The 54,158-nt window shown below is 62.1% G+C and carries 60 protein-coding genes and 1 riboswitch (2 of these 61 only partly in view); of the genes, 27 read left to right on the forward strand and 33 right to left on the reverse strand.

Translation table 11 applies throughout. From position 1 onward, the window contains the following. The 3 genes from YH63_RS12265 to YH63_RS12275 all read right to left on the reverse strand — a co-directional run. On the reverse strand, window positions 1–671 hold the beginning of the coding sequence (locus YH63_RS12265; RefSeq protein ID WP_046827360.1) for an alpha/beta fold hydrolase. 745 nt of this gene lie to the left of the window's left edge; only the first 671 of its 1,416 coding nucleotides appear in the window; it begins with the start codon at window positions 669–671; its stop codon lies beyond the left edge, outside the window. Between the two features lie 287 nt (window positions 672–958). Beyond that, the gene (locus YH63_RS12270) at window positions 959–1,801 is read right to left on the reverse strand and encodes an AAA family ATPase (protein WP_046827359.1); all 843 of its coding nucleotides are present in this window, start codon (window positions 1,799–1,801) and stop codon (window positions 959–961) included. A 125-nt stretch (window positions 1,802–1,926) separates the two neighbouring features. Further along, window positions 1,927–2,181 carry a GlsB/YeaQ/YmgE family stress response membrane protein gene (locus YH63_RS12275; RefSeq protein ID WP_046827358.1) on the reverse strand — a complete coding sequence of 85 codons (255 nt, stop codon included), beginning with the start codon at window positions 2,179–2,181 and terminating at the stop codon, window positions 1,927–1,929. Window positions 2,182–2,489: 308 nt separating this feature from the next. On the opposite strand from YH63_RS12275, the gene YH63_RS12280 reads away from it, so the two are divergent. Continuing rightward, entirely contained in the window at window positions 2,490–3,665 is a 1,176-nt protein-coding gene (locus YH63_RS12280) for a vWA domain-containing protein (RefSeq protein WP_046827357.1), read from the forward strand. Between the two features lie 117 nt (window positions 3,666–3,782). Here the strand turns inward: YH63_RS12280 and YH63_RS12285 are convergent, their stop codons facing one another. After that, entirely contained in the window at window positions 3,783–4,070 is a 288-nt protein-coding gene (locus tag YH63_RS12285; protein WP_046827356.1) for a GIY-YIG nuclease family protein, read from the reverse strand. Between the two features lie 89 nt (window positions 4,071–4,159). On the opposite strand from YH63_RS12285, the gene YH63_RS12290 reads away from it, so the two are divergent. Both YH63_RS12290 and sseA read left to right on the forward strand, forming a co-directional pair. Then, window positions 4,160–4,588, forward strand: coding sequence for a rhodanese-like domain-containing protein (locus YH63_RS12290; RefSeq protein ID WP_046827355.1), 429 nt, complete (start codon window positions 4,160–4,162; stop codon window positions 4,586–4,588). A gap of 120 nt (window positions 4,589–4,708) precedes the next feature. After that, window positions 4,709–5,560, forward strand: coding sequence for a 3-mercaptopyruvate sulfurtransferase (gene sseA / locus YH63_RS12295; RefSeq protein WP_046827354.1), 852 nt, complete (start codon window positions 4,709–4,711; stop codon window positions 5,558–5,560). A gap of 179 nt (window positions 5,561–5,739) precedes the next feature. On the opposite strand, the gene YH63_RS12300 is transcribed toward sseA, so the two are convergent. Next, window positions 5,740–6,591 carry a hypothetical protein gene (locus YH63_RS12300; protein WP_046827353.1) on the reverse strand — a complete coding sequence of 284 codons (852 nt, stop codon included), beginning with the start codon at window positions 6,589–6,591 and terminating at the stop codon, window positions 5,740–5,742. Between the two features lie 344 nt (window positions 6,592–6,935). On the opposite strand from YH63_RS12300, the gene YH63_RS12305 reads away from it, so the two are divergent. From YH63_RS12305 to YH63_RS12315, 3 genes are all read left to right on the forward strand, one after another. Further along, window positions 6,936–8,138, forward strand: coding sequence for a L,D-transpeptidase (locus YH63_RS12305; RefSeq protein ID WP_137325308.1), 1,203 nt, complete (start codon window positions 6,936–6,938; stop codon window positions 8,136–8,138). Between the two features lie 263 nt (window positions 8,139–8,401). Beyond that, entirely contained in the window at window positions 8,402–9,178 is a 777-nt protein-coding gene (locus tag YH63_RS12310) for an outer membrane protein (RefSeq protein WP_046827352.1), read from the forward strand. A 313-nt stretch (window positions 9,179–9,491) separates the two neighbouring features. After that, a complete protein-coding gene (locus YH63_RS12315; protein WP_046827351.1) occupies window positions 9,492–10,322 on the forward strand; it encodes an outer membrane protein in 831 nt (276 codons plus the stop codon). Between the two features lie 262 nt (window positions 10,323–10,584). On the opposite strand, the gene YH63_RS12320 is transcribed toward YH63_RS12315, so the two are convergent. The 3 genes from YH63_RS12320 to YH63_RS12330 form a co-directional block, all read right to left on the reverse strand. Further along, entirely contained in the window at window positions 10,585–11,538 is a 954-nt protein-coding gene (locus tag YH63_RS12320; RefSeq protein ID WP_046827350.1) for a D-2-hydroxyacid dehydrogenase family protein, read from the reverse strand. Window positions 11,539–11,811: 273 nt separating this feature from the next. After that, window positions 11,812–13,155, reverse strand: a complete 1,344-nt coding sequence (gene gdhA / locus YH63_RS12325; protein ID WP_046827349.1) for an NADP-specific glutamate dehydrogenase — start codon at window positions 13,153–13,155, stop codon at window positions 11,812–11,814. A 259-nt stretch (window positions 13,156–13,414) separates the two neighbouring features. Next, the gene (locus YH63_RS12330) at window positions 13,415–13,624 is read right to left on the reverse strand and encodes a hypothetical protein (RefSeq protein ID WP_046827348.1); all 210 of its coding nucleotides are present in this window, start codon (window positions 13,622–13,624) and stop codon (window positions 13,415–13,417) included. A gap of 337 nt (window positions 13,625–13,961) precedes the next feature. Here YH63_RS12330 and ettA point away from each other — a divergent pair, with 337 nt between their 5' ends. The 6 genes from ettA (at window position 13,962) to tam (ending at window position 18,704) form a co-directional block, all read left to right on the forward strand. After that, the gene (gene ettA / locus YH63_RS12335) at window positions 13,962–15,611 is read left to right on the forward strand and encodes an energy-dependent translational throttle protein EttA (RefSeq protein ID WP_046827347.1); all 1,650 of its coding nucleotides are present in this window, start codon (window positions 13,962–13,964) and stop codon (window positions 15,609–15,611) included. Continuing rightward, the gene (locus tag YH63_RS12340) at window positions 15,608–16,045 is read left to right on the forward strand and encodes a MarR family transcriptional regulator (protein ID WP_046827346.1); all 438 of its coding nucleotides are present in this window, start codon (window positions 15,608–15,610) and stop codon (window positions 16,043–16,045) included. The genes ettA and YH63_RS12340 overlap by 4 nt, the downstream gene beginning before the upstream one ends. A gap of 8 nt (window positions 16,046–16,053) precedes the next feature. Beyond that, complete coding sequence (locus YH63_RS12345) at window positions 16,054–16,590, forward strand: MarR family transcriptional regulator (RefSeq protein WP_046827345.1); 537 nt, start codon at window positions 16,054–16,056, stop codon at window positions 16,588–16,590. Window positions 16,591–16,711: 121 nt separating this feature from the next. Then, a complete protein-coding gene (locus tag YH63_RS12350; RefSeq protein WP_137325187.1) occupies window positions 16,712–17,239 on the forward strand; it encodes a MarR family winged helix-turn-helix transcriptional regulator in 528 nt (175 codons plus the stop codon). A 154-nt stretch (window positions 17,240–17,393) separates the two neighbouring features. Then, entirely contained in the window at window positions 17,394–17,789 is a 396-nt protein-coding gene (locus YH63_RS12355) for a hypothetical protein (RefSeq protein WP_046829557.1), read from the forward strand. Between the two features lie 144 nt (window positions 17,790–17,933). Then, window positions 17,934–18,704: a trans-aconitate 2-methyltransferase gene (tam, locus tag YH63_RS12360; protein ID WP_046827344.1), complete on the forward strand. Its 771-nt coding sequence runs from the start codon at window positions 17,934–17,936 to the stop codon at window positions 18,702–18,704. A 32-nt stretch (window positions 18,705–18,736) separates the two neighbouring features. On the opposite strand, the gene YH63_RS12365 is transcribed toward tam, so the two are convergent. Continuing rightward, on the reverse strand, window positions 18,737–19,666 hold the full coding sequence (locus YH63_RS12365; RefSeq protein WP_046827343.1) for a GlxA family transcriptional regulator: 930 nt from the start codon (window positions 19,664–19,666) through the stop codon (window positions 18,737–18,739). A gap of 106 nt (window positions 19,667–19,772) precedes the next feature. Between YH63_RS12365 and YH63_RS12370 the strand changes: the two genes are divergently transcribed. From YH63_RS12370 to YH63_RS12385, 4 genes are all read left to right on the forward strand, one after another. Then, on the forward strand, window positions 19,773–20,780 hold the full coding sequence (locus YH63_RS12370; protein ID WP_137325188.1) for an NADP-dependent oxidoreductase: 1,008 nt from the start codon (window positions 19,773–19,775) through the stop codon (window positions 20,778–20,780). Between the two features lie 90 nt (window positions 20,781–20,870). Next, entirely contained in the window at window positions 20,871–21,575 is a 705-nt protein-coding gene (locus YH63_RS12375) for an HD domain-containing protein (RefSeq protein WP_170978688.1), read from the forward strand. Window positions 21,576–21,754: 179 nt separating this feature from the next. After that, window positions 21,755–22,342 carry a TIGR00645 family protein gene (locus tag YH63_RS12380; protein ID WP_046827341.1) on the forward strand — a complete coding sequence of 196 codons (588 nt, stop codon included), beginning with the start codon at window positions 21,755–21,757 and terminating at the stop codon, window positions 22,340–22,342. A gap of 67 nt (window positions 22,343–22,409) precedes the next feature. Further along, window positions 22,410–23,648, forward strand: a complete 1,239-nt coding sequence (locus YH63_RS12385; RefSeq protein WP_046827340.1) for a lytic murein transglycosylase — start codon at window positions 22,410–22,412, stop codon at window positions 23,646–23,648. A 165-nt stretch (window positions 23,649–23,813) separates the two neighbouring features. On the opposite strand, the gene YH63_RS12390 is transcribed toward YH63_RS12385, so the two are convergent. The 5 genes from YH63_RS12390 to YH63_RS12410 form a co-directional block, all read right to left on the reverse strand. Beyond that, window positions 23,814–24,104, reverse strand: coding sequence for a hypothetical protein (locus YH63_RS12390; protein WP_046827339.1), 291 nt, complete (start codon window positions 24,102–24,104; stop codon window positions 23,814–23,816). 272 nt (window positions 24,105–24,376) lie between these two features. Next, window positions 24,377–24,676 (reverse strand): hypothetical protein, encoded by a 300-nt coding sequence (locus YH63_RS12395; protein WP_046827338.1) that lies wholly within the window; start codon window positions 24,674–24,676, stop codon window positions 24,377–24,379. 225 nt (window positions 24,677–24,901) lie between these two features. Then, window positions 24,902–25,243 (reverse strand): hypothetical protein, encoded by a 342-nt coding sequence (locus YH63_RS12400; protein ID WP_246658050.1) that lies wholly within the window; start codon window positions 25,241–25,243, stop codon window positions 24,902–24,904. Between the two features lie 331 nt (window positions 25,244–25,574). Further along, window positions 25,575–26,069, reverse strand: coding sequence for a CinA family protein (locus tag YH63_RS12405; protein ID WP_046827336.1), 495 nt, complete (start codon window positions 26,067–26,069; stop codon window positions 25,575–25,577). 148 nt (window positions 26,070–26,217) lie between these two features. Then, complete coding sequence (locus tag YH63_RS12410) at window positions 26,218–26,823, reverse strand: pyridoxamine 5'-phosphate oxidase family protein (protein WP_046829555.1); 606 nt, start codon at window positions 26,821–26,823, stop codon at window positions 26,218–26,220. A gap of 248 nt (window positions 26,824–27,071) precedes the next feature. Here YH63_RS12410 and YH63_RS12415 point away from each other — a divergent pair, with 248 nt between their 5' ends. From YH63_RS12415 to YH63_RS12425, 3 genes are all read left to right on the forward strand, one after another. Then, window positions 27,072–27,368, forward strand: a complete 297-nt coding sequence (locus tag YH63_RS12415) for a (2Fe-2S)-binding protein (protein WP_083992571.1) — start codon at window positions 27,072–27,074, stop codon at window positions 27,366–27,368. A 143-nt stretch (window positions 27,369–27,511) separates the two neighbouring features. After that, window positions 27,512–27,997 (forward strand): bacterioferritin, encoded by a 486-nt coding sequence (gene bfr / locus YH63_RS12420; RefSeq protein WP_046829554.1) that lies wholly within the window; start codon window positions 27,512–27,514, stop codon window positions 27,995–27,997. 134 nt (window positions 27,998–28,131) lie between these two features. Further along, window positions 28,132–28,914, forward strand: coding sequence for a DUF169 domain-containing protein (locus YH63_RS12425; RefSeq protein ID WP_046827334.1), 783 nt, complete (start codon window positions 28,132–28,134; stop codon window positions 28,912–28,914). 186 nt (window positions 28,915–29,100) lie between these two features. Here the strand turns inward: YH63_RS12425 and YH63_RS12430 are convergent, their stop codons facing one another. The 4 genes from YH63_RS12430 to YH63_RS12445 all read right to left on the reverse strand — a co-directional run bounded on the left by YH63_RS12430 (window position 29,101) and on the right by YH63_RS12445 (window position 31,740). Continuing rightward, window positions 29,101–29,454: a hypothetical protein gene (locus YH63_RS12430; protein ID WP_046827333.1), complete on the reverse strand. Its 354-nt coding sequence runs from the start codon at window positions 29,452–29,454 to the stop codon at window positions 29,101–29,103. A 126-nt stretch (window positions 29,455–29,580) separates the two neighbouring features. Beyond that, entirely contained in the window at window positions 29,581–30,162 is a 582-nt protein-coding gene (locus YH63_RS12435) for a hypothetical protein (RefSeq protein WP_246658051.1), read from the reverse strand. 88 nt (window positions 30,163–30,250) lie between these two features. Further along, entirely contained in the window at window positions 30,251–31,189 is a 939-nt protein-coding gene (locus tag YH63_RS12440) for a hypothetical protein (protein WP_046827332.1), read from the reverse strand. Between the two features lie 296 nt (window positions 31,190–31,485). Then, window positions 31,486–31,740 (reverse strand): helix-turn-helix domain-containing protein, encoded by a 255-nt coding sequence (locus YH63_RS12445; protein ID WP_046827331.1) that lies wholly within the window; start codon window positions 31,738–31,740, stop codon window positions 31,486–31,488. 269 nt (window positions 31,741–32,009) lie between these two features. Between YH63_RS12445 and YH63_RS12450 the strand changes: the two genes are divergently transcribed. Further along, entirely contained in the window at window positions 32,010–32,276 is a 267-nt protein-coding gene (locus YH63_RS12450) for a DUF2277 domain-containing protein (RefSeq protein ID WP_046827330.1), read from the forward strand. 76 nt (window positions 32,277–32,352) lie between these two features. On the opposite strand, the gene YH63_RS21905 is transcribed toward YH63_RS12450, so the two are convergent. Beyond that, entirely contained in the window at window positions 32,353–32,475 is a 123-nt protein-coding gene (locus tag YH63_RS21905; RefSeq protein WP_283809701.1) for a hypothetical protein, read from the reverse strand. 152 nt (window positions 32,476–32,627) lie between these two features. Here YH63_RS21905 and YH63_RS12455 point away from each other — a divergent pair, with 152 nt between their 5' ends. Next, window positions 32,628–33,062, forward strand: coding sequence for a hypothetical protein (locus tag YH63_RS12455; RefSeq protein WP_046827329.1), 435 nt, complete (start codon window positions 32,628–32,630; stop codon window positions 33,060–33,062). Between the two features lie 4 nt (window positions 33,063–33,066). On the opposite strand, the gene YH63_RS12460 is transcribed toward YH63_RS12455, so the two are convergent. Together YH63_RS12460 and YH63_RS12465 are read right to left on the reverse strand one after the other, a co-directional pair. Next, window positions 33,067–33,765 (reverse strand): class I SAM-dependent methyltransferase, encoded by a 699-nt coding sequence (locus tag YH63_RS12460; RefSeq protein WP_046827328.1) that lies wholly within the window; start codon window positions 33,763–33,765, stop codon window positions 33,067–33,069. A gap of 89 nt (window positions 33,766–33,854) precedes the next feature. Then, complete coding sequence (locus YH63_RS12465) at window positions 33,855–34,490, reverse strand: nucleoside deaminase (protein ID WP_046827327.1); 636 nt, start codon at window positions 34,488–34,490, stop codon at window positions 33,855–33,857. 295 nt (window positions 34,491–34,785) lie between these two features. Between YH63_RS12465 and YH63_RS12470 the strand changes: the two genes are divergently transcribed. After that, on the forward strand, window positions 34,786–35,223 hold the full coding sequence (locus YH63_RS12470) for a hypothetical protein (RefSeq protein WP_046827326.1): 438 nt from the start codon (window positions 34,786–34,788) through the stop codon (window positions 35,221–35,223). Between the two features lie 43 nt (window positions 35,224–35,266). On the opposite strand, the gene YH63_RS12475 is transcribed toward YH63_RS12470, so the two are convergent. Together YH63_RS12475 and YH63_RS12480 are read right to left on the reverse strand one after the other, a co-directional pair. Further along, window positions 35,267–35,731: a DUF6691 family protein gene (locus tag YH63_RS12475; RefSeq protein WP_046827325.1), complete on the reverse strand. Its 465-nt coding sequence runs from the start codon at window positions 35,729–35,731 to the stop codon at window positions 35,267–35,269. 4 nt (window positions 35,732–35,735) lie between these two features. After that, window positions 35,736–36,164, reverse strand: coding sequence for a YeeE/YedE family protein (locus YH63_RS12480; RefSeq protein ID WP_046827324.1), 429 nt, complete (start codon window positions 36,162–36,164; stop codon window positions 35,736–35,738). A gap of 131 nt (window positions 36,165–36,295) precedes the next feature. Between YH63_RS12480 and YH63_RS12485 the strand changes: the two genes are divergently transcribed. Next, window positions 36,296–37,552 (forward strand): hypothetical protein, encoded by a 1,257-nt coding sequence (locus tag YH63_RS12485; RefSeq protein WP_046827323.1) that lies wholly within the window; start codon window positions 36,296–36,298, stop codon window positions 37,550–37,552. Window positions 37,553–37,647: 95 nt separating this feature from the next. On the opposite strand, the gene YH63_RS12490 is transcribed toward YH63_RS12485, so the two are convergent. From YH63_RS12490 to YH63_RS12515, 6 genes are all read right to left on the reverse strand, one after another. Beyond that, on the reverse strand, window positions 37,648–37,923 hold the full coding sequence (locus YH63_RS12490) for a hypothetical protein (RefSeq protein ID WP_137325189.1): 276 nt from the start codon (window positions 37,921–37,923) through the stop codon (window positions 37,648–37,650). A 17-nt stretch (window positions 37,924–37,940) separates the two neighbouring features. Next, window positions 37,941–39,872 (reverse strand): phosphomethylpyrimidine synthase ThiC, encoded by a 1,932-nt coding sequence (gene thiC, locus YH63_RS12495; protein WP_046827321.1) that lies wholly within the window; start codon window positions 39,870–39,872, stop codon window positions 37,941–37,943. Between the two features lie 133 nt (window positions 39,873–40,005). Continuing rightward, window positions 40,006–40,614 carry a thiamine phosphate synthase gene (locus tag YH63_RS12500; protein WP_046827320.1) on the reverse strand — a complete coding sequence of 203 codons (609 nt, stop codon included), beginning with the start codon at window positions 40,612–40,614 and terminating at the stop codon, window positions 40,006–40,008. Beyond that, window positions 40,601–41,389 (reverse strand): thiazole synthase, encoded by a 789-nt coding sequence (locus tag YH63_RS12505; protein ID WP_046827319.1) that lies wholly within the window; start codon window positions 41,387–41,389, stop codon window positions 40,601–40,603. The genes YH63_RS12500 and YH63_RS12505 overlap by 14 nt, the downstream gene beginning before the upstream one ends. A 142-nt stretch (window positions 41,390–41,531) precedes the next feature. Beyond that, window positions 41,532–41,729, reverse strand: coding sequence for a sulfur carrier protein ThiS (gene thiS / locus YH63_RS12510; protein WP_024576400.1), 198 nt, complete (start codon window positions 41,727–41,729; stop codon window positions 41,532–41,534). Further along, entirely contained in the window at window positions 41,720–42,745 is a 1,026-nt protein-coding gene (locus YH63_RS12515; RefSeq protein WP_046827318.1) for an FAD-dependent oxidoreductase, read from the reverse strand. Before YH63_RS12515 ends, thiS begins: the two co-directional genes overlap by 10 nt. Further along, window positions 42,734–42,843: riboswitch (TPP riboswitch) on the reverse strand. (Overlaps the previous gene by 12 nt.) Window positions 42,844–43,105: 262 nt before the next feature. On the opposite strand from YH63_RS12515, the gene YH63_RS12520 reads away from it, so the two are divergent. From YH63_RS12520 to YH63_RS12530, 3 genes are read left to right on the forward strand one after another with little or no spacing between them, the layout of a single operon-like run. Then, window positions 43,106–44,572 carry a hypothetical protein gene (locus YH63_RS12520; protein ID WP_046827317.1) on the forward strand — a complete coding sequence of 489 codons (1,467 nt, stop codon included), beginning with the start codon at window positions 43,106–43,108 and terminating at the stop codon, window positions 44,570–44,572. Continuing rightward, complete coding sequence (locus YH63_RS12525) at window positions 44,569–46,041, forward strand: hypothetical protein (protein WP_046827316.1); 1,473 nt, start codon at window positions 44,569–44,571, stop codon at window positions 46,039–46,041. The genes YH63_RS12520 and YH63_RS12525 overlap by 4 nt, the downstream gene beginning before the upstream one ends. Further along, on the forward strand, window positions 46,038–47,522 hold the full coding sequence (locus tag YH63_RS12530; RefSeq protein WP_046827315.1) for a hypothetical protein: 1,485 nt from the start codon (window positions 46,038–46,040) through the stop codon (window positions 47,520–47,522). Before YH63_RS12525 ends, YH63_RS12530 begins: the two co-directional genes overlap by 4 nt. 108 nt (window positions 47,523–47,630) lie before the next feature. Here the strand turns inward: YH63_RS12530 and YH63_RS12535 are convergent, their stop codons facing one another. The 4 genes from YH63_RS12535 to YH63_RS12550 form a co-directional block, all read right to left on the reverse strand. After that, window positions 47,631–48,122: a transglycosylase SLT domain-containing protein gene (locus tag YH63_RS12535; RefSeq protein ID WP_046827314.1), complete on the reverse strand. Its 492-nt coding sequence runs from the start codon at window positions 48,120–48,122 to the stop codon at window positions 47,631–47,633. 236 nt (window positions 48,123–48,358) lie between these two features. Further along, window positions 48,359–49,912: a DUF4403 family protein gene (locus YH63_RS12540; RefSeq protein WP_046827313.1), complete on the reverse strand. Its 1,554-nt coding sequence runs from the start codon at window positions 49,910–49,912 to the stop codon at window positions 48,359–48,361. Between the two features lie 247 nt (window positions 49,913–50,159). Beyond that, window positions 50,160–51,818 (reverse strand): FecR domain-containing protein, encoded by a 1,659-nt coding sequence (locus YH63_RS12545; protein WP_246658052.1) that lies wholly within the window; start codon window positions 51,816–51,818, stop codon window positions 50,160–50,162. Window positions 51,819–52,010: 192 nt separating this feature from the next. Then, window positions 52,011–53,054: an MBL fold metallo-hydrolase gene (locus YH63_RS12550; protein ID WP_046829551.1), complete on the reverse strand. Its 1,044-nt coding sequence runs from the start codon at window positions 53,052–53,054 to the stop codon at window positions 52,011–52,013. Between the two features lie 372 nt (window positions 53,055–53,426). Here YH63_RS12550 and YH63_RS12555 point away from each other — a divergent pair, with 372 nt between their 5' ends. Continuing rightward, window positions 53,427–54,158, forward strand: partial view of an extensin-like domain-containing protein gene (locus tag YH63_RS12555; protein WP_046827312.1) — the 5' portion only. It continues 480 nt past the right edge of the window; 732 of the gene's 1,212 nt are visible here — the first part of the coding sequence; the start codon lies at window positions 53,427–53,429; the stop codon falls past the right edge of the window.

The raw sequence follows: 54,158 nt of genomic DNA on the forward strand, positions 1-54,158 counted from the left end.
AGCCAGTGCGCGGTCCGCAGCAACGGCGGGCCGTCGCCGACCTTTGCGAAGGCCAGCCGGACACCGTCGTCTGCCCTGCAGTAGCGGATCTCCTGCTTGAGGTTCGCGTCCGTCAGAATGCGCGACGCTTTCGATGCGGTTCCGTCGAGGTTGACAGCATAGACCTCGATCGGCCGTGCGATGTTCTTCAGGTTCTGGCGGCCCATTTCGCGGAACTGAAGTTTGATCTTGCCCTCGATCTGGTCGAGCACCTGCCGGGAAATACAGATGCCGCCGCGCGGCGCGATGCTTTCCAGCCGCGCCGCGACGTTGACGCCGTCACCGTAGATCTCACTGCCGTCATCGATCACATCGCCGACATTGATGCCGATGCGGAATTCGAGCCGGCTCTCGGCTGGAACGCTTGTGTTCCGCGTGATCATCTCGCGCTGGATTTCGACCGAACACCGCACGGCCTCGACCGCACTGGCGAACTCGGACAGCAATCCGTCGCCTGCGGTATTGATGATGCGCCCGCGATGTTTCCTGATCCGCCGATCGATCAGGTCGTGTCGGTGCGCCTTCAATTGCGCGTGGGTGCCTTCTTCGTCCGCGCCCATCAACCGGCTGTAGCCGGCGACGTCCGCGGCGAGAATGGCCGTCAGGCGGCGATCGACGTGCTTTCTGGTCACGCGGCACCTCGCATCCGAGGCGGCCAGTGTAGGCGGACCCGGCGGCAGTGGCCAGCGTCACGCGGCGTTCAGAGGAGTTTGCAGCGTGCGCTAGATCGCAGCGGCTTCTTCTCCCTCCCCCTTGTGGGGAGGGTGGCGTGCTGGAGCGAAGCGAACAGCACGTCGGGTGGGGGATTTCTCGCGATGCGCCGGATGGGGACCCCCACCCCGGCGCCATAGCGCGTCGAAGACGCGCGTAAACGCGCTTATGGCGCCGACCCTCCCCACAAGGGGGAGGGATGAGAAAGTCAAACTTCCCGGCGGCTCAGGAACGCGAGGCGCTCGAACAGGTGGACGTCCTGCTCGTTCTTGAGCAGCGCGCCGTGCAGCGGCGGGATCAGCTTGCGCGGATCGCGTTCGCGCAACTGCTCCACCGTCATCTCCTCGTTGAGCAAGAGCTTGAGCCAGTCGAGCAGCTCCGAGGTCGAAGGCTTCTTCTTCAGGCCGGGCACGTCGCGCACCTCGAAGAAGATCTTCATGGCTTCCTGCACCAGGCGCTTCTTGATGTCGGGGAAGTGCACCTCGACGATGGCGTTCATGGTGTCGATGTCGGGGAACTTGATGTAGTGGAAGAAGCAGCGGCGCAGGAACGCGTCCGGCAGTTCCTTCTCGTTGTTCGAGGTGATCATGATGATCGGACGCTGTGCTGCCCGGATGGTCTCGCCGGTCTCGTAGACATGGAATTCCATGCGGTCGAGTTCGAGCAAGAGATCGTTCGGGAATTCGATGTCGGCCTTGTCGATTTCATCGATCAGCAGGACAGGGCGCTTCTCGCTGGTGAAGGCGTCCCACAACTTGCCGCGCTTGATGTAATTCGAAATGTCGGAGACGCGCGGATCGCCGAGCTGGCTGTCGCGCAGACGCGACACCGCGTCGTATTCGTAAAGGCCCTGCTGCGCCTTGGTGGTGGACTTGATGTGCCAGGTCAGCAGCGGCGCATCGAGCGCCTTGGCGACTTCCTCGGCGAGCACGGTCTTGCCGGTGCCGGGCTCGCCCTTCACCAGCAGCGGGCGCTCGAGCACGATCGAGGCGTTGACCGCGACCTTGAGATCATCGGTGGCGACGTAATTCTTGGTACCGGTAAATTTCATCGAAGTTTGCCTTGGTCAGTTTGTCTGGTTCGTTTGTTCTGTGAAAGAGAATGTCGCCGCCGTTTCGCTTCAAACAAGAAGCGACCGCCGTATGAGCGGTCGCTTCCAAAAAGCCCTTTAGATCGTCACGCTCGCCGGATCAATGAGAGGATGACCAGCACGATCACGCCGCCGATCGCGGAATTGATGATCGCGGCAATGATGCCGGTTCCGAGGCGAATGCCGAGTTGCGGGAGCAGCCAGCCGGCGACAACCGCGCCGATGATGCCGATGACGATGTTGCCGAGCAGGCCGAAGCCGCCACCTTTGACGATAAGACCCGCAAGCCAGCCGGCAATCGCGCCGACGATCAGCCAGACGATAACGGAATCAATGCCCATCAGCCAAATCCCCTGTTTAAAACGCTGGTGACTCTCATCCCTGAAAGCCCTGCGTCCCGGTCAACGCCGCGTACCGGCTCCGGCTGGAGCGGTCCGGATGGCGTCAAACAACAGTTTAAATGAATTCGCATACCAATCCAGACCGCGCCAGTACTGTTTTTGAACGCAAACCTGCATTGCAGGCCGGTTTTCGGGGCGGGCGCGGGCAGACGGGCGGCCCGCAACCCTGTAGTTTCATCGCTCTATTCCCGTCGATGAGGCGCCAGCCCGCACTTGACGGAAGCGGTTTCGGAGGCGATTTAAGTCTTATGTTCCTGCAATTCTTCACATCGCTGCGCGACGCGCAGGTGCCGGTCACGCTCCGCGAATATCTGACGCTGATGGAGGCGCTCGACGCCAACCTCGCGGATCAGAGCGTGGAGCATTTCTACTACCTGTCGCGCGCGTCGCTGGTGAAGGACGAGCGCAACCTCGACAAGTTCGACCGCGTGTTCGGCACGGTGTTCAAGGGGCTTGAAAGCCTGCTCGACGCCATGGACAAAGCCGACATCCCGGCGGAGTGGCTGCGCAAGGCCGCCGAAAAATATCTCACCGAGGAAGAGAAAAAACAGATCGAGGCCATGGGCTGGGACAAGCTCATGGAGACGCTGAAGAAGCGCCTTGAGGAACAGAAGAAGCGCCACGAGGGCGGCAGCAAGTGGATCGGCACCGGCGGCACATCGCCCTTTGGTGCGAACGGCTACAATCCCGAAGGCATCCGCATCGGCCAGGAGAAGAACCGGAACTTCTCGGCGGTGAAGGTCTGGGACAAGCGCGAATTCAAGGATCTCGACGGCAACGTCGAACTCGGCATCCGCAACATCAAGGTGGCGATGCGCCGCCTGCGCAAGTTCGCGCGCACCGGTGCGCCTGACGAACTCGATCTCGACACCACCATCAGGGAAACCGCCAACCACGGTTATCTCGACGTGCACATGCGCCCCGAGCGGCGCAATGCGGTGAAGGTCCTGATCTTTTTCGACATCGGCGGATCGATGGACGGTCACATCGCGCAGGTCGAGGAACTGTTCTCGGCGGCGAAGGCCGAGTTCAAGCACATGGAGTACTTCTACTTCCACAACTGCCTCTATGAGGGCGTGTGGAAGAGCAACAAGCGCCGCTTCACCGACCGCACTCCGACCTGGGACATCCTGCACAAGTATCCGCACGACTATAAGGTCGTGTTTGTCGGCGACGCGTCGATGTCGCCGTACGAGATCGTGGTGCCGGGCGGTTCGGTCGAGCACGTCAACGAAGAGCCGGGCTCGGTGTGGCTGGAGCGCGTGACGCGGACCTATCCGCACGCGGTCTGGCTCAATCCCGTCGCGCGTAAGCACTGGGATTATTCGGAATCCACCACCGTGATCCGGCGTCTGTTCTCGGAGCGCATGTTCCCGCTGACCCTCGAAGGGTTAGAGGGCGCGATGAAGGAATTGACGCGCTGAATTCACCATCGTCATTGCGAGGAGCGTAGCGACGAAGCAATCCATTCTTCTTGTTAGGGTTGTTAATGGATTGCTTCGCTACGCTCGCAATGACGGATGGTGAGCGATCATGGAAACTCAAATCAATGTGCCGTAGAGATCATCCCACGCTGGGTTTGATGCTTGAATGAGGCCAAGTTTCTTTTCGCGGCTGCCGGCTTTGATTCGCTTTTCGCGCAGGATCGCAGATTCCATCGTCTCGTGGATTTCGTACCATACAAGAATCTTGCAATTGTATTTCTTTGTGAAGCCTTTGATCAGTCCTTCGCGATGTTCAAAGGTTCGACGCGGCAAGTTCGAGGTTACACCGGTATAAATTGTCCCGTTGCGTTGGCTAGCGACGATGTAAACGCACGGTTGCTTCATGCGATAGTCCAATCCTCTGGCGCTACAAAGCGAATAAGGTCAAACTGGATAGAAGGTACGTTTGTCTCGTAACTAAGCAAGAGGCCCCAATGCCCTCCACCATTACCCGCGGCTACAAGAAACTTCTCGACGAGGCCAACGCCCAGATCGAGACCATCAACGCGGCGGAAGCCGTCGAACGTTTTCCGCAAGGCGGCGTCGGGCAGAGCGAAGTGGTGATCGTCGACCTGCGCGATCCGCGCGAGATCGAACGCGAGGGCCGGATCCCCGGCGCGTTTCACTGTCCGCGCGGCATGCTGGAATTCTGGATCGATCCGGAAAGCCCCTACGCCAAGCCGGTGTTTCAGGAAGACAAGAAGTTCGTGTTCCAGTGCGCGTCGGGCTGGCGCTCGGCGCTGGCCGCCAAGACCGCGCAGGACATGGGGCTCTCACCGGTGGCGCATCTCGGCGGCGGCTTCACGGCGTGGAAGGCCGCCGGCGGGCCGGTCGAGAAGGTCGAGCCGAAGAAGAAGGATTGAGCGTTTTCGTCATTGCGAGCGAAGCGAAGCAATCCAGAAGCAACAAGCAAGACTGGATTGCTTCGTCGCTATGCTCCTCGCAATGACGACATTGTTGATAGCGAACTGCAGGGAATAGACATGAGCACCGACCCTCTCGTCTCGACCGAATGGCTTGCCGCGCATCTGAACGATCCGCGCGTGAAAGTTCTCGATGCGACGTTCAAGCTGCCCGGCGTCATGCCGCTGCCAAAGGACGACTATCTCGCGCAGCATATTCCGGGCGCGGTGTTCTTCGATGTCGATGCGGTGTCGGATCACTCAAGCTCGCTGCCGCACATGTTTCCGTCCGCCGAACAGTTCGGCCGCGATATCGGCGCGCTCGGCATCAGCAACGACGACACGGTGGTGCTGTACGATGCCGGCGGATGGGTCGCGGCGCCGCGCGCGTGGTGGATGTTCCTGTCGTTCGGCCACAACAATGTTCGCGTGCTTGATGGCGGCCTGAAGAAGTGGCTGGCGGAGGGCCGCGCGGTCGAAAGCGGCGACGTCAAGCCGAAGCTCGCGACATTCAGGGCCACGTTCGATAGCAAGCGTGTGCGGAGCATGCAGCAGCTGATCGGAAATCTTGAAAGCAAGGCCGAGCAGGTGATCGATGCGCGCCCAAGCGCGCGTTTCGAGGGAAGTGTGCCCGAGCCGCGTCCCGGTCTGCGGGGCGGGCATATTCCGGGCGCGAAAAGCGTGCCGTATGCGGGCCTGTTCGATGCCAATACCGGCGCGATGAAGCCGCTCGAAGATTTGCGCGCGGCGTTTTCCAGCGCGGGGGTCGATCTCAACAAGCCCATCGTCACGAGCTGCGGTTCGGGTGTGTCGGCCGGCGTGCTGACGCTGGCGCTGTACCGGCTCGGCATTGCCGACACCGCGCTCTATGACGGCTCGTGGGCGGAGTGGGGCGAGCAGGGCGGACCACCGGTCGCAACCGGGCCGGCGTAGCTGAACTGTTTTCCAGAGCGTGATCCACCTGAGTTGAAACACTCCCTTCGCTCATTCCCGCGAAAGCGGGAAGCCAGTCCTTCAGAAAACGTGGGTCCCCGCGTTATTGCACCAGACGCGCTTCGCGCTTTTGCGCGGGGACGAGCGGGAAATCTGATTCAGTGAATATGGATCGGACACTAGCCGCCGAACAGCGGGAATGCACTTTTTTGCTGCCGCAGTTGCTCAGCCTTCGCGCGCTCTTCGGCGCGGGCGCGCGCAGCCTCACGCCGCTGCGCGATGGCGCGGGCGTTCAGGCGGCGGGTTTTCCTGGCGACCGGCATCGGCTCGGTGGCGGTTGCCTCTGTTGAGCGTTCGATCGATGCGACCGTCGAGAGAGGCTCCGAGGCTTCGGTCACCGGCGCTTTCGGCGGAGACGGCTTGACGTCCGAAGACTTCAGTTCCGCAGACTTCAACTCGGAAGACTTCAACTCTGAAGCCTTCAACTCCGCAGATGCGGGCCGCGCCGGCTCGAGGATCTTGCTGTCGGATGCCTTGATGTCAGGCGTGTTGACGTCGGGACCATTGGCTTCCTCGACGGGAGCGTCGGGCTTTGCCGGGGCATCGATGCTGGCTTGTACGTTCAAGGTTGCGACCTGTTCGGTCACAGGCGCGCTTGCCGACGCCTTGTCAGCGTCCTTGACGGCGCTGCCACTGTCCGGTGTCGCGGTCTCGGCAGGCGCTGCGGCCGCCGCGTCTTGCCTGGCGGCCGGTTGTGGCGGAGCCAGTTTGGGCAGGGCGACCTCTCGGGGAAGCGTTTCGGGAAGCGGTTTCGTTCCCGGCGCCTCGATCCGCAACATCGCCAGCACTGGTGTGATTTCAGGCCGCGGCACCTGCGGCGTCAGCGGCGGCTGCTGCGCCAGCCGCCACGAGGGCAGGCTGGCGAATTCCTCGTGCGCGGCGCGCAGCAGCGCAGCGGCGCCGAGGCCGAACACCAGAATGGAAATCGCCAGGATGGTCGTCGCGAACAGGATTCGAAAGCCGGGAAGCATGTTGTCGTGTCCTGCCTTCGGCGACGGCGCGAAGGTGATCGGGCCAAAACGGAACGCTTGCGAACGCTGGAAACCGGGTCGGAAACAGGAGCGCGATGCGTCAGTGAAGGCCTCGAATCAGGGCCTGGAGAAAGGATACCGCACGCCACGAAATTGCCTGAAAAAAGTTCGGCCGGAGCGGGATGTGCCGTGACATTGCGCGGAACCTGTTGCCCGCTTGCAATCTCGCGAAAAAGTCAGCCATTCCAAGGCGTTTTTTCGATTATTGTCTTGAATGCGCCGCTATCCTGCGCGAACTGCCGTTAACGGTACGGTGGCGGGTTCGCGCTATAGTAAGGGGCATGATGTTCAATCGGCTTTCCAAATCTTTCACAACGGCTTTTGCGGTTTCCGCGGTAGCCGGTCTGGCGGGTGCGTCCGTCGCTCTGGCGCAATCCTATCCGCCGCCGCCGGGCTATTCGCAGCCGGTTCAGCCCGCGCCCTACGGCGCGCCGGGCGGCTATCGGGATGATCGCGGGGTTCCGGATTTCGACCGGCTTGACGGCGATGACCGCGGCACCGCGCTGTCGCCTCCGGGCTATCAGCAGCAGCCGAATTACCAGCAGTCCGCTCCGCAGCAGCAAAGCTATCAGCAGCCGGGACTGGACCCGCGCGGCCCGGTGATGTCGCCGGACGATCCGCGTTATGGCCGGCCGAATGTTTATTCGGCGCCGGCGCCAGCCTCTTCCGATCGCGGCCCCGCGCCGATCTACACCGAACGCGGCCCGCCGCAGGGCGCCGATTTTGCCGACCGTCCGCGTCCGCCGGGCGCAGTCGATAGCGGCCCGACCGGCGCGGTCCAGCAGGGCAATGTCGGTCCGAACGGACAGCCGTTGGTTCTGTCGGCGCTGCCGCCGGAAGAACAGCCCGAGACCGGCCCGCGCAAGGAATTGCCGCCGAACCTGCGCAAGCAGGAAGTGAACTATCCGACCAAGGAGCCTGCCGGCACCATCATCGTCGATACGCCGAACACGCATCTCTATTACATCCTCGGCAACGGCCGCGCGATCCGCTACGGCGTCCGCGTCGGACGTGACGGCTTCACCTGGACCGGCGTGCAGAAGATCACCCGCAAGGCGGAATGGCCGGATTGGCATCCGCCGACGGAAATGATCGAGCGCCAGCCTTACCTGCCGCGCTTCATGGCCGGCGGCGACGGCAATCCGATGGGCGCGCGCGCGATGTATCTCGGTTCGACCATTTATCGCATCCACGGCACCAACCAGCCGTCCACCATCGGCCAGTTCGTCTCGTCCGGCTGCATCGGCATGCTGAACGAGGACGTCACCGATCTGTTCGAGCGCACCAAGGTGGGCGCGCGCGTGGTGGTACTGCCGGGCGGCAAGCCGCCTGCGCCTCCGGTCACGGCGGCTGCACAGCCGGCGCCTCGACAGCCGGGACAATCCATGGCGGGGCAGTCGATGGCGGGTAACCCCGCGCCGATCGGCGTGCCCAATCAGGGCCCGGCGGTGGTGCCGCCGCTGCCCGCGCCGGTCACGATCCGGTAAATCAGATTTCAGATTGAATGCATCAAGCCCGGCCTTCACGCCGGGCTTTTTGCTGGCCGGAGTTCACCCAAGCTGCGTCGCGAGAATCAAGGCGCTCGTCCTTTTCGCTACCGGAACGAGTAAATTCGGTGCGTGACACGTGGGAAGTTCCCGAGTGTTGCAGTCAGGGTACAGCCTTACCTTGGCCGTTGTGGTGATATTCGGGGCAGCGGAGGGATTTGCTCTCCTTATACGAATTCAATTCATTTTTTTCGGGAATCCATATGCGCAAAGTTCTTCCGGGAATTGCAGCGTTCGCTTTCGCCGCAGGTTCGGCCTCAGCCGCAGACATCGCGGCCCGGCCGTACACCAAGGCGCCTCCGATTGCGCAGGTCTACAACTGGACCGGCTTCTATATCGGCGGCAACGCCGGTTACGGCTGGAGCCAGGTAAAGCATGAGGACCTGGTGCCGGGCTTCGGCGGCTTCTGGACCTCCGGTACGGTGAGTCCTCTCGGTCCGACCCAGACCATCAAGCCCGAGGGCGCCGTGTATGGCGGCCAGATCGGCTATAACTGGCAGAGCGCGAACTGGGTGTTCGGTCTCGAAGGCCAGTTCAACGGCGCCGACCTCAAGCGCACCGACACCAGCATCTTTTTCACGGTCACCGACCGGCTGAGTGCAAAGATCGACTCGTTCGCGACTGTCACCGGCCGCGTCGGCTATGCCTTCAACAACTGGCTGCCGTACATCAAGGGCGGTTATGCCGGCGCCAACCTGAAGACCACGAACTTCGACATTTTCGGCACCCACCTCGACAACAGCGCTTGGCGCAGCGGTTATGTAGTGGGTGCGGGCCTTGAATACGGCTTCGCCGGCAACTGGAGCGTCGGTGTCGAATACAACTACCTGGACTTCGGCAGCAAATCGTTCACGGGGCGCAATCTGACAGCGATCGGCGGGACGTTCGGCGCCGAGAACTTCAGCGACAATCTGCGCATCTCGACCATCACGGGCCGGATCAACTACAGATTCGGTGGCCCGGTAGTCGCTAGGTACTGATCGCTTTATCTCTTCATTTTTTTATCTCTCCATTCTTCAAACTTAAGCCCGGCCATAGCAGTCTGCCTTGTGCAGACTGCGCAAGTTTGTTTGCGCAGTCGTGCTTTTTACTGGCGGCAACTTCAAACTAAAAAGCGGACCATTCGTCTTTTCGCTACCAGTGCGGGCAAACCTGCACCCTGACACGCGGGAAGTTCCCGAGTGTGACAATCAGGGTACAGCAATACCTTGGCGAATATGGTGCTATCCGGGGCAGCGGAAGGGAAATTTTGCCCTTCTCATTAAGAACTCAATTTATTTTTTCGGAGATCATATGCGCAAAGTTCTTCTCACCATCATTGCGTCTGTTCTTGCCGCAGGCTCGGCCTCGGCCGCAGACATCGCGGCGCGGCCTTACACCAAGGCGCCTCCGATGGTTCAGGTCTATGATTGGACCGGGTTCTACATCGGCGGAGACGTTGGCGGCGTATCGCAGCGCGACTCGGGCACTTCGAACTTCTTTCAGTCCGCCGGCCTCACAAACCCACTGGCGATGTCATCTTCATCCAGTTCATTCATCGGCGGCGGCCATATCGGTTACAACTGGCAGTTCGCGCCGACCTGGGTGCTCGGTATCGAGGCCGACGCTCAGTGGCTGAACGCCAAGAACAGTTTCTGCCGTGGACTGGATTCCAACCTCCTGGGTTGCGCCGACACCGGCCGCGGATTTGGAACGATCGAAAGCGAGACCAAGTGGCTCGCTACGGTTCGCGGACGGCTTGGATATACATTCGACCGCTTCATGGTCTACGGCACCGGCGGCGTCGCGTTCGGAGAAGTGGACACCAATGTCGGCTTCAACTGTTTGGTCGCGGGCTGTGCCGCCAGTGCCAACGTCATCGCGACGTCTGGCTCTGCAAACGACACCCGCACCGGATGGGTTGCCGGTGCCGGCATTGAATGGATGTTTGCGAACAACTGGATGGTGCGGGCTGAATATCTGCATGTCGATCTGGGCACTGCCACGGGCACCGTGTTTCTTCCAGCGTTCAACTGCTCACCCGGCGGGCCTTGCGGCATGTCGTATTCGCGTGACCTGACCTATGAGATGGGCCGCGTTGGCTTGAGCTACAAGTTTGGCGGACCGGTTCTCGCCAAGTACTGAAATTCAAGTACTGAAATTCAAGTACTGAAATTCAAGTACTGAAATTCAAGTACTGAAATTCAAGTACTGACGTTCGATACTCCTCCGGTAAACTTCAAAGCCCGGCCTCGCGCCGGGCTTTTTGTTTGCGCGGTCGTCAATACGAGCGATGATTTGAGAGGCCGTCATTGCGAGGAGCGTAGCGACGAAGCAATCCAGTTCGTACTGTCTAAGGCTGGATTGCTTCGCTTCGCTCGCAATGACGAGAAGGGTGGCGCTAGCCTTACCCCACCAGCCGCACGGGCGCGCCGCTGAGCCACGCGGCGATGTTCTCGACCATGTCGCCGTAGTAGCGGCGGTAGTTGTTTTCGGTGACGTAGCCGAGATGCGGCGTCAGCACGACGTTGTCGAGCTTGCGTAGCGGATGATCGACCGGCAGCGGCTCCTGCGAGAACGTGTCGAGGCCCGCGCCCGCGATCTTCTTGCGCTGAAGCACATCGAGCAGTGCGGCTTCATCAACGATAGGACCGCGCGCGGCGTTGACGAGATAGCTCGTCGGCTTCATCCGTTCGAGGTCCTCGCGCGTGATCAGCCCGCGCGTCCGCTTGCTGAGAATCAGGTGGATGGAAATGATATCGGCGGTGGCGAACAGGTCGTCCTTGCTGGCGTAGCTCACGCCCGCGGCGGCGCAGACCTCCGGCGTCAGGTTCTGGCTCCAGGCGATCACGTTCATGCCGAGTGCCTTCGCAATCGTCGCCACTTTCGTGCCGAGCTTGCCGAGGCCGACGACGCCGAGCGTCATGCCTTCGACATCCTGTCCCATGGTGGTCTGCCACGGCTCGCCCGCATGCATGCGCGCGTTCTCGAAACCAATTTTGCGGGTCAGTTCCAGCATCAGACCGATGGTCAGGCCCGCGGTGGCGTTGCCGACGCCGCCGGTGCCGCACACCGTGATGCCGCGCTCCTTCGCGGTTTCCAGATCGAACGCGGCATTGCGCGTGCCCGATGTCAGAAGCAGCTTGAGGTTAGGCAGCGCGGTCAGCACTTCGCGGCTGAAAGGCGTGCGCTCGCGCATGGCGCAGACGATCTCGAAATCCTGCAAGGCGCGGACGGCTTCGTCTGAAGAGGCGAACGGCTTGTCGAATACGGTGATGTCGATCCGGTCCTTGAGCGGCGACCAGTCCGCGAATGTCAGTGCGACGTTCTGATAGTCGTCGAGAATTGCGACGCGATGCATTCTGACCTCATCATGGCAGGGTATTCAGGGGTACATGCTGGCCCGGGCGAGGGTCCGGTGCAAGACAGAAGCGCGCCGATTGCTCTTTTCACCTCTCCCGTGGGGAGAGGTCGACGCGCGAAGCGCGGCGGGTGAGGGCGTAGAATCTCTCGATAGATTTAGATCCCCTCACCCCAACCCTCTCCCCACAGGGGAGAGGGCGCGCATTGTGCTTGGAGAACGAAAAAGCGCCCCGGCTTTCGCCGGGACGCTTTGCAGCACGATGCGCGTTCGTCAGACGATGCCCAGCGCGCGCATGGATTCGGCGACGCGGATGAAGCCCGCCACGTTGGCGCCCAGCACGTAGTTGCCCGGCGAGCCGTAGGTGTCGGCCATCTCGGCGCAGCGGTCGTGGATGCCGTGCATGATGGTGGCCAGACGCGCTTCGGTCGCCTCGAACGTCCAGGAATCCCGCGAGGCGTTCTGCTGCATCTCCAGCGCGCTGGTGGCGACGCCGCCGGCGTTGGCGGCCTTGCCCGGTGCAAACAGAATGCCGGCGTCGAGGAACGTGCGGACGGCCTCCGGCGTGGAGGGCATGTTGGCGCCTTCGCCGACCGCGATCACGCCGTTCTTCACCAGCGTGCGCGCGTCCTGGCCGTTGAGCTCGTTCTGGGTCGCCGACGGCATCGCCACGTCCGCAGGCACGTCCCAGATGCGCCCTTCGGGAACGAAGGTCGCGCCGTTGCCGCGCGCCTTGGCGTAATCGGACACGCGGCCGCGCTTGATTTCCTTGATCTCCTTGAGAAGATCGAGATCGATGCCGGCCTGGTCGACGACGTAACCGTCGGAATCCGAGCACGCGATCACGCGGCCGCCGAGTTCGGAGACCTTCTCCATGGTGTAGATGGAGACGTTGCCGGCGCCGGACGCGATCACCTTCTTGCCGTCGAAGCTCTGGCCGCGCGTGCGCAGCATGCGCTCGACGAAATAGACCGCGCCGTAGCCGGTGGCTTCGGTGCGCACCTGCGAGCCGCCCCATGTGAGGCCCTTGCCGGTGAGCACGCCGGATTCGTAGCGGTTGGTGATGCGCTTGTACTGGCCGAACATGTAGCCGATTTCGCGCTGACCGACGCCGATGTCGCCGGCCGGCACGTCGGTATATTCACCGAGATGGCGATAGAGTTCGGTCACGAACGACTGGCAGAACCGCATGATCTCGCCGGCGGTGCGGCCCTTCGGATCGAAGTCCGAGCCGCCCTTGCCGCCGCCGATCGGCATGCCGGTCAGTGCGTTCTTGAACGTCTGCTCGAAGCCGAGAAACTTGATGGTGCCGAGATAGACGGTCGGATGAAAACGGATGCCGCCCTTGAACGGGCCGAGCGCCGAATTGAACTGGACGCGGAAGCCGCGGTTGATCTGGACCTGACCCTTATCATCGACCCATGGCACGCGGAAAATGATCTGCCGCTCGGGTTCGCAGATGCGCTCGATCAGCGCGTCCTCTGCGTAGTGCGGGTGTTTGGCGACGACGGCTCCGAGGCTGTCGAGCACTTCACGCACGGCCTGGTGGAATTCTTCTTCGCCTGGATTGCGGCGTAGTACATCAGCGAAAATCGGCTGAAGCTTTTCATCGAGCATTTAATCTTACACCTATGGTTTTTAGGTACGACAACGCGCAACCGCAGGCGAAGAGGGGTCTCCTCTTCGCCTGCGGTTGAAAAGCTGTCGCTTGCGCCCGGCGCGCGCTGATGTCCTACGAACCATGCGGGGCAGCGTCAATCTATGCGCTGCGCGAGGATTCAGTCCCTCTCGCGGCATAGCTCGCGATGCGCGGAACTTCGCTGTCAGTGATCAAAATGAGCAAAATTGTCGCAGTTTTGCGATCGAACGGCGTTCGTCAGACGCCGTGCCGCTTCTGCTTGCTGGCGCAGGCCGGACCCGGGCCGCGCATGTAATGCTGTTCCGGGTGGTAGGGGTGGAAGGCGGCCTTGATGAAGGTGCGCCAGAAATCGCTGATCTCCGCGAGCATACGCCGGGGGGAATGGGCCGGGAGCGGGGCGGGCATATCCGCGATGCGGGTTGTGATCGGTGTGCTGTGCGTCGTCATGGCTTCTGCTCGACGATCTGTAGTGCTGATTCTTGACGCCTGAATATCTGTCGCGGCGCGCCGGTCCGCGGTTCGAAAATGCAGCTTGGACGGATTCGATTAAAAAGCCGTTTTCACCCCGGCAACGGTCTGGCGGTGCGGGAAAATCCGCTCGTTAGGCTTTCCAAATTGCTACCTTTGGGAGGCTCGTTTTTGGCTGGGAGCGGGCCGGACGCAAAACCGGTTTCCACTTTTGCTGGCCCGCTCCGTGGTTGCCCTTTGCGGTTCCCGCAGTTACATCAACGGCAGCAAATTTCCCGCGTATTCCCGCTCAAATCTGACGGTTCCAAGGATCACGATGGCTCGCCAGTTCGTCTACTTCATGCAGGGTCTGACCAAGGCCTACCCGACCCGCAAGGTGCTCGATAACGTCCATCTCTCGTTCTATCCGGACGCCAAGATCGGCGTGCTCGGCGTCAACGGCTCGGGCAAGTCGACGCTGTTGCGGATCATGGCCGGTCTCGACAAGGACTATAACGGCGAGGCCTGGGTCGCCGAGGGCGCGCGCGTCGGGTACCTCGAACAGGAGCCGCAGCTCGACCCGGCATTGACCGTGCGCGAGAACGTGATGCTCGGCGTCGCCAAGCAGAAGGCGATCCTCGATCGCTACAACGAACTGGCGATGAACTATTCCGAAGAGACCGCCGACGAGATGACCAAATTGCAGGACGAGATCGAGGCCGCGGGCCTGTGGGATCTCGACAGCAAGGTCGATCAGGCGATGGACGCGCTGCGCTGTCCGCCGGACGATGCCGACATCTCCAAACTGTCAGGCGGCGAAAAGCGCCGCGTGGCGCTGTGCAAATTGCTGCTCGATCAGCCGGACCTGCTGCTGCTGGACGAACCGACCAACCATCTCGACGCGGAATCCGTGTCATGGCTCGAAGGCCACCTGCGCAACTATCCCGGCGCGATCCTGATCGTGACCCATGACCGCTACTTCCTCGACAACGTGACGAGCTGGATTCTCGAACTCGACCGCGGCAAGGGCATCCCTTACGAGGGCAACTACTCGTCGTGGCTGGTGCAGAAGCAGAAGCGTCTCGCGCAGGAAGGCCGCGAAGACGTCGCGCACCAGAAAACGCTGGAACGCGAGCAGGAATGGATCGCATCCTCGCCGAAAGCACGTCAGGCCAAATCCAAGGCGCGTTACCAGCGCTACGAGGACCTGCTCAAGCAGGCCAGCGAGAAGCAGACCCAGACCGCGCAGATCACCATTCCTGTCGCCGAGCGCCTCGGCCAGAACGTGGTGGACTTCGAAGGTCTCTCGAAGGGCTTCAACGATCGCCTGCTGATCGACGACCTGACCTTCAAGCTGCCGCCGGGCGGCATCGTCGGCGTCATCGGCGCCAACGGCGCGGGCAAGACCACGCTGTTCAAGATGATCACCAAGCAGGAGACGCCGGACGCGGGCACCATCACGGTGGGCGAGTCCGTGCATCTCGGCTACGTCGACCAGTCGCGCGACGCGCTCGACGGCAAGAAGACCGTGTGGGAGGAAATCTCCGGCGGCAACGACCAGATCCTGCTCGGCAAGCGCGAAGTGAATTCGCGCGGCTATTGCTCGTCGTTCAACTTCAAGGGCGCTGACCAGCAGAAGAAGGTCGGCGCACTCTCGGGCGGCGAACGCAACCGCGTCCACCTCGCCAAGATGCTGAAGTCCGGCGCCAACGTCCTGCTGCTGGATGAGCCGACCAACGATCTCGACGTCGATACGCTGCGGGCGCTGGAAGAGGCGCTGGAGGATTTCGCCGGCTGCGCCGTCATCATCAGCCATGACCGCTGGTTCCTCGACCGCATCGCGACCCACATGCTCGCGTTCGAAGGCGACAGCCATGTCGAATGGTTCGAAGGCAACTTCCAGGATTACGAGAAGGACAAGATGCGCCGTCTCGGCCAGGACTCGGTGATCCCGCATCGCGTGAAGTACAAGAAGCTGACGCGGTGATTGCTCCACTGGTCAGCGATCTCGATGAACAGGAGCGGGCGCTCCTGGCCATGGACGTCGCCTGGGTCCAGTGGCGCTCGGCGTTCCGGCAGAAGCTTGTCGCCGGCGGCGACCGGCCGGTGCGGAGCATTTTCGAAGCCGACATGATCTTCGCCATTGTCGCGCACCACGCGCTGAAGGGGCGGCCGGTCACGCTCAAGGAGCTCGCGACCTACTTCGGATCGATCGCCACCGAGGCGACCATCTCCCGCCATATCGAAGACATGGTGACGAACGGTCTGGTCGAGCGCCGCCTCGACGCGAACGACCGCCGCCGTATGTTCCTGATCCCGACGCGGCGGCTCGAAGGCATCGGTCATCAGTTCGAGCAGGCGCGGCTGCGCATCATGCGCGAGCACGGCTTTGTCTGGAATGGCGGCAAGAGCGCGGAGTAAGCGATCTCATGGCGGGCGACGACAAGACACTGACGGCCGGGGAAATCAGCGCGTCCGCGCCGGTCACTTTCAATCTCGACGAATGCACGATGGATGCGCAGGAGCGCGCCGTGCTCGCCATCGATATCGCCTACGTTCAGTGGCGCGCGGACTTCCGCCGCACGGTAGTCGCCTCCGGCGTGCTCAACAGGCCATGGCGCAGCGTGTTCGAGGCCGACATGATGTTCAGCATCGTCGCGCATCGCTGGCTCGCCGGGCGCGCGATCACGCACAAGGAGCTTGCGACCTATTTCGAATTGTTCGCGACCGAAGCGACCGTCTCACGCCATCTCGATGACATGGAAGAAAGCGGCATGATCGTGCGTCAGACCGATCCGGACGACCGCCGCCGCATCTTCCTGCTGCCGACACGGCGGCTGGAAACCATTGGTCACGGATATGCGCAAGCGCGAATCCGCATCATGCGCGAGTATGGTTTTGTGTGGACTGGCGATGCCGCGGCCAACGGGACGAGGGCAGCCGATTCGGCAAAGAAGCCGGGGTGATCGTCGCGTGAGGGCAGGCAACGCGTCAGAAGGTAGCAATGGCGATGCGTTGCAATCATTGGTGCGGGAACCGAATCCGGCTACGGCTGTCGGCAGGAAGAATCAGCAGGCCAGGTAACGCATGACGTCGGGGCCCAAGAAACTGTTACCCGAGACAATCGGGGCGGCATCACCAGCGTCCTTGATCGAATGTCCCGACAGCATTCTCGAGGCGCCGGAACGGGCCGTTCTGGCCTTCGATATGGCGTGGGTGCAGTGGCGATCGGATTTCCGGCGCACCATTGCCGCCTCCGGCATCCTGCGTCGTCCGTGGCGCAGTGTTTTTGAGGCCGACATGATGTTCAGCATCGTTTCGCATCAGTGGCTAATCGGACGGCCGATCACGCTCAAAGAACTCGCGACCTATTTCGAGCAGTTTGCCACGGCGGCAACGGTCTCGCGTCATATCGACGATATGGAGGACGCCGGCATGCTGGCGCGTGCCGTGGACGCCAATGACCGGCGGCGCTTTTTCCTGATGCCGACGGAGCGGCTCGAAGTCATCGGCCGCGCGTTCCTGCAGGCGCGAGTCCGCACCCTGCGCGATCACGGTTTTGTGTGGGCGGGCGACGCCGCGATCGACCCGAAAACTGCAATCGATCCTGCGTGATCCCCGCATGCGGTGCCGCTATAGGCGTCGGCCGAGAGAGTGGATCACCATTCTCCGCCACCGGGATTGAAGCGACCATCTGTTGTACACGTGGCGCGCAAGCGCACCTTTTCGGTGCGTGATCCCGGTGGCCTTTCAGCCATCGGAGAAGATCATGATTGTTCGTTTCATAGCGTTCGCACTCACGCTCCTGCTGCTGACGCCCGGTTCGGTGCTGTCAGTGACTGCCGATGATGTGAGCGAGCAGGCGCAGGGGAAGGGTGCGCGGGCGAAGGCGCCTGCCGAGCGCAAGGCACAGGGAGCGGGCCAGCGGCAGCAACAGCAAACGCAAGAGCAGCAGGCGATGCAGCGCGCCAAGCGCTGCCAGGATGCGATCAACGACGCGCAGAACACGGCGGTGGGAACGTCCGTGCTGTCGAGCGCCGTCGGGTTCCTGCCGTTCGGCGGCACCGCGTCCGGCGTGGCAAGTGCCGCGGCAGGCATGGGTGCCACGGTCGGCGGCGAAATCGCGCGCCAGAAGGCTGCGGCTGCGGTTCAGGGAAATTGCTGAGACATCATTGATACGGCTCGTGAAATCTGGCCATCGCTGATCGGTTGACGTAGAAGGAGCATCCGATACAGATCTGGCGCGTATTCTTTCCGCAAAACCGGTATCCATTTTTGCGGAATACGCGCGGGGCGTTGGAGCTTCACGATGTCCGACTGGGATGCGCAGCAGTACCTGAAATTCGAGGACGAGCGGACGCGCGGCGCGCGCGATCTGCTGGCGCAGATTCCGATCCAGGATGCGCGGGGCGTGGTTGACATCGGCTGCGGCCCCGGCAACTCCACCGAACTGCTGGCCAGACGCTGGCCGCAGGCGAAGATCACCGGGATCGATACCTCGGCGGACATGCTGCGTCAGGCGCGCGAGCGGCTGCCGCAGCACACCTTCATCGAAGCGAATATTTCGCACTGGTCGCCGCCCGCCGGAACCGACGTGCTGTTCGCCAATGCGATCTTCCAGTGGGTGCCCAAACATCTCAAGCAATTGATGCGGCTTCTGATGGCGCTGCCGGACGGCGGCGCGCTCGCGGTGCAGATGCCCGACAACATGGACGAGCCTTCGCATGTTCTGATGCGCGAGGTCGCGCGCCTGCCGCAGTTCCACATCCAACTCGCGCACGCATTGGAAGCGAGGGACGGTCTGCCGAAGCCCGGCGTCTATTACGATGCGCTGCAGCCGCTGTGCAGCCGCATCGACATCTGGCACACGGTCTACAATCACGTGCTGGACGATGCGCCCGCCATCGTCGAATGGGTGAAGGGTACAGGGCTGCGTCCGTTCCTCGATCCGCTCGAACTTCCCGAGCGCAAGGAATTCCTCGAGGCCTACAGGGCGCGTATCGCTGCCAGCTACCCGCCACAGGCCGATGGCAAGGTGCTGCTGCGTTTCCCGCGGATTTTCATGGTTGTGATCCGCTGACGAGCTGCTGCTGTTCTCAGCGGTCGCATAAATCAGCCAGGTCGAAATGACCCCGGGGATCGGTTGGTTTCCCGGCGCAGCAGTTTGCGAAGGGTCGACGGCTCCACGTAGCCAACTTGCCGCGCGATTTCGTCCACCGGCTGGCGTGTCGTTTCGAGCAGCGTTTTCGCTGTCTCGATCCGGATGCGCTGCACGAAGCGCACAGGCGACAGGCCGCAAGTGACGGCGAGCCGCCGCGCAAACGTTCGCGGCGTCATCGCGACAGCGGCGGCAACGTCGTTGACGCCAAAGTCGTCGGCAATGTGTTTTCTGATCCAGCTTTCGGCCTTCGCGATTTTGGCGTCTTGGCCGGCCAGATGTGCGACCGAGATAAACGGCGTCTGCGATTGCCGCTCATCCAGCAGCAGATAGCGCGCGCAATCGTCCGACAGCTTCTGTTTCCCGAACTTCGATACGATCGCCAGCATGAGATCCATCTGCGCCATTGCAGCGCCTGCGGTGGCAACCGGCCAATCCGCCACCACGACTTTCTCGCTGGCGAGTTCGACATTCGGATAGCGGTGCCGGAAGCTGCCGGCCAGATACCACGGCGTGGTGGCGCGGCGGTTGTTGAGGATTCCGGTTTCCGCCAGCAGGAAGGTGCTGGCGCAGGATGCCGCGATTGCCGTCCCCGACTGAAAAGCACGGTGCAGGATTTCTCCGGCCCGGCGACAAGCTGGACTGTCGATCTTTTTCAAGAGCTGCCGTTCCGATGAAATTCCCAGCCCCGGCACGATGATGAGATCTGTGTCGTCGGCGACGGCATTCTGTGTGCGGGCGCTACAGCGAATCCGCGAGATATTGAAAAGCGGCTTTCGTTTCGCTGCGAAGGCGAGGTTATTGGCGGTGTTCAGAACGTCGCCGGTGATGGCGATGCTCGACGGAAGGCTTGTGTCGAATTCAAGAACGACGATTTCGATCATGTCAAATTCGAACCGTTTATTGTCATTTTAGACACTACCAAATCCAGCCAATCCGCGCAATCTGACGCCATGGCGACGCATAGGTGCGCTGCGAGGAAGTATCAAGATGTCCAGAACCGAACTGAACCGGCAGCTACATCTGGTTCGACGCCCGGCGGAGAAAATAACCCCGCTCGATTTCCGACTTGTCGAAGCGCCTGTTGTGAATCCGGGCGAAGGCCAGATTCTCGTGCGTCAAAAATGGCTGTCGATCGACCCTTATCTGCGCGAGCGGATGAACGATGCAAAATCATATCTCCCGCCGCAGCCACTTGATGAAGTGATGGCGGGCGGCGGAGCCGGCGAGGTCGTGCAATCGAAGCATCCGGAGATTGCCGTCGGAGATCAGGTGATCGGTCTTGGCGGCTGGCAGCTCTTCGCGACGATGAATGGAGCGGCTGTGGCGCGCGCGGACACGGCGCAGGCTCCGCTTGCTGCGTTCCTCGGCGCGGCAGGCATGCCGGGCATCACGGCATGGTATGGCCTGCGCAAGATCATCGCGCCCAAGGGGGGAGAGACGATCGTGGTCTCGGCTGCAAGCGGTTCGGTCGGAGGCGTTGCGGGACAGTTGGCCAAACTGAGCGGCTGCCGCGTCGTCGGCATTGCGGGCGGCGACATTAAATGCCGTTACGTCGTGGACGAGCTTGGCTTCGATGCGTGCGTGGATCACCGGGCCGGGGATTTCGATGCGCAACTCGCTGCGGCGACGCCGGCGGGGATCGACGGATGCTTCGAGAATGTCGGCGGTGTGGTGCTCGATGCGGTGATGCGCCGGTTGAACCCGTTTGCGCGGGTCGCCGTCTCGGGATTGATTTCCGGCGGCTACGATGGACAGCCGGTACCGATCGCGGATGCCAACATGTTTTCGACAGCGCGCGTCAGGATGGAAGGCTTCATTGTCTCCGATCATCGCGAGTTGTGGCCGGAGGCGCGCGCCGAGCTTGCTGGTCTCATTGCATCGAAGCGGCTGAAGTACCGCGAGAGCATCGCAACAGGTCTCGAAAGCGCGCCGGGCGCATTGATCGATGTGCTTGAAGGCCGCAATTTTGGCAAGCAACTCGTCGAGCTTCCGTGACCGCGCCTGCGATTTAAGGCGATGTCGAATTCAGACTGTTTGCCATTTCAGACTCAACCAAATTCTTGGCCACCGACGGGATAAATGACCATGACAAAACCTCTTCAGCGTTGCACATGCGGACGGCACGGATTTCTGCAAGCTCTTGGTTTCAAGGGAAATGGTTTCTTTGGCTTCGGGGCGTCACGCGTCGTCGCTGCGCCTGGAGCCGACGAGTTGCGATTACCTGATACGGCCGCGTGCAAGGCCGCCGAAGCCTATCTTGGAGCGTTGTCGTCTTCGGCGATGGTGGGACACTGCAAGCGGACGTTTCTGTTCGGCCGCGCGCTCGCCGACAAGGCGGGAGCCAGGCCGGACCTTGAAGCGCTTTATGTGGGTAGCCTGTTTCACGATCTGGGCCTTGAGCCGATTTTTGAGGGGCCGGACGATTTCGAGGTGATCGGCGCGCGCGAGGCGTCACGGTTCCTGAAGGCCAAGGGGTATCCGGTCCTCGCCGACACCGTGGCTGCGGCCATTGAAATTCACACCTCGCGGGCCACGGCAGAAGATCCGCGTCCCGAAGTGGCCTATCTCAACATGGGTGCAACCGTTGATGTGCTGGGCTTGCGGATCGACCAGATCGACAGGAAGCTGATCCAGCAGATTGTCGAGGAATATCCCCGCGATGGCACCAAGACGATGCTGACCGCTCTTCTCAAGCGTGAGATCGACACCAAGCCGAACTCCAATTTCAGTCAGATCGCGGCCCGCGTCGATGTGCTGAAATTGATCAATGATGCGCCCTTCGCCCACTAGTTCCGTCCCTTCGACGGACCCGAGAGGCGGGGCCGGGCGGCTCGCCCACAAATCTGACGTGAAGATGTCGGGCCGGAAAAATCACTGCGGTGAAACGCCGCTACAGCGCGGCTCGACAGAATCGGACATTCTCCCTAGCTGAATACCGTCCGATGACCGTCAGCCGGAGCTGTTCCCAAATGTCCCTTACGCCTGAAACACCCCTGCCGTCGCGCGGCGATATTTCGCTGCGCCCGATCCCGATGCTGATCTTCGGATCGCGCTGGTTACAGCTTCCGCTGTATGTCGGACTGATCGTTGCCCAGGGCGTTTACGTCATTCTCTTTCTGAAAGAGCTCTTGCATCTCATCACCCACTCGTTCGATTTTTCCGAGCAGCAGATCATGCTGGTGGTGCTCGGGCTGATCGACGTGGTGATGATCTCGAACCTTCTGGTGATGGTGATCGTCGGCGGCTACGAGACCTTCGTGTCGCGGCTCCATCTGAAGGGGCATCCCGACGAGCCGGAATGGCTCAGCCACGTCAACGCCAGCGTGCTGAAGATCAAGCTCGCGATGGCGATCATCGGCATCTCGTCGATCCACCTGCTGCGCACCTTCATCGAGGCCGGCAACCTCGGCGTCGCGGGCCGCACCACGAACTACACCGAGGCCGGCGTGATGTGGCAGACCATCATCCACGGCATGTTTATCGTGTCGGCGATCGGCATCGCCTATGTCGATCGGCTTTCGAACGGGCCGGTGCTCGCGCCACACGGCAAGCATTGATGCCGTAGCGGGAAAGGCAATGTCATTGCGAGCGGAGCGAAGCAATCCAGTTTTGGAGACCATCCGGATGAACCGCTGGATTGCTTCGTCGCAAGTGCTCCTCGCAATGACGTTCATGTTGCTGGCAAGCGCGCCAGCCCTCGCCGCCGATACTGCGTTCACGCAGTTCGTCGCCTCGCTGTGGCCTGAAGCGCAGCAGGCGGGCGTTTCGCGGGCGGTCTTCGATCGCGAAACCAGCGCGCTGGAGCCGGACTACAAGCTGCCGGATCTGCTGTTGCCCGGGCGTCCATCGACCGGCGCGCCGTCGCAGGCGGAGTTCGTGCAGGTGCCGGCGGACTATGTGAAGGAGGCGAGCATCGCGCGGCTCGCGTCGCACGGGCAGCGGTTGTCGATCCAGCATCGCGATACGCTGCGCGCCATCGAGCAGCGCTTCGGCGTGCCGGGCAACATCATCCTGGCGATCTGGGGCCGCGAGACCGACTACGGCCGCCATGCGCTGCCCTATGATGGATTGCGCGTGCTGGCGACGCAGGCCTATGTCGGCCGCCGCAAGGATCAGTATCGCGGCGAATTCATCGAGGCGCTGAAGCTGATCCAGAACGGCGACGTGACGCGCAAGAACCTGCGCACCTCATGGGGCGGCGCGACAGGCCTGACGCAGTTCCTGCCCTCGGAGCTTCACAAGCACGGCGTCGATTTCGACGGCGATGGCCACATCAACATCTGGACCTCGGTGCCGGATGCGCTGGCGTCGGCCGCGCAGCAATTGAAGAACAAGGGCTGGCAGCCGGGCGTGCGCTGGGCCTATGAGGTGCGCGCACCACGCATCGCCGATTGTACGCAAGGCGTGCCGGAAGTGACCAAGCCGATCTCGCAATGGCTGCGCGAAGGCTACGTGCCGGTGCGCGGCGAGCAACTCAGCGCCGCCGAGCAGGCGGAGAGCGCGTCGCTATTGCAGCCGGAAGGCACCTACGGCCCGTCGTTCCTGACCACGAAGAATTACTTCGTCATCAAGGAATACAATTTCTCCGATCTCTATGTGCTGTTCGTCGGCCATCTCGCCGACCGCATATTGAACGGCCAGCCGTTCGCGACGCCATGGTCCGCCTCGAGCCAGATGCGCAGCGCCGATGTGGAAGAGATGCAGAAGCATCTCACGCGGCTGGGGCTTTATAGTTCGAAGCTGGACGGCAAGGCGGGGATGCAGACCCGCGCGGCGCTCGGGGCCTATCAGAAGAAGGCGGGACTGAAAGTCGATTGCTGGCCAAGCACCGAGGTGCTGCGCGCGATGAGCGCGGGACGATAATTCGTCATTGCGAGCGAAGCGAAGCAATCCAGAGCGCTGGAAAGAAGTGGATTGCTTCGTCGCAAGCGCTCCTCGCAATGACGGAAGTATCCAAAAACAAAAACCCGGCCGCGAGGCCGGGTTTTGAAACTCATGTCTCACGACGTAATCGTGAGAATGTTCAGATCAATCGCAAACCTGAACGCGGCGGACGCGCCAGCCGTAGCCGTCCCAGAAGCGCTCGCGCACCAGGCGGCAGGCGGGCTCTTCAACGTAAACCGGGCCGGGAGCATAGCCGTAGCCATATGCCGGGCGGCTGCTGTTGGCGATGGCGCCGCCGATGATCGCGCCGCCCAGAAGGCCAAGGCCCACGCCGGCAGCCACACGGCCGCCGTCAGCCTTGGCTGCGGGCATCGCGGTTGCGAGCGAACCAGCGATCGTTGCGACCGCGAGGAACGCCGAAAGAACCTTCTTCATGTTGTCTCTCCTCAGATCACGCCAGAGCCTGGCGCAAGGCGATTGGTCTGCAAGGATCCAATGACGGAACTCAAGATAGCCCGATTTGGCCCCTGTTTGAAAGGTCGGCGCCATCCCGCACCGGCGATTCAGATGATGTCCCGGCGCCAATATAGCGGATTCTGGCGCACGGCCTTCACAAAAAACGCCCCCAAGGGGCATTTTACCCTAGGGAGCGTTACTTTTTCCCAAGCCGGGGCGGCTAAAAGAAGGCCGCCCGGTGATCAGTTGTGTCAGTTACAAACCTGAACGCGACGGACGCGCCAGCCGTAGCCGTCCCAGAAGCGTTCGCGCTGCAGGTAGCAGCCGCCGCCGTAGTAGCCGTAACCGGGGCCGTAGTAGCCGCCGCTGTTGGCAATCGCCGCACCGGCGATGGCGCCGCCGAGGAGGCCGAGGCCGATGGCGGCACCGCCGCCATGACCGTGGTGATGGTGATGACGGTGGCGATGTTGCGCCTCTGCGGTGGGCATCGTGGCTGCGAGCGAGCCAGCGATCGTTGCAACCGCGAGGAACGCGGAAAGAACCTTCTTCATGGCTTCACCCTTTCGTCGTTGTGAGATGACGTGTTGACCTGCGAGATAACGGGTCTCGCCGGTGAAAGTTGCACGATTGCGTTGAACGGGAACTGAATGGAGCGGTCGGATTCCCGCCATGATTGGGCTCAATCCCCGTCAATCAGCGCAACGAAAAACGGCGCCCGCGAAGTGCGAAGCGCCGTTGGATTTTTTTGAGCCGCGCGGAAATCCGCGTGGACGATATCAGAACAGCGAAGCGTACTGCTGCAATCCGGCCTGCTGGACGAGGCCCATCGCGGTGCGCTTCTGGTCCTCATCGAGGCGGGCGAACAGCGCGGATGCGGCCGGCGCGAAGCGGCGCACGGCGGCTTCGTTGACCTGCGGCTCGCGTGCGAGCGCGCGCAGCGCGCTGGCGACGGCGGGCCAGTACTTCGCCTGCTCGGCCTTCAGCTTCAGCGCTGCGCGATAGCGCATGATGGCGACTTCGCTCATCGCCGACTGATACATCGAAATCTTCTTCTGGGGAGCGGCGACTTCGGAGCCGACGGACGCGGTAAAGTCCTGGGCGGAAACCGGTGCGCTCACGGAAATTGCCAACGTGGCAACAACAGACGCAATCGCGATTGGCAACTTTCGCATTTTTCTCACTTCTGTGCGTGGAATGATGGGGGCGGGGTACGTGCCATATGTGACCAAAATGCGATCCATTGGGTTAACAATTGCAGAAACTGCGGGGCAACGCCTTGTTAAGGTTTAGAGGCCGGATTTGTTCCGCAAAATCAGTGCCTTTTTTCCGCGTGTAATATTCGCTCACCAAAGGTGAAGCGGGTTCCGTGATTAATGTCCGGAGCCGAAACGCTGTATCCGCCGATAAATGCTGGATAATTCACATCGGCGCGGCGCGGTGCAGTTTAATTCATCGCGCGGATTCGAGCGTCTGCGATAGCAATTCGAGCGCGTGAAGCGCGAACGCCCGCATGTTAGCGACGCGGTCGCTGTCGCCGGTCTCGAGCGTGATCACGCGCATCAGCGGTCCCGCAACGGCCATGCACGAATGTCCGGCGGCGTCGCCGTAGCGGTTGCCGGACGGGCCGGTCGCGCCGGTCTCGCTCAGGCCCCATGTGGTGTTGAGCAGTTCGCGCGCGCGGTTCGCGAGCAGGGTGGCGTAGGGCTCGGTGGCGCCGCGGTTGCCGATGGCTTCCATTTCTTCCTTGGTGATGTTCACCAATGCCGCACGCGCACGCGGCGTGTAGATCACGCCGCCGCCGCGGTAGTAGGCCGATGCGCCGGGCACCGCGAGCAGCGCCGCGGAGATCAGTCCTCCGGTGGAGGATTCCGCAACCGCGATGGTTTCTTTGCGCGCGATCAGGGACGCGGCGATTTTCTCCGCGAGCGGCAGCAACTTTTCCATGGGGTATTCCGTGGTTGGAGCGTGAGGTTGACGTTTCGTTGCTTGCCGTCATTGCGAGGAGCCCTTGCGACGAAGCAATCCAGTTTTTCCTGTCGCTCTGGATTGCTTCGCTTCGCTCGCAATGACGACGAAGGGTTTTTCGTTCGGCCTAAAGCTGCGTCTTGTAACGCGCTTCGACCACTTCCTGGGATTCAGGCGTGCCCTGGCCGGTCTGTTCGTGAATGACTTCACTGATGCTCGGCTGCGCGGAGCGCGCGACGCGGGAGTCCGGCGACCAGAGCTTCGAGCGCATCAGCGCCTTGCCGCAGTGGAAGTAGACCTCGCGCACGGCGATATCGAGCACGGCGCGGGGCGGCTTGCCGAACTCGATCATGGTGGCCAGCAGGTCTGCGTCCGCCGAGAGTTTTGCTTCGCCGCCGACGCGCAGGGTTTCGTCGAGACCCGGCACGAAGAAGATCAGTTGCACGTAGCCCGAGCCGGTCACGAGATTGCGGAAGCTGTCGATGCGGTTGTTGCCGGGACGATCCGGCATCAAGAGGCGCATCTCGCCTTCGATATGAATGAAGCCCGGATTGCCGCCGCGCGGCGAGGCATCGACGGTGCCGTCCGGCCCCGAGGTTGCCAGCACGCAGAACGGCGACATCCCGATGAAGTGCGCGGCATGGCGGTCGATGCGCGCCAATTGCTTCGCGATCACGCGGTCAGTGGGTGGTGCGTAAATGGTGCCGAGGTCGTCAGGTCCGATATGCGTCACGCCGTGCTCCCGTTTTTCGCGATGCTGACGTTTAACCCAATCCGCAGCGTCCTGCATTTGCGGGTTTTGCCGTCAGTTCGAAATCGCTGTTCTGCCCGTTTGGAGCGCAAATTTAGATTGATTCCAGATTGCGCGCGAAGTGCTTCCGCCAGTTTGGAATAGCTTAAAACTAGCTGTTTTCCTTTTGCATCGGAGCCTTCGCTTCAATACCTGTGGGTCAACAGTCCTTACAGGTTCTCCAGACACCCATGATTGTTTGTTCCTGCAACGTCCTGACTGACCACGACGTGCGTAACGTTGTGACCCGGCCTACGGACTTCCCGCGCACGGCCGGGCAGGTCTATGGCTGTCTGGGCTGCAGCGCCGAATGCGGCCGCTGCGCGCGAACCATCAAGAAAATCATGGATGAAGCCCTCGGCGCCTGCGCCAAGGCCTGCTGCGCGGGATGCCCCCATAGCCAGCAGCACGCCGAACACGCCCACCCCGATCACGCCGACGGCGAACATCACCATCCGGTGATCCTGACCGCCCAAGCGGCTGCCTAAGCCGTTCTACCGGCTTGTTTTTCTCGCCTTTCTGCAATGTGGACGCCGCCGCGGCGAGGGCTTGTACTTGCCGGAAATCTGATTTAGAACGTTTCTAAATTAAATTTGGCCCGTCAAACGACGGTTCCGCGATGGAGTGTAAGATGAAGGGCGATCCGAAGGTCATCGAGTTCCTGAACAAGGCGCTGCGCAGCGAACTGACCGCCGTTAGCCAGTTCTGGCTTCATTACCGGATGCTGGAGAACTGGGGTCTGAAGGATCTCGCCAAGAAGTGGCGCAAGGAATCCATCGAGGAAATGGAGCACGCCGACAAGCTGATCGACCGCATCATCTTCCTTGACGGCTTCCCGAACCTGCAGGTGCTCGATCCGCTGCATATCGGCCAGAACGTGAAGGAAGTTCTGGATTGCGATCTCAAGGCCGAGTACTCGGCGCGCGAGCTTTACGAGAAGGCCGCGACCCACTGCCATAGCGCGAAGGACTACGTCTCGCGCGACCTGTTCGAGAGCCTGATGAAGGACGAGGAAGGGCACATCGACTTCCTCGAAACCCAGATCGACCTCGTCAAGAGGATCGGCGTCGAGCTGTACTCGCAGAAGCACATGGGTGGTCTCGACGAAGGACACTGAGCGTTTGCGACTGCGATACGCCACACAATCAAGCCCGGACCGCTTCATGCGGCTCCGGGCTTTTCTTTTGGTTCTGACTTCCGACAAAAATGCTCTAGCCTCACCGACAACAAAAAACATAAGGGAGAAACGCGATGACCCATGACTCGACCTATGACTGGCCTGCGATCGTCAACGATCTGGACTCGCTGCTGAAGCTGCGCTCGATCCCGTTCGGCATGAAGATGTTCACGCGCCGCGAGGACATGGAAGCGATTCCGAAGATCCGCAGGCCGCAGTCGGTGCACACGTTGGATCAGATCGTGGCGCAGGCGGCGCGCATCGGCTGGACGGTCGGTATCACCAGCGACGATCTGGTCGGCGCGCAGTGCCGCGCGGTGGTCGGCCTCGGCGGCGCCAAGACAGAGACATGGCAATCCGGCCAGCACATGACCGGTGTATGGTTTTCCACGCAGCAGGATGCGCAGGCGCATCAGGAAGCGATGCACTGCGTGCCGGACGGGCAGTACGATGCGCTGGCCGTCGGGCCGCTGTCGTCGGGCAAGCTCGATCCGCCCGACATCGCGCTGTTCTATGCGACGCCCGGCGCGATGATCTATTTCATCAACGGGCTGCAGTGGTCCGGCTACAAGCGGTTCGACTGGAGTGTGGTCGGCGAATCCGCCTGCGCGGATTCATGGGGCCGCGCGCTGACGACGCGATTGCCAAGCCTGTCGATCCCGTGTTTCGCCGAGCGCCGTTATGGCGGTGTGCTCGATGAGGAAATGCTGATGGCGACGCCGCCGGAATATCTCGTCAGCGCCATTGCCGGGATGAAGGCGCTGTCGAAGAACGGTTTCCGTTATCCGTTCGCGCAGTACGGCGTGCAGCAGGACGTGCGCGCCGGCATGGCGGTGAGTTATCCGGGGCGAGCGTAGCAAAGCCAAGGAGCGCGATTTTTAACCGGTCATCCCCGCGAAAGCGGGGATCCATACTCCCTGAACTCTCTACCTGAAGCAGGTGTCAGCAATCCGTTTCACACCGAGGCGTCGGTGGTTATGGGTCCCCGCTTTCGCGGGGACGACACAGCATTTTTGACGGTGGCGGCGTGCCAGATTTACGGTTCACGACCCGTCCGCCGGCACGAAGCACGTGATCTCGATGTTGCCGCGAAGCGTCACGTACCACACCACCGCGCCGCCGGTCGGATTACCGCCGGTGCGGATCACCGCTTTGTCCGGCACCAGCCACCACGTGCCCTCGATAGGCACCCAGTACGCGCCATGCCGCACATCGTAGTCGGTGCGGTGTCCGTCGGAGATGTCGCAACACGGCACGCCGGCCGGGCTGCGCGCATCCTTGAACCATTTTCGAATGTGCTCGGGGACATCGCCGAACTGTCCGCGATCGACCGCGAGCGCCGTCGCGGCGGACAGTATCAGCGGAATCATCAGGGCAAGGCGAGCAGGCCACCGCATGCGATCCTCCGCGCTCAAGAATCATATGAAGCTTCGGACGGTCGCCTGAGGGCGTCCAGACAAACCCGCGCGAGGCGGTGGGTTCCTCCCGCGCATTGTTGAGGCGCGACGCATCGCAGCATCGCGTTATGCTTTCGCGCCGCGCTTCTTCTTCTCGGACTGTGGCGGCGGCGTCAGCGGGCAACCGGCGAAAGCGGCTTCGATGGCGGCCGGTGCGCCCTCAAGCTTGAAGTCCGCGATGGTGCGTCCGGCATTGAGCGAGCGCAGCCGGACGACGAGTGTGTTGGATGTCGCGAGTTCGTTGACGAAGGTGATGATCGCGGCGCGGTCCTCGATCACCACGGTCCTGTATTCCTGAAGGAACCGCGCTGCGACGTTGTCATGGCCGGGCTTCTCGTCGAAGCGATAGCCGAGGATCGAGTTGGTGTCGGTACCGACCTTGAACGCGAAGGCGAAGCGCACCAGCGGATTTCCGTCGAAACACGTGAGTTGCAACGACGCCAGGCTGGGACGCTCAGCGAAAGTGTTCGAAGCGTTGTTGATGATGTTGGTCGCGCTCGGCACTGGCACGCCGGTGACGCGGTCGACCTGACGCTCGATCTTCCAGTTGCCGGAGGTGGCCGTCGCGGGCGCCGCCACATAAGGATCGCGCATCTGACACGCGCCAAGGACCACGCCAAGACTCGCGCACAGCAAGACGGTAATCATGGCGAACGCGACACGACGCACAGCACAATCCCCAGCCCGCCAATATCCTGCAACCTGTGCGGGTGGCGCGCAAGCGGCTTTATGCGGCTCAGCCGGTCAGCCCGACCGCTTCGCGCACGGCCGCGATCGGCTGGATCGCGGCCGACCAGAAATTCCACTCCGGGCTGAACAGGTCGGCCGAAGTGTCTTCGCCCCGCGCCCAGGCGTAGAAGAACTCCTCCGGCTCGAACGCGCCTGTCGCCGCACCGGCGACATCGTTGAGCGGAATGCCGAGATGCCAGCTCAGGATCACCGGCAGCACGTGGCCGGACATGGCGTGGCTGCGATGCATCGTCGCCGTGAGCACCGATGTCAGCAGTTCGCCGCGCGGCGACGTATCGTAGCCGGCGAGCACGTGGGTTGAATCGTGCGGAACGGCGAACTCGAAATTCAGCGCGGTCGGCTCGCCGGGATAGGCGTAGTTGTTGGCTTTATAGAACATCGCGAACGCATGGCCGAAGGTGTCCTCCGGCAGCCGCGCCAGCGCATGGAAGCGCGTCGCCAGCGCGGGATCGGGCTGCGCATCGTAAGGCTGCAGCCACGGCCCCATCTCGGCGGTGGCCCATGCGCGGCCGGTCACGCTCTCAAGGTTGGCGTGGATCATGTGGGCCTTGGCTTCTTCCATGTCGCCCAGCGCCAGCCGCGCCAGATCGTGAACGAAGTCGTCGCGGACGCCGAGTTGGTCCGCGAGCTTCACCACGGCACTCAGCTTGGCGGAATCCAGCGTGCCGCCGACAAACGCCATGACGGCGGCGAAGCTCACTGCCTGTGCTGCAAGCGCAGGATCGGCGGCGAGTTCGGCCTGCCGATAGGGACTGAGCGGCGTCAGCCCTGCGAGGCCGAACTGCGGCTCGAGATGAAAGACGTAGCGGGTCGCGGCGGCGATCGTCTCGTGGTCGATCGTGTCCGGCAGTCCTTCGGTCGCTGCAATGCCGAGCATCACGGCGAGCGTGCTGCGGGCCTGATCCAGCGTTGCGGGAATGTGCATGAGCCGTGCCGCGATCCTATCTGAGCTGCCTGCGGAAGAGTCTCATGGCGTCCTGGCGCACGCACGGCGCTGCTCCGGCGTTCCTGGCGGCGGACGGAGCCGCGGCGAGAAGCGCGGTCGCTGTGCAGACGATCCGTGCCCTGGTCATTGGTGGGGTCATGGTCCGGTTCCTTGATGGTGGAACCGTAACCTGATCGCCATTGCCCATCAAACGGTAAACCGCAACGCGCGGTTTCTAGCTTTCGTTTGGGCATGATCTTTTCCGAAAACCGGTCCCCACTTTTCGGGATCATGCCCTAGTGATGCGCCGGGACTTCGACGCCTTGTGCAGAATATTGCCGGATCTTGTTGCGCAGTGTGCGGACCGACACGCCAAGCACGCGCGCGGCGCGGGTGCGGTTGCCATCGCAGCGGGCGAGCGTTTGCAGCACAAGCTCGCGCTCGATTTCCCCGACCGTGGCGCCGATCAGCAGCGGAACCACCTGGTTCGGCGCCATGGCGGGCGCGTCCGGCAATGGCTCAAATGTGGATGGCGATGTGTTTTGGCTCATCGAGACCTCCCGACCAACGTCTGCCCCCTAGATGCAGACGATTGCGTTACTGATCTCAGCCCCTGAAAAGGGTGGGCCGATATGGTTAACAAAGTCCTAATTCCCAAATAACCCCTTCAAGGGACTGGAGAATTGGAACCCGATGGAACCGCAAGCGATTGCTGGAGAAATCGGGCGAACCGTGATCGCGTGCCTAAAATTTGCGCGTCTCATGGTCTGGAATGAGGTGAGATAGCCAGCCCGTCAGGGCATCAGGGAAGGAGCGCATCATGTGCCGCAACATCAAGACGCTGTTCAATTTCGAGCCGCCCGCGACCGAAGATGAAATTCAAGCGTCGGCGTTGCAGTTCGTGCGCAAGCTTTCCGGCTTCAACGCACCGTCGAAGGCGAATGAAGCGGCATTCGAACTCGCGGTCGCCGAAGTTTCCGCCAGCGCGCGAAAGCTGCTGACATCGCTGCACACTCATGCGCCGGCACGCGACCGGGAGATCGAAGCGGAAAAGGCGCGGGAGCGAAACAGGACGCGTTTCGGCTGAACGCGGCGACCGGTCCCCGCGAAGCGCCGTCACGTTGCCGCCGTTACGTTGCCTAGCGTTGCGAAGCCGCAGGCTCTCAGTGTTGCGGCAGCACGACCGGCACAAAGCGCGGATCGCTCGACGCAGCCCGCCGATCGATCGCAGCCACCCGCATCAGGGCTTCAAGCTTCAATAAAAAGATTTCCGCCAACATTGTCATAATCCACTTCTTGACTGTCTGGCAGTTGGACGCCGACTCGAATGGCGGCGTTCAATGTCTGATTCAAACGTATGCCTGAGAGTTCGCGTTCGCAATGACCTTGCCGCCGGCGGACAAGAAGTTAACGTCACGCCCACACTAGGAGGCATTCGATGAAAACTGTCGCCGCGCTGCTCGTCGTGTTGCCGGCTGTCACATTCTCGGCCGCCCGGGCCGACACATCGGACCGCTTCGCCATGGGCGGATGGATCGAGAAATTCCAGCCCGCCATCGATCAGGCCAATGCCAGCGGCGAGCTGTTTCGCATCCGCGGCCATTGCCAATCGAACTGCACACTGTTTCTCGGCGTGCGCAACGTCTGCGTCGAGCGCAGCGCGACGTTGCTGTTTCACGCCGGTCACGGCCGTGGGCCCAACAGGTACGTCATCAATGCGAATTCGACGCAGCGGATGCTGAACGCCTACAACGCCAGGCTGCGGCGGTATGTGACCGCGAACGGCTATCTCGCGAAGCTGGAGTTCAGCACCATCTCCGGCGCGCGGATCATCGACGAGTTCGGCTACAAGGAATGTCCGCGCGGCGGGTGAGGCGTCAGGCTGCGCGTTGCGCCAGGAAGCCCCAGTCCCACGGCAGTTGCTTTGAGCCGCGCGGCTTGCGCAGGCCGTCCACCGACCAGGGATAATACACCCGCGCGATGCGCGTGATTTCGAAACCCTTCTCAGAGACGGTGGAGATCAACTCCTCGCGCTCGTAGAATTTCTGCCAGACGCCGTCACGGCTGACGAGGCCGCCCGCCTTGATCTTGTCCGCTGATGCGCCGAGCTTGTTGACCATCAACTGCGATTCCATCGACGGCACCACCACCAGCGCATGCGCCGACGGCTTGGTCACTGCGGCGAGGGTTGCCCACAGCGCATCCCGCTTGGCTTCGCGCGGCGACGTGATGACATTCAGGCAGACGCTGAGGTCTGCGACGGTTCCGAGAACGTCCGCCGACTTGCAGACATCCATCGCCATCCATTTCGCGTTCGTCATCTCCGCGCAGCGCTTCTTCGCGCGCGCGACGATGCGCGGCGCGAAGTCGATGCCGGTGATCCGCTCGAAGCGATGTCCGAATCTCTTGACGAAGCTGCCCACTCCGCAGCCGAGATCGACCAGCTCGAGATTTTTCCGCGAGCGGCAGGCGGCGGCGACGAAGCGCGGCATCTGGCCGTTGGTTTCATCGGTGACGATATCGCAGACCAGCGACTCGAATTTGGCGGCGTGCAGATCCCATTCAACTCGATTCACAGAAACCTCCCGTTGGTTATTGTGAAGCCGAATCGATTAAACAACAGAAACGGCCGCGGCGATACGCACCGCGGCACCTAATCTGTTGATCAATAGCGTGTCTTGCTCGGCAGGTTCCGGTATTCGAGCCAGACCTTCTGCGCGTCGTCGCGCATCAGTTGCGCCACGCGAACGGTTCGCTTGGCGTATGATTGCTTCATATCCTGATTGATGTTCGAGTCGTCGAACAGGTCGGCGTAATCGCTCCACGATGCCGCGTAGTAGATCTTGTCGACGCGCGCCCAGTACGCTGTCGAGTAGCACATCGGGCAGGGCTCGCAGCTCGAGAACAGTGTCGCGCCCTTGAGGTGCGGCGAGCCGACCTTCTTGCAGGCCATGCGGATGGCGTTCACTTCTGCATGCGCGGAGGGATCGTTGTCGCGCAGCACGCTGTTGCCCGACGACGACAGGATCTCGTTGTTCATCACCACGACCGCGCCGAACGGGCCGCCGGTCTTCTCGACGACGCCGGCCTTGCGCATCAGCTCGACCGCGTGACTCATGAACTTGCGGTCCTGATCGCTCGCAGCCTGCTTCGGCGCGTCTTTCGCAAAGGTGGCATCCGATCCGGCGGCGGCCATCAGCGCTGCGGCGCCGGTGGTCAGAAAATTCCGGCGATGAACGATGCGCGCGGAGGCGAACAGGGTGTCGAGCGGTGTCTCGTTGTCGTCGGTAGGGGAGTCCATCGTGCATGACCTCGATCTCCGGCACAGCGCCGGACAAAAAATCCGGCCTGCGCTCATCGCTGGCCGGAAACGCGGGTTCGAGGATGTCTTAGCGGCAGGTTCCTTTCAGTTGTGTTGCTGAAGTCGGTCCAACTGCGCTGCGAAATGCGCTTTGCGACGGCTTCTGACATTCGCAAAACGCCTGCGGAAACGGGATGCGGGTGCTAGAATCAGCCACCAAACTTGATTCGGCTTTGCCGATCCCGTTTCGCGGCAACTGTCCGCGTCGCCTTCACACCCATCCGGAGATTTCATCATGCGTCTGTCATCTGCCATTCGCGCCGCGCTGATCGCGGTGACGGCCCTTGTCGGAGCCGGTCTGTCATCCGCCCATGCCGACAGCGGCACGGTATCGCTCGTCATCTACAAGGCCGGATGGTTCATCGGCGGTTCGGGCGGCAGCGGCACGCTCAACTTCCGGGGCAGGAGTTACGCGCTGTCCACCGGCGGTATCGACTACGGCCTGGTGTTCGGCGGATCGAAGACCGTGCTGCGCGGCCGCGTCAGCAACATCAATCGCCCGTCGGATGTCGCCGGCGTCTACGGCGCGGCGGGCGCGGGCATCGCAGTCGGACGTGGCGCGCGCGCGATCGTGCTGACCAACCAGAAGGGCGCGGTGCTCGAGCTCTCCGGCCGGCAGACCGGGCTGATGGCCAACGCCGACCTCAGCGGCCTCGCGATTACGTTGAAGTAAAGACAGGCGACGCTATCGGCGCGCGCATATGCGCCGCCGATAGCTAGCCGTCGGTGGATGCGGCGATGGCGGTCTCGCTCGTGGGCGTGGCCGCCTTTTGCTTGCTCCACATATCCTGAGCGATCATTCCCGCAACCATCGCTGCGACGAACACGATCACCGGCAGGCCGAGACCGGCGAGATTGACCAGCGCCGGGCCGGGACAAAGCCCGACCAGACCCCAGCCGATCCCGAACAGGACTGCGCCCGTGACCAGCGGCGCATCGATGTCCTTGCGCGTCGGCCAGAGATTCTGCGCGGCGAAGACCGGCGCACCACGCCGCTTCGCCAGCGCGAAACCAATCGTAGCGACTGCGACTGCGCCGGCCATCACGAACGCCAGCGTCGCGTCCCACGCGCCGAAGATGTCGAGGAAGCCGAGCACTTTCCCCGTCTGCGTCATGCCGGAGATCAGGAGGCCCGCGCCGAAGACGAGTCCGCAGGCGAAGGTGACAAAAACGAGCGGCATGGTCTCAGCCTCCGATCACGTGGCGCACGACGGCGACGGTGATGATCGCCGCCACCATGAAAATAGCAGTGGCCACCAGCGAGCGCGTTGACAGTCGCGCAGTGCCGCATACGCCGTGACCCGACGTGCAGCCGCCGCCCATGCGGCTGCCGAAGCCGACAAGCAGACCGGCAATGACGATCACGATCAGGCTCGCGGGCATGGCGGGTGAGGGCAGCGCCGCACCGATGGCGAGCGTCGCGATCAGCGGCGCTGCGATCAGGCCCGCGATGAAAGCGATCCGCCAGCCGCGATCGCTCGTCGCGGGTGATAGAAGCCCGCCGAAGATGCCGCTGATGCCGGCGATGCGTCCGGTCAGCAGCATCAACATCGCGGCAGCAAGCCCGATCAGCGCACCGCCGATGAGTCCGGAGAGGGGGGTGAGGTTATGCATGGGGGGCCTTCTATCGCGGGCAAAACGGGGGTTGGGTACTTGTAGCGGTAATGCGAAAAGTCGAGTAAGCTTACGGTATTGAAGCTAGAGAATTCGCCCTCGATTTTTTGTCCAATTTGGAAGTCCTTCATATGAGCGAGAGTCAGCTATCGCCAAGTTATCGGAGTGACACGCAGTCGGAGGGAAACAAAAATCAAATCTTGAAACTTTTGGTCCCGATTTCCGAGACTCTGTATCTTCTAATAAAACAAGACCAGCGATTAGGGGCGAAATTTCTTTATAAAAAGAAAGATTTTCAGGCTGTTGCGCAGAAGTACTTTCTTGCAAGTAATGACGCTGGGAGATCGTTGACGCCCGAAAATTTTGAACGTCTGTTCGTCAGTACTGCAGAGTTCATAGATTTTTTCCGTCAGTTATTCCCTCATGATAGATCGCGGATGGTAACGACCCTAAGGCGAAATGGCGGAAATTCGCTTGCGGTAATTTACAAGAATTCCTTTGCGCTGTTGAAGCTTTTGGAAATGGGATTTCCAGAGGACGCAAATCTCCTTCCGATGGATTTGCCAGAGCAACAAGCTTCTCCGATTTATACAAAGATTGTTTCTGATCGAGTTGTTTTAGACGAAGGGCATCCTCTTCATTCTTTTCTTCGAAAAGAGGGGGTCGATGAAACTCGACGTTACCTTCAGAAAGAATTGGAAAGATTAAACGACATTTTGAAGGCCTCAAACGTCGATCGAAAGTATCTAGATTCGTTTGTTAGGCTTACAGAGCTCATTGGTTTCAAAGATGATGCTGGTGCGATATCATTTGGCTTGCATGTTCAGATGGTTTCCCATCTTACAAAGGCTGCGGAGCAAGAATTATCGGAAGTCCTGGTTGTTCAGATTGGATCGACTTTAACGCATTCCGCCTATTTTGCTTCTCAGTACAAGGATTGGGTCGATTTTCTTCAAAGCGCGCATAGCTACCCGTCACGCCAATTGGTTGAGAATGATATTCAGGAGGCGCTCGACAATGTTGCGCGTACTTTAGCGGAAAAGCCGGAGTCAGTTGATCCGCGTATCCCAGAGTCAATTCGCTTCATATCAAGCATGATGCGAGGTACTTCTGAGGAGCGCGTTAATGCAATTTACGCGGGGGTCAGGGGCGTTGAGAATATATGCATTGCCACGATAAAATACGCGTACGATGAAGCAGTTCGGTTTGTTCAGGATGCGGGTAAAAAGGCAAGACCTGCGCTTGTTAAAATAGGATCGGTGGTAATTATAGGTGTAGCTCTTACCGTTATATATAATTTCATGCCGGTGATTAAAGGGGCACCAGAGTTAAGATGGATTCTTGAAAACTTGCAGACAATCGAGAAAATCAGCCGCCTTCTTAAGTGAAGTTGTTTTGCATGTTAGGTTCAGCCCAATTGTGGTTCTGACTGTGTCGTGGTCAAATTTGACGGTAAGCCGCTTTATTTCCACACAGCCGCAACTCACGTCCTCCCCGCGTCCTTCCAGCACATCTGATGAGCGGGCGGATAGGTCCGCTCCAGATCGGTCGCGCTCTGGAACGGCTGGTTATTTTCCACGACCCCCTGCATGCAGGCGCAGTATTTCCGCAGCTTCGAAGGCTTCTCGTTGCTCGCCTTGCGCTGCGAGATGCAGGCGTCGATCCATGCGCGGTCGGCAGCGATGAGTTTCGCCGCGAAGGCCGTGCCTGATAAAGTAACGGCGCTGAGAACCCCCAGCGCCGTTACAATCTTGAGCATGTGTTGCGTCGCTCGCATCAGAAAGCCTTGTTGCTCTCTTTCACCGCTTCCGCCTCGACATAGACCTGTCCGCCCATCTTGACGAACTTCTCGCTCATCTGGGCCATGCCGTCCTCGATCACGCCGGAGATCGTCATGCCGACGCCGGGCAACTTGCCGTCGAGATTGAGCGCAGCCTTCTCGTTGTCGCCGAGGGTCGCCGCGTAGTCGCGTACGTCCTGCGTGATCTTCATCGAGCAGAACTTCGGACCGCACATCGAACAGAAATGCGCGACCTTGTGCGCTTCCTTCGGCAGTGTCTCGTCGTGATAGCTGCGCGCGGTATCCGGATCGAGGCCGAGGTTGAACTGGTCTTCCCAGCGGAAGTCGAACCGCGCGCGTGACAGCGCGTCGTCGCGCAGTTGCGCCGCCGGATGCCCCTTGGCCAAGTCCGAGGCGTGCGCCGCGATCTTGTAGGTGATGACGCCGACCTTGACGTCGTCGCGGTTGGGCAGGCCGAGATGTTCCTTCGGCGTCACATAGCAGAGCATCGCGCAGCCGAACCAGCCGATCATCGCCGCACCGATGCCCGATGTGATGTGATCGTAGCCCGGCGCGATGTCGGTGGTCAGCGGCCCGAGCGTATAGAACGGCGCTTCGCCGCATTCCTTGAGCTGCTTGTCCATGTTGATCTTGATCTTGTGCATCGGCACATGGCCGGGGCCTTCGATCATCACCTGACAGCCCTTCGCCCACGCAATCTTGGTGAGTTCACCGAGCGTCTCCAATTCGGCGAACTGCGCGCGGTCGTTGGCGTCGGCGATTGAGCCCGGACGCAGGCCGTCACCCAGCGAGAATGACACGTCGTACTTGCGCATCAGGTCGCAGATTTCGTCGAAGTGCGTGTAAAGGAAGCTCTCCTTGTGATGCGCGAGGCACCACTTCGCCATAATCGAGCCGCCGCGCGACACGATGCCGGTGACGCGATTGGCGGTGAGGTGGATGTAGGGCAGCCGCACGCCGGCATGGATGGTGAAATAGTCCACGCCCTGTTCGCACTGCTCGATCAGCGTGTCCTTGTACAGCTCCCAGGTCAGCTTGACCGGATCGCCGTCGCACTTCTCCAGCGCCTGATAGATCGGCACCGTGCCGATCGGAATCGGCGCATTGCGCAGAATCCATTCGCGGGTGGTGTGGATGTTGTGGCCGGTGGAGAGGTCCATCACGGTGTCCGCGCCCCAGCGGATCGCCCACACCATTTTGTCGACTTCTTCCTCGACCGACGACGTCACGGCGGAGTTGCCGATGTTGGCGTTGATCTTGGTCAGGAAGTTGCGGCCAATGATCATCGGCTCGAGTTCGGCGTGATTGATGTTGCAGGGGATGATCGCGCGGCCGCGCGCGATCTCGCTGCGCACGAATTCCGGGGTGATGAACGCCGGGATGTCCGCGCCGAAGCTCTCGCCGTCCGCGAGGGCGGCTTCTGCGCGCTCGAGTTGCTGCTTGCGGCCGATGTTCTCGCGGGTCGCGACGTAGATCATCTCCTTGGTGATGATTCCCTTGCGCGCGAATTCAAGCTGCGTGATCGGCGCGTCGCCGACGCCGCGGAACGGCTTGTGGTGCGCCTTGAAGGCGGCTGCGGCGTGCTTCTCGCCGACATTGCCGTTGTCTTCCGCCTTGATCTCGCGGCCTTCATATTCCTCGACGCCGCCGCGCTCCTTCACCCATTCGATGCGCGCGCGGGAAAGGCCGGCGTTGACGTCGATGATGACGTTCGGATCGGTATAGGGACCGGAGGTGTCATAAACCGGAAGGTTCGGCTCGCCCGCGCCCTCAGAGAGAATGATCTCGCGCAGCGGCACGCGGACATCAGGAGCCTCATCCGGCGTGACGTAGATCTTGCGCGACGACGTCAGGCCGCCGGTGGTGACGGCGGGCTTCAGGTCGGCCGTGTTGATTGGTTTGTTCATGGCGTCCTCCTTTGAATTCTGTGCATCGGTTTTACTCCGCTCATTCCCGCGCAAGCGGGAATCCAGTACTGCTGGGTCCCCGCTTGCGCGGGGACGAACGGGTTATGAAAATTGCAGCTGATCTCGTTGCTCATCACGCTGCCTCGGAATAATCGGTGAGCCAGGCGCGCACGCGCGCGTCCGGATCGGTGTTCTGGGTGACGTCGCTGACGACGGCGATGGAGTTGGCGCCGGCGGCGAAAATCATTTCGGCCTGTTCGAGCTTGATGCCGCCGATGGCGACCAGCGGAATGTCGCCGATCAGAAGCTTCCATGCGGTGATGCGCTCGATGCCTTGCGGCGCGAAACGCATCTTTTTCAGCGTGGTCTCGTAGATCGGGCCGAGCGCGATGTAGTCGGGCTTGTAGGCGAGCGCGTTGTCGAGTTCGGTCTCGTCGTGGGTGGACAGGCCGAGCGTTAGTCCCGCGCGGCGGATCGCATGAACATCGGCGGTGTCGAGATCTTCCTGACCGAGATGAAGATGCTGCGCGCCGGCGTCGATGGCCGCGCGCCAGTAGTCATTGACCACGAGCTTGGTCGGCGTGCCCTTGGTGACGGCGAGAGCCTCGCGGACGATGGCGAGCGCCGCCGCGTCATCGAGATCCTTGGCGCGCAGTTGAACGGTGCCGACGCCAAGTTTCGTCAGCCGCGCAACCCACGCGACGCTGTCGACCACGGGATAAAAACGATCAGGATACGGCATGCCAGAACGGTGTCCCTACGACAGGGGTTGAAGGAGAAGCGAAATCGCGCGCGCCCATCAGGCCGGCTTCATATCCGGCGCGGCCGGCTTCGGCGGCCAGACGGAACGCGTTGCCCATGGCGACCGGATCGTCGGCCTTGGCGATGGCGGTGTTGAGCAGCACCGCATCAAAGCCAAGCTCGAACGCCTCGGCCGCATGCGACGGCGCGCCGATGCCGGCATCGACCACCAGCGTGATGTCGGGCAGGCGGGCGCGCAGCAGCTTCAGCGCATCGCGGTTGGTGATCCCGCGCGCACTGCCGATCGGTGAGGCCCACGGCATCACCACCTTGCAGCCGGCATCGACGAGCCTCATGGCGACGCTCAGGTCCTCGGTGCAATAGGGGAACACCTCGAAGCCGTCCTTGATCAGGATTTGTGCGGCTTCGACGAGGCCGACCACGTCGGGTTGCAGCGTTTCGTCGTCGGCGATGACTTCCAGCTTGATCCACGGCGTGTTGAACAGTTCGCGCGCCAGCTTCGCGGTGGTCACGGCTTCGCGCACGCTCTTGCAGCCTGCGGTGTTCGGTAGCACGGTGACTTTCAGTTCGCGGATCAGCGACCAGAACTGGTCGCCGGTCTTGCCGCCCGCAGTCTCGCGGCGCACCGATACGGTGACGATCTCGCTCCCTGCGGCGCGGATCGCGTCCTGCATGATCTTCGGCGAGGGATACAGCGCGCTGCCGATCAGCAGGCGCGAGGAGAATTCGCGGTCATAGAATTTGACTTTGTTCATGACCTCGCTCCGCACACAATCGTCATGCCCGGCCTTGTGCCGGGCATCCACGTCTTGGCCGCAGATCGAGAAAGGCGTGGATGGCCGGGACAAGCCCGGCCATGACGGCCAGTGAATGCCATTGCCTTGAAGCGCACCATCTTCACCCTCCTTGCCGCGGCGTGAGAATTTCCACCGCGTCGTTGTCATTGAGCGGCGTTTCAGCCCAGCGCGCGCGCGGCACCACATCGTAGTTCACGGCGACGGCGAGATGCGTGCCTTCGTACTCGAGTTCGGCCAGCAGCGCGTCGACGCGCGTGGCTTTGGTCTCGACGCGTTCGCCGTTGACGATTAGGAACATTGCATCACCTCGTTGTCGATGGCGCCGCGCTCGACATAGGCCAACGTCAGTTCCGCAAGGGCCGGCGCCAGCAGGAAGCCGTGGCGATAGAGCCCGTTGACGGAAATGCGCGTGGCCTCAACGGCGATGCGCGGCAGGTTGTCGGGGAAGGCCGGGCGAAGGCCCGCGCCGAATTCGAGAATGCGCGCTTCGCCGAAAGCCGGATGTACCGCATAGGCGGCGCTGAGCAGTTCGAGCGCGGAGCGCACGCTGACGCCGGTGTCCTCGCTCTCGATCGAGGTCGCGCCGAGCATGAAGCGGTTGCCGTCGCGCGGGATCACGTAGAGCGTCCAGCGTGGATGGAGGAAACGAACCGGGCGTGACAGTTGCACGTCGGGCGTCTCGATCACGATCATCTCGCCCTTGACGCCGCGCAGATCTGGATGCCGGTCGCGCGCACCGAGACCCCGGCAATCGATCACGATGCCGTTCTCGCCGGCAAGATCGTCAGGTTCGCAGTCGCTGCCGAATTTGATCGTGCCACCGGCAGCGGCGAGCTTCGCGTGCAGTTCGGGAAGCACGCTGCGCGGCTCGACGTGGCCTTCGCCGGCAAAGAACAGCGCTTCACGGAAACGTCCGTCGAGGGACGGTTCGAGTCCGGCGATGCCATTGGCATCGAGGCGGCTGTGATCGGTCGTTAGTCTCGCGAAGCGGTCGAAGTCGGCGCGGTCGCGCGGATGCGCTACGACGAGCGAACCGTTGAACGGCGTGTCCGGCACATGCTCGCGCCAAAGATCGAGCGAACGGATGCCGAGCCGCGTGATGACCGGCTCGGAGCCTTCGCGCTCGCACCACGGCGCGAGCATGCCGCCGGCCCAGTGGCTGGTCGCCTGCATCATCGCGGCGTCGCCGCGTTCATGCAGCGTCACGTCATAACCCGCGCGGGCGAACAGCAATGCCTGCCATGAGCCGGCAATGCCCGCACCGATAATATTGATGGAAGATTCCCCTCGCGGAGATTTGGCTTTCTGTAGCATCCCTGTCCCTTCGCCGGCATGACCCGGATCAGGTTCAAAGGGTCACCGCGCATTCTGCGGTATCTCAGCTCCACGCCGGAGCCCCCCTCGGAACACACATACGATAGACCCGATGCTCCGGGGTTTCAATGGCCGGCCCCGCGATGCTGCATGGCTTTTCCGCATCGTGGGAACGCGTTTTCGCATCTCGCATTGCGAGGGCGGCACAAAACGACGCGGGTAAGGGTTCGTTGACCTTGCCGCGAGGCGATTGACGCCATTTCGCGCCAGTTTTCAGGAAGAGATCAGCCCTCGAGTTTACCCGGAATTATGCCGCCGGTGGTTAGGTCGGGAACTCGTTTCCACGATCTGGGACTGAATATGAGCATTGCCGGTCTCGACGACACCGGACACAAGCGGAGCGCGGCCGAGCAGGTTCTCGGCCAGGTGCCCGCGTGGCTGTGGTTCGGCGCGGGCCTCCTGCTGCTGTTCGTGATCGGCGGCAACCGCGCGCTGCAGGATGCCGACACGTACTGGCAGATCGTGGTCGGGCAATGGATCATCGATCATCGCGCCTTGCCCAGCGTCGACGTCTATTCGTTCACCAGGGTCGGCGAGCCATGGATCTCGTCGTCATGGCTGGCGCAGGTGCTTTATGCCGCGTCGTATTTCATGTTCGGCTGGGCGGGGCCGGTGATCCTCGCAGGGCTCGGAACAGCGGTGGCGTTCGCGCTGCTGGCGCAGATTTTATCCCGGCGCTTTGCGCCGACGCATGCGATCATCGTCGCGATGGCAGCGGCCGTACTGTCCGCACAACATTTTGTGGCGCGTCCGCATCTGCTGGCGCTGCCGGTGATGGTGGCGTGGGTTTCCGGTCTGGTGAACGCCAGCGATGAGCGCAGGGCGCCGTCGTTCTGGCTCCTGCCACTCATCGTGCTGTGGACAAACCTACACGGCGGCTTCGTGCTGGGACTGGCGCTGATTGCGCCGTTCGCGCTCGATGCGGTGTGGAACGCCAATGCGCCGCAACGGATTTCGCTGGCGCTGCGCTGGGCCGCGTTCGGCCTGTGCGCCGTCGCCGCAAGCTGGATCACGCCCTATGGCTGGAATTCGCTGCTGGCGGCACGCAGGATTCTCGATCTCGGCAACGCCATGGCGCAGATCCCCGAATGGCAGCCTGTGGATTTCAGCAGCATCGGTCCGTTCGAGGTCTGTCTGCTTGCGGCGCTCGGATGCGCGCTCTGGCGCGGCATCGTGCTGTCGCCGCCGCGCATCCTGCTGGTGCTTGGATTGCTGCACATGGCGCTGTCGCACAACCGCAATATCGAAGTGTTCGCGCTGCTGGCGCCGCTGGTGCTGGCGAAGCCGCTGTCCTTGCGGTTCGGCCGCAGCGATGTCACGCACGCCTCGCAGGGCATTACGGGCAGTGTTGCTCTCGTCCTCGCGACCTCGCTTGCGATCTGGGCCTTTACTGCGCGTCACACCTTCACGCCGATGGTCATTCAGACACCCGCTGCGGCGGTCGATGTGCTGAAGGCCCGCAAGGCTGAGCGCATTCTGCACAATGCGGGTTTCGGCGGCTATCTCATCACGCGGGGCATTCCGGTGTTCTTCGATGGCCGCGGCGAACTGTACGGCGATGATTTCCTCGTCAGGACGTTCGATGCGCTTGCACTCAAGGACGTCGGCTCGTTCCTCGGCCTGCTCGAGACCTACAAAATCGGCGCCACGCTGCTGACACCCGCCACGCCGGCCGCAGGCCTGCTTGATCGCCTCGATGGCTGGCAGCGCATTTACGCCGACGATGTGGCCGTGGTGCACGTCCGCAAAGCGGGTGCCCCGCGATGACGACGCAAGGCCTGAGTGGAGCGCCGCCGCGCTCGGTCATGCCGGTGCTGGCCGGCATCGCCGTCTTTTCCGGATTGCTCCTGCTGGGCAACCGCATGCTGGCCGATCCCGACACCTTCTGGCAGATCGAGATCGGCAAGCGGATTCTGGACAGCGGGTCGTTGCCGCAGCGCGATGTGTTTTCCTTCACCATGCAGGGCCAGCCGTGGATTTCCACCCAATGGCTGGCGCAGGTATGTTTCGCGCTGGCCTTTTCGCTCGCGGGCTGGGCCGGACCCGTGGCGCTCACTGCGGCATCGATCGCGCTCGCGTTCGCGCTTGTCGTCCGTGTCCTCGAGCGGCATCTCGACGGCACCGCGGTCCTCGTTCTTCTCATGATGGCGTTCGCGCTGGCGTCGCCGCATTTTCTTGTCAGGCCTCATGCGCTTGCGATGCCGGTGATGGTGGCGTGGACCGCGGCGCTGATCGCCGCGGCGGATCGCGGCCAAGCGCCACGGCTTTGGTGGCTGGCGCTTATGATGCTGTGGGCCAATCTGCACGGCAGTTTCGTTTTCGGTCTTGCGCTGACCGGGCCGATTGCGCTCGACGCAGTCCTGAACGCCCCGCGTTTGTCGCGCGTTCGACTGATGCTGCGCTGGGTCGTGTTCGGCGTGCTGGCGCTCGCGGCGAGTTGCCTGACGCCATACGGCTGGAATGCGCTGCTCGCCGCGCGCAACATCCTCAATCTCGGCGACGCCTTGCTGCTCATCACTGAATGGCGGCCGGTCGATTTCTCGCGATTCAACACCGTCGAGGCGTGCCTGCTGCTGGGCGTCGGTATCGTGCTGTTCAAGGGCCTGACCCTGCCGCCGGTCCGAATCCTGCTCCTGCTCGGGCTCGTTCACATGGCGCTTGCGCATGCGCGCAATGTGACCGTGCTGGCGCTGCTCGCACCGATCGTTCTCGCCGCACCGCTGGCGATATGGTTTCCACGTTCGGATCCCGCGTGGCTGTCGGGTGTGCGTCCGCGCGTCGTGGCCGCATCTGCAGCCGTGGTGCTTGTTGCGCTGACGGCTGTCGCGATCACGATGGGCCGATATGCGCCGCCGGCGGGCGTTGGACTTGCAGTCGCCGCGCTGAAAGCACGAGGCGTCTCGCGGGTGTTGAACGACTATGATTTCGGCGGCTTTCTGATCGCGGCGGGCATTCCCGTCGCCATCGATGGACGAACCGAACTGTACGGCGAGCGTTTCATGATCGAGTTTGACCGTGCAATGACCTTGAAAAGCCCCGCGACGCTGTTCGACGTGATGGATCGATACCGTATCGATGCCACGCTGCTGATGCCCGCGACACCAGCAGTGAGCCTGCTCGACCGTCTTGAAGGCTGGGAGCGGATTTACACCGACAATGCCGCCGTCGTTCACGTGCGCAAGCCTGACGCTCCAGTGGGCTACAGAATCAGGTCAGCCGAAAGCGTGCGGCGATGAGCGTACAGGCGATCGATGCCGCACAGGCGGAACGCAATACGTTGCCCCTGTGGGTCGGCCTGATCGTCTATGCCGTGATGCTGGCTGCGGGCAATCGCCTGCTGCACGATCCGGATACGTACTGGCAGATCGCGGTCGGCCAGTGGATGGTCGATCATCGCGCCGTGCCGTGGACCGACACATTCTCATTCACGATGCAGGGGCAGCCGTGGCTATCGACCCAATGGCTGGCGCAGGTGATCTACAGCCAGTTCTATGCATGGTTTGGCTGGGCCGGCCCCGTCGCGTTGGCGGCGCTTGCAATCGCGGCGACGTATGCGCTGCTCACCCGGTTTCTGGTTCGCTATCTGGCCGACGTGCCGGTGATGATCCTTCTCCCGGTGTCTTTTTTGATGGCGCTGCCGCATCTGTACGCGCGCCCTCATGTGCTGGCGTTGCCGGTGATGGTCGCGTGGGTGGGCGCGCTGTTGACTGCAGCGGAACGCCGCGAGGCGCCGCCGTTCGTGCTCGTCCTGTTGATCACGCTCTGGGCCAATCTGCACGGCGGCTTCGTGCTGGGTCTGATGCTGATCGGGCCGATTGCGCTCGACGCCGTTCTGAATGCCGAAGGGCCGGCGCGGATGCGGCTGATGATGCGCTGGTTCGTTTTCGGCCTGGTCGCGCTCGCGGCCAGTTGCGCCACGCCCTACGGATGGAATTCGTTGCTGGCGGCGCGGGCCATTCTTAATCTCGGCGAGGCGCTGAAGCTGATCCGTGAATGGGCGCCCGCCGATTTCAGTTTTCTCGGGCCAATCGAGGCCGGTGTTCTTCTGATCGTCGCACTGGCGTTCATGCGCGGCATGAAGCTGCCGCTGATGCGCAACGTGCTGTTCGTCGGCTTGCTTTACATGGCGCTGGCGCACATCCGGAATGCCGACGTGTTCGCGCTGCTGGGGCCGATGGTGGTCGCAGCGCCGCTCGCCGCTCAGTTCGGCGGCCGCGGCAACGAAGTTGGCTTGGCGTTTCCGCAGCCGCATGGGTTTGCGGTGTCGGTCGCCGTCGCCTTGATGATCGCGCTGACGGCCGGCGCGTTCGCGGTGAACCGGTATCGTCCGGCCGAAAATGTAACGCCCGTGGCGGCGGTCAAATTTCTCAAGGAGCGCGGCGCGCAACGCGTGTTCAACGATTACGAGTTCGGCGGCTACATGATCGCGCGGGGCGTCGCGCCCTATATCGACGGCCGCACCGAACTCTATGGCGAGAAGTTCGTCCTCGAGCACAAAGCCGCAAGCAGGCTGCTGAATCCTGTTGGATTTTTCGAACTGCTGGAGCGGTACAGGATCGACGCGACGTTGCTGAACCGGACCTCGCCGGCAGCGCTTATCCTGGATCAGGTCGACGGCTGGCAAAAAGTCTTCAGCGACGATCAGGTGGTGGTTCATGTCCGCGACGCATCGGCGCGTCACACAGCCGAACCAAAAATAAAGCCGGCTTCAAACTGAAGCCGGGACTCTATGGAATTTCATACAGTCGTTGCGAGGAGCGTAGCGACGAAGCAATCCATTTTGGGCGCCCAAGACTGGATTGCTTCGCTTCGCTCGCAATGACGTTTAATGACGATGCCGCCGCGCGCGGCGCGGAATCTCCTGCGCATTCGCATCGAACAGCGTGATTGACGGTTCAGCCCACGCCTGAACCTGCTGACGCGGCAGCAATCCCTGGCGCTTGGCCGCATAATAATAGCCGCCCGCATAGTAGGCGACGGCGCGGTTGTGGTTGCCGCCCGCGGCGCGATACGCGCCCGCGAGATATTTCACGGCATAGGTCAGATTGGTGTCGGGATCGAGCAGGCCCTGCGCGCTGCCGGTGTAGCCGACGCCGCGCGCGGTCGCGAGCTTGATCTGCATCATGCCGTAATTGCCCTTGCTGACGGCGCGCGGATTGTAGCGGCTCTCGCGCACGATCACGCGATGCACGAGTTCAACGGGAACGCCGTTCGCAGCGGCGTGACTTGCAACCATGGATTCGTAGTTGGCGCGTTGTGCGCTGGCGGGATGAATCAGCATCATCGCCGCTGCCGCGGCGAGCAAAATTCGTTTCATGATGTCTGTCCTCAGCGAGATATTTGAAAATGGGTTCAGCGTGGAACGCAATGCCAACGCGACGAATGGCCCGGCTCAACGGCAACGGGCGCGATGAGTTCCAATGCGGAGCAAATGTGGAGAGAAAGTGTCGATAGATTCCGCGCGCTGATGCGACGAAATTAACGCACTGATATGAGGAACTTGGAGCTATGCGAACGCGCGGGTTAGCTATGCGCGCTCGTTTGCGCTCATATTCACTGCAAGTTCGGCAGCGACGTCACCGCGACACTGATCGAGCCTTCGGCTTCGGCGATGATGCGCAGCGTGTTTGAATCGAAGGCGATGCTGCCGAGCCGTACGCTCGACACCGATGCATCGACGCGAATGCCTTCATCGTTCTTGCGGAAATCTGCAACGATCGCTGAAATTTTTTGCTGCGCGTTGGCCGCGAAAGTTTTCAGCTCGATGGTGGCGCGTTGCTCCAGCGCGCTCTGAAGATAGGGAATCGCGGGACGCGCGGCAGCCCCCAACAGGCCGAATGCCGAACTGGATTCCACCGCGAGTTCGAGATCGGTCAGCCGCAGGATCTGCTGCTTCTGATCGAGCACCGGACGGCCCCAGATGTGAATAGTCGCTTCGCCGCCGAAACCGAACCAGCTTGTTTTTTCCTTGGCGTTGACGAGCAGGGAGATCAGCAGCCGCTGACCGGCGGCAGCGACGTTCGCGCTTTTCACCGTGACGTCCACCGAGCCGCTGCCGTCCTCGGGAAACTTGCGGCCTTTCAGTTGTGTCTCGACGATCTTGCTCACTTCGGTGAACGGCAGATCGATCGGCACGCCGATACTGATGCGGCCGCGCTCGGGAGGCGGCATGATGTCGAGAGTGGCGGGGAACGGGCAATCCGGCTTGGTCTCCGCAGGGAGCACGCGTGTTTCCGCCTGCAAGCCAAGTGTGAAGTTGACCGAGTTGGCGTCGATGCGCGGCTGCGCCGCCATGGCCCGCACCGGTCGCATCTCCAGCCACAGCGTCGGCATTCCCTTTGCCGCCGGAGGAAGCGGGATCGAGCGGCAGAGTTTCGCCCACTCGCGCCGCGCGTTCTGCTCGAGCGAGCGGTCGTTGCGCAGCCGCGCCTGCAACAGCGCCATTTGCTCGTTGACGGTTTTGTCGATCAGCGGCTTGACCTGCGCCGGCACCGCGACCTTTGCACCTGCGATGGTGAGGCTGCTGTCGCCGAGTGTGACCTGCGCCGTCAGCTTGGGGTCGATGCGCCACTCGCGCAGGACTTCCGGCCGCGATGTGATCGCAACATTGCCGTGGATCGCGGCACTGGCATTCAACTGTTTGATATTCACGCTGCCGAGTTGTTTGGCAGCGTTGTTGCCGAGCACATTGCCCAGCACGTTGCCGAGTGCGGTGCCGCTCGCCGCCGATAGTGATCCGAGCACCGTCAGCTTGCCGTCGAGCGGCGTCGACAGCGACAGCGCGTTCTGCACGCCGGAGGCGGCGATCGGTCCGCGTGCCACGGTCCAGTTGATGTCGGCATTCTGGAGAATCTGGCTGACGGGATTTTCCGCCTTGCCGCCGAGGTTGCGTGGCGCGGCGCGGTCGAGTCCGTCGCGCAGCGCGGCGATCGAAATGGAAATCGGCGTCAGGATTTCGGAATTGCGCGCCACCGGCGGCAGCGGCGGCAGTTTCGTCAGCACTGGCTTCTCGACAATGGTCGGCCAAAACCGGTTCATCGCATAAAGGCTGACGGCGAACGACGCGGCAAGCACCGCCAGTCCGAGCAAAATGAATTTCAGGCGCATAACGACTCCGGCCGCATCACAACAGCGATGCTACAGCCCGCGTCCGACGCACGCCACCCCGCGCGCTAGTGGAGTGGATTTGACATTCGCTACCAAAGCGCAACGAGCCCATGAAGCGAATGTCAAATCCAAAACTCCACTAGAAACTTATACTTGCTAGTGGTCCATCGATTCTAACATTCGCAAGAAGGCCTGCTGAAATGGGGCGAATGTTAGAATCGGACCACTAGCGGTAGCCCGGATCGACTTACCGCAGATCTCTCGGAAGCAGCTTGTCCTTCGGAACCTGCGGCGGTTTTTTCTGCAACGTCGGGACTGCCGGCTGGCCCGGGCGCGGCACAGCGGACGGCACCTGCGGAACGCCGAGACGACCGGGCACACCGAGCCGATTGAGAATTCCCGCCGGACCTTGCATCGACGGTGCGCTGGGCACGGTAGATGGCCGCTGGAATCCGCCCGGCATGCCGGGCTGTCGCGCGATTGCAGGTTGGTTCGCTAGCCCCGGCTGGTTTGGAAGAGGTGGCCGCGAACCAAATTGACCCGGTGCACCGGGCGTGCGCTGGAATCCGCCGGGCGGCGGTGCACCTGGCGCGCGCTGGAGTCCGGGCTGATTTGGCAGGCCGCCGGGTTGTCGCTGCATACCCGGCTGCAAATTGCCGCGCTGTCCCGGCTGGTTTTGCAGGCCCGGACGTCCCGGCTGGCCGGGTTGATTCAGGCCCGGACGATTTGGCTGTCCCGGTTGATTGGGCTGACCCGGACGATTCACTCCCGGTTGCTGCCGCTGACCGGGTTGGTTCAATCCCGGTTGTTGCCGTTGTCCGGGTTGGTTCAATCCCGGTTGTTGCCGTTGTCCGGGTTGGTTCAATCCCGGTTGTTGCCGTTGTCCGGGCTGGTTCAGGCCTGGCTGCCGCTGCTGTCCCGGCTGGTTCAATCCGGGCCGCTGCTGGCCGGGCTGATTGAGTCCGCCGCGCTGTGGAGCGCCTTGATTGAAGCCGGGCCGTCCGAAGGCCGGCGGACGATTCGGATTCTGCATGCGGAAATTACGCTGCTGCATCACGACGCGCCGGCCGACGTCCTGCATGCTGTGAACGCGCTGCATGAATCCGCGATCGCGCGCGACCATCTGCGCGGACATCACCATCGGCATCGCCGACATGCGCATGCCGAATCCCTGCACCATGACGCCGCGCACGGTGAATCCGCTCGCGGCCTGCGTCAGCATGCCGAGCGGCGCGCCGTCGCGCGCCCTGACTTCGATGCGGCCGACCTTGCCGTCGGCGTCCGGGTAAAGCTTGACCCCGACATTGTTCGCGCTGGCGGTGCCGGCCGCAACGCCCTCAGGCACTTCGACGACGCCGGTGGTACCGCGAATGCCGAGCGTCGCGGTCGGTGTTTCGATTTTCATGTCGCCGGTCTTGGCGACGGCGGCGGCGACGAACGCCATGGTGCCGCGCGTGACATTGAGGAGTGCGGCGTTGTCCTTACCGCCTTCCTGATAGATGAAACTGTCCACGACGACGCGCGAACTTGCGGAGAGGTTGAGCGTGGTGTCGTCGCTGAACGTGACGCCGAGTGTCGAACTCTTGCCGGTCTGAAGAATGTCGCCCTTGAAGATGTCGTCTTGCAGCTTCAGCGGCCCGGTCATGCCGTTGCGCGTCACCGTCGCGGTGCCTTTCAGGATGGCGACGTTGCCGGCGGGCTCGTCGGCCGCGGCCTGCGAGGCATCGGCTGCCGGTTGATCGGGCTGCGTTGCCGGTGCGGACGGTTGCGCTGCTGGCGCGGGGCTTGAGGGTTGTGCGGGCACCGCCTGGGCGAGCCGGAGGGCTTGTTCGGCATGCGCAGGCGCAAAGGCGAGGCCGCACAGGATCGATGCAACGAGCAGGCCGGAACGGATCAAAGCATTCACCTGCTCAAGGACCAATCGGGTGGCCGGGTAATGTCAGTATTTCTGACAGTCCTCGCATGGCGATGCAACGCCATGCGCGCCGAGGGGCGCAGGCTTTCCATTGCAATTATGGGGTGGAATAGGTCGGCGTTTCCCGGCATGCGTACGTCATATGTGTACGCAGGAGCGCGAAAGGTTCAAAAGCCGGCTTCGTCAGCCGTCGCGCGAGATCCGGCCGCCTGCAACGCGCCAGGCTTCGATCCCGCCCTGGATATGGCGGACGCGGGTGAGCCCGGCCTGCTGCGCGGCCTGCACCGCCATCGCGGAGCGTTCGCCGAACGCGCAATAGAACAGCAACTGATTGCTGGTTGTCGTGCCGAGTTGGTGAAGGACGCCGCCGGGCTTCACATTATCTTCGAGAGCGGGATAGGGCGCGTGCAGCGAGCCCGGAATGACGCCGTGTTTTTCGCGCTCACGGCGCTCGCGCAAATCGATCAGCACAACGTCCGGCCGCCCGACGATGTCCTTGGCTTGCGTTGCCGACACCGCCCAGCCGCGCCGCGCGACTTCGTCCTGCGCCAGACCCATGTGAAGGTTTGCCGGAACGGCGACGTCCATCATTTTCGGATTAGGCAGGTGCAGGCTGTTCATGAGATCGACGTACTGATCGACCGATTTGACCTGAAGGCGCGGATTGCAGGCCCTTTCTTCGCCAATGGTCGAGACGGTGTCGCCCTTGTAGTCGTGCGCGGGAAAGATCAGCGTCTGGTCGGGCAGCTTGAGCAGCCGGCCGAAAATCGACTCGTACTGCGCGCGCGGATCGCCGTTCTGGAAATCGGTGCGGCCGGTGCCGCGAATGAGCAGCGTGTCTCCGGTGAACACGCGATCTGGCAGGATGAAGCTGTAGGAATCGTCGGTGTGGCCGGGCGTATAGAGCACGTCCAGGCTGAGCCCCTCGATATCGATCTTGTCGCCGTCGGACACGCGCATCGATACGACATCGACGCCGCTCTGCTCGCCCATCACGGTGATGCAATGGGTCTTGTCGCGCAGCGCGCCGAGGCCGGTGATGTGGTCGGCATGGATGTGCGTATCGACTGCCTTGATCAGCTTGAGATCAAGATCCTGCAAAAGCTGGATGTAGCGATCGACCTTCTCCAGCACGGGATCGATGATCAGCGCCTCGCCGCCCTGCCGGCTTGCAAGGAGATAGGTGTAAGTGCTGGAAACGCTGTCGAAGAGCTGGCGGAAAATCATGAAAACATGATTGCAGCTTCCCGCGCCCGTGATCAAGGGCTGACCGCCTCACTCAATCCGGTGACCCGATCAGTTCGACGTGTAATGCGTAAGATCGGGACTGATATCTTGCCTAGAACATGCCCAGCACGATCGCGCCGACGAGGATGAGCGACGCATAAGCGGCGACGACGCTCAGAGGTCCGACGATGGTCATGGGTGTCCTCCCTTGGCTCAACGCTGGACAAGTAACGCGGACGCTACCAAGACGTTCCCGATGCGAAAAAGGCAGGTCTGCTGTCGCATCACGGCGACGGCGCGCGATCATGGTTAAAAAACATTGAATAACAATGCGTTGAAGAAGCTTTAATTATCTTCGGTGAACTTGCGCGGATGACGCGTGGAGTTAGTTGGTTCGTAGTCGGCTCCCTTGTCCTCGTTGCGCTGGCGGGTTGCGGCCGCGGTTTCATGACCGCGGAACGTGAACCCTGGCGGGCCGAGGCAGAAAAGGCATGCTTGAAATCCGGTGCGGTCAAGGAGACCGCGGATCTCGTCCGCATCGATCCGATTTCCGGACCGGGCGCCTGCGGCGCTGAATTTCCGTTGAAAGTGGTTGCGCTCGGCGAGTCGATGAGCAGCCTCGGTTATGCCGGCGATCTGCGCCCGCCCGGAAGTATCGGCAATCAGCCGCGCTGGCCGGTGTCGCAGCAGCCTCCGTCCTATCAGCAGCCATCGTCGCAATCGCCGTCTTATCCGTCGCAGCAGCCGTATCAGGCGCAGCGACCATATCCACCGCAGTCCGGCGCGCCGATGCGATTGAACGCGCCCGGAACCGAGCCGCCCGACGAGGAAGATCTCGAGGCCGCATCCGACGCCCCGTCGCCTGCACCGAGCCGCGCGCCGCGCGCACCCTATGCCGCGCAGCCTTATCCTCCCGCGAGCCAGCCTTACACACCGCCGCGTCTCGGCCCGTCGCAGGGATCTGCGGTGAACCGGTTCGGTTCGGTCACGCTCAAACCTGCCGCGACGCTGGCCTGTCCGATCGTGTCCGCACTCGACCGCTGGCTGGCGGACTCGGTTCAGCCGGCCGCTCAGCGCTGGTTCGGTTCGCCGGTCGCGGAGATC

Source organism: Afipia massiliensis, assembly GCF_001006325.2.
Lineage (GTDB): Bacteria > Pseudomonadota > Alphaproteobacteria > Rhizobiales > Xanthobacteraceae > Afipia > Afipia massiliensis_A.

What these genes read in the sequence shown, in the direction of transcription:
- YH63_RS12270 (WP_046827359.1), bottom strand. Translation starts at nt 1,801, where the DNA reads ATGAAATTTACCGGTACCAAGAATTACGTCGCCACCGATGATCTCAAG.
- YH63_RS12275 (WP_046827358.1), bottom strand. Translation starts at nt 2,181, where the DNA reads ATGGGCATTGATTCCGTTATCGTCTGGCTGATCGTCGGCGCGATTGCC.
- YH63_RS12280 (WP_046827357.1), top strand. Translation starts at nt 2,490, where the DNA reads ATGTTCCTGCAATTCTTCACATCGCTGCGCGACGCGCAGGTGCCGGTC.
- YH63_RS12285 (WP_046827356.1), bottom strand. Translation starts at nt 4,070, where the DNA reads ATGAAGCAACCGTGCGTTTACATCGTCGCTAGCCAACGCAACGGGACA.
- YH63_RS12290 (WP_046827355.1), top strand. Translation starts at nt 4,160, where the DNA reads ATGCCCTCCACCATTACCCGCGGCTACAAGAAACTTCTCGACGAGGCC.
- sseA (WP_046827354.1), top strand. Translation starts at nt 4,709, where the DNA reads ATGAGCACCGACCCTCTCGTCTCGACCGAATGGCTTGCCGCGCATCTG.
- YH63_RS12300 (WP_046827353.1), bottom strand. Translation starts at nt 6,591, where the DNA reads ATGCTTCCCGGCTTTCGAATCCTGTTCGCGACGACCATCCTGGCGATT.
- YH63_RS12305 (WP_137325308.1), top strand. Translation starts at nt 6,936, where the DNA reads ATGTTCAATCGGCTTTCCAAATCTTTCACAACGGCTTTTGCGGTTTCC.
- YH63_RS12310 (WP_046827352.1), top strand. Translation starts at nt 8,402, where the DNA reads ATGCGCAAAGTTCTTCCGGGAATTGCAGCGTTCGCTTTCGCCGCAGGT.
- YH63_RS12315 (WP_046827351.1), top strand. Translation starts at nt 9,492, where the DNA reads ATGCGCAAAGTTCTTCTCACCATCATTGCGTCTGTTCTTGCCGCAGGC.
- YH63_RS12320 (WP_046827350.1), bottom strand. Translation starts at nt 11,538, where the DNA reads ATGCATCGCGTCGCAATTCTCGACGACTATCAGAACGTCGCACTGACA.
- gdhA (WP_046827349.1), bottom strand. Translation starts at nt 13,155, where the DNA reads ATGCTCGATGAAAAGCTTCAGCCGATTTTCGCTGATGTACTACGCCGC.
- YH63_RS12330 (WP_046827348.1), bottom strand. Translation starts at nt 13,624, where the DNA reads ATGACGACGCACAGCACACCGATCACAACCCGCATCGCGGATATGCCC.
- ettA (WP_046827347.1), top strand. Translation starts at nt 13,962, where the DNA reads ATGGCTCGCCAGTTCGTCTACTTCATGCAGGGTCTGACCAAGGCCTAC.
- YH63_RS12345 (WP_046827345.1), top strand. Translation starts at nt 16,054, where the DNA reads ATGGCGGGCGACGACAAGACACTGACGGCCGGGGAAATCAGCGCGTCC.
- YH63_RS12350 (WP_137325187.1), top strand. Translation starts at nt 16,712, where the DNA reads ATGACGTCGGGGCCCAAGAAACTGTTACCCGAGACAATCGGGGCGGCA.
- YH63_RS12355 (WP_046829557.1), top strand. Translation starts at nt 17,394, where the DNA reads ATGATTGTTCGTTTCATAGCGTTCGCACTCACGCTCCTGCTGCTGACG.
- tam (WP_046827344.1), top strand. Translation starts at nt 17,934, where the DNA reads ATGTCCGACTGGGATGCGCAGCAGTACCTGAAATTCGAGGACGAGCGG.
- YH63_RS12365 (WP_046827343.1), bottom strand. Translation starts at nt 19,666, where the DNA reads ATGATCGAAATCGTCGTTCTTGAATTCGACACAAGCCTTCCGTCGAGC.
- YH63_RS12370 (WP_137325188.1), top strand. Translation starts at nt 19,773, where the DNA reads ATGTCCAGAACCGAACTGAACCGGCAGCTACATCTGGTTCGACGCCCG.
- YH63_RS12375 (WP_170978688.1), top strand. Translation starts at nt 20,871, where the DNA reads ATGACAAAACCTCTTCAGCGTTGCACATGCGGACGGCACGGATTTCTG.
- YH63_RS12380 (WP_046827341.1), top strand. Translation starts at nt 21,755, where the DNA reads ATGTCCCTTACGCCTGAAACACCCCTGCCGTCGCGCGGCGATATTTCG.
- YH63_RS12385 (WP_046827340.1), top strand. Translation starts at nt 22,410, where the DNA reads ATGAACCGCTGGATTGCTTCGTCGCAAGTGCTCCTCGCAATGACGTTC.
- YH63_RS12390 (WP_046827339.1), bottom strand. Translation starts at nt 24,104, where the DNA reads ATGAAGAAGGTTCTTTCGGCGTTCCTCGCGGTCGCAACGATCGCTGGT.
- YH63_RS12395 (WP_046827338.1), bottom strand. Translation starts at nt 24,676, where the DNA reads ATGAAGAAGGTTCTTTCCGCGTTCCTCGCGGTTGCAACGATCGCTGGC.
- YH63_RS12405 (WP_046827336.1), bottom strand. Translation starts at nt 26,069, where the DNA reads ATGGAAAAGTTGCTGCCGCTCGCGGAGAAAATCGCCGCGTCCCTGATC.
- YH63_RS12415 (WP_083992571.1), top strand. Translation starts at nt 27,072, where the DNA reads ATGATTGTTTGTTCCTGCAACGTCCTGACTGACCACGACGTGCGTAAC.
- bfr (WP_046829554.1), top strand. Translation starts at nt 27,512, where the DNA reads ATGAAGGGCGATCCGAAGGTCATCGAGTTCCTGAACAAGGCGCTGCGC.
- YH63_RS12425 (WP_046827334.1), top strand. Translation starts at nt 28,132, where the DNA reads ATGACCCATGACTCGACCTATGACTGGCCTGCGATCGTCAACGATCTG.
- YH63_RS12430 (WP_046827333.1), bottom strand. Translation starts at nt 29,454, where the DNA reads ATGCGGTGGCCTGCTCGCCTTGCCCTGATGATTCCGCTGATACTGTCC.
- YH63_RS12435 (WP_246658051.1), bottom strand. Translation starts at nt 30,162, where the DNA reads ATGATTACCGTCTTGCTGTGCGCGAGTCTTGGCGTGGTCCTTGGCGCG.
- YH63_RS12440 (WP_046827332.1), bottom strand. Translation starts at nt 31,189, where the DNA reads ATGCACATTCCCGCAACGCTGGATCAGGCCCGCAGCACGCTCGCCGTG.
- YH63_RS12445 (WP_046827331.1), bottom strand. Translation starts at nt 31,740, where the DNA reads ATGAGCCAAAACACATCGCCATCCACATTTGAGCCATTGCCGGACGCG.
- YH63_RS12450 (WP_046827330.1), top strand. Translation starts at nt 32,010, where the DNA reads ATGTGCCGCAACATCAAGACGCTGTTCAATTTCGAGCCGCCCGCGACC.
- YH63_RS21905 (WP_283809701.1), bottom strand. Translation starts at nt 32,475, where the DNA reads ATGACAATGTTGGCGGAAATCTTTTTATTGAAGCTTGAAGCCCTGATG.
- YH63_RS12455 (WP_046827329.1), top strand. Translation starts at nt 32,628, where the DNA reads ATGAAAACTGTCGCCGCGCTGCTCGTCGTGTTGCCGGCTGTCACATTC.
- YH63_RS12465 (WP_046827327.1), bottom strand. Translation starts at nt 34,490, where the DNA reads ATGGACTCCCCTACCGACGACAACGAGACACCGCTCGACACCCTGTTC.
- YH63_RS12470 (WP_046827326.1), top strand. Translation starts at nt 34,786, where the DNA reads ATGCGTCTGTCATCTGCCATTCGCGCCGCGCTGATCGCGGTGACGGCC.
- YH63_RS12475 (WP_046827325.1), bottom strand. Translation starts at nt 35,731, where the DNA reads ATGCCGCTCGTTTTTGTCACCTTCGCCTGCGGACTCGTCTTCGGCGCG.
- YH63_RS12480 (WP_046827324.1), bottom strand. Translation starts at nt 36,164, where the DNA reads ATGCATAACCTCACCCCCCTCTCCGGACTCATCGGCGGTGCGCTGATC.
- YH63_RS12485 (WP_046827323.1), top strand. Translation starts at nt 36,296, where the DNA reads ATGAGCGAGAGTCAGCTATCGCCAAGTTATCGGAGTGACACGCAGTCG.
- YH63_RS12490 (WP_137325189.1), bottom strand. Translation starts at nt 37,923, where the DNA reads ATGCTCAAGATTGTAACGGCGCTGGGGGTTCTCAGCGCCGTTACTTTA.
- thiC (WP_046827321.1), bottom strand. Translation starts at nt 39,872, where the DNA reads ATGAACAAACCAATCAACACGGCCGACCTGAAGCCCGCCGTCACCACC.
- YH63_RS12500 (WP_046827320.1), bottom strand. Translation starts at nt 40,614, where the DNA reads ATGCCGTATCCTGATCGTTTTTATCCCGTGGTCGACAGCGTCGCGTGG.
- YH63_RS12505 (WP_046827319.1), bottom strand. Translation starts at nt 41,389, where the DNA reads ATGAACAAAGTCAAATTCTATGACCGCGAATTCTCCTCGCGCCTGCTG.
- thiS (WP_024576400.1), bottom strand. Translation starts at nt 41,729, where the DNA reads ATGTTCCTAATCGTCAACGGCGAACGCGTCGAGACCAAAGCCACGCGC.
- YH63_RS12515 (WP_046827318.1), bottom strand. Translation starts at nt 42,745, where the DNA reads ATGCTACAGAAAGCCAAATCTCCGCGAGGGGAATCTTCCATCAATATT.
- YH63_RS12520 (WP_046827317.1), top strand. Translation starts at nt 43,106, where the DNA reads ATGAGCATTGCCGGTCTCGACGACACCGGACACAAGCGGAGCGCGGCC.
- YH63_RS12525 (WP_046827316.1), top strand. Translation starts at nt 44,569, where the DNA reads ATGACGACGCAAGGCCTGAGTGGAGCGCCGCCGCGCTCGGTCATGCCG.
- YH63_RS12530 (WP_046827315.1), top strand. Translation starts at nt 46,038, where the DNA reads ATGAGCGTACAGGCGATCGATGCCGCACAGGCGGAACGCAATACGTTG.
- YH63_RS12535 (WP_046827314.1), bottom strand. Translation starts at nt 48,122, where the DNA reads ATGAAACGAATTTTGCTCGCCGCGGCAGCGGCGATGATGCTGATTCAT.
- YH63_RS12540 (WP_046827313.1), bottom strand. Translation starts at nt 49,912, where the DNA reads ATGCGCCTGAAATTCATTTTGCTCGGACTGGCGGTGCTTGCCGCGTCG.
- YH63_RS12550 (WP_046829551.1), bottom strand. Translation starts at nt 53,054, where the DNA reads ATGATTTTCCGCCAGCTCTTCGACAGCGTTTCCAGCACTTACACCTAT.